This is a genomic window from Pseudomonas algeriensis (assembly GCF_048847255.1).
Classification (GTDB): Bacteria; Pseudomonadota; Gammaproteobacteria; order Pseudomonadales; family Pseudomonadaceae; genus Aquipseudomonas.
Window position 1 is genome coordinate 55,691 of sequence record NZ_JBKKRK010000005.1, and the last position, 56,142, is coordinate 111,832.

Sequence of the window (56,142 nt, forward strand, 5' to 3'; positions counted from 1 at the left end):
AGATTGCCGGTCACCAGGTTGATCACCTGGATCAGCCAGTGGCACAGCGTGCCGAAAGCCTGGGTCGAAACACCCATCCTGCCATAGCACACGGCCGACGGCGCGGCAGCGAAATCACGGGCCAATTGGCGGATCTGCGGGGCAGGCACCCCACAAAGCGGGCTCATGGCCTCTGCGGTGAAAGGTGCAACGGCCTGGCGCACCTCTTCGAGGCCGTCCACCGGCAAATGACTGTCACGCGTCAGTCCTTCGCTGAACAAGGTGCCAAGCAAGCCAAACAGCAGCGCGGCATCGCCGCCGGGGCGTACGAATACATGCTGGTCGGCAATGGCCGCCGTCTCGCTGCGCCGCGGATCGACCACCACCACCCGGCCGCCCCGGGACTGGATTGCCTTCAGCCGTTTCTCCACATCCGGCACGGTCATGATGCTGCCATTGGAAGCCAGCGGATTACCCCCAAGGATCAGCATGAAATCGGTGTGATCGATGTCCGGTATCGGCAGCAGCAAGCCGTGACCGTACATCAAGTGACTGGTCAGGTGATGGGGCAATTGATCAACCGAAGTCGCCGAAAAGCGGCTGCGGGTTTTCAACAAGCCGAGGAAATAGTTGCTGTGGGTCATCAATCCATAGTTGTGCACGCTGGGGTTGCCCTGATAGACCCCCACCGCGTTCTGGCCGTGGCGCTCCTGGATCGCCGCAAGGCGTTCGGCCACCAAGGCAAAGGCGTCGTCCCAGGCGATGGGCTGCCACTCGCCGCCGACTCGTTGCATGGGCTGGCGCAGGCGGTCCGGATCGTTCTGGATATCCTGCAACGCCACGGCCTTGGGGCAGATGTGCCCACGACTGAAACTGTCCAGCGGATCACCCTTGATCGAGGTGATCGCCAGGCCTTGGCCTTCGGTTTCGGTGGTTTCGAGAGTCAGGCCACAGATGGCCTCGCACAGATGGCACGCACGGTGATGGAGGGTCTTGGTCATGGCCAGCCTCTGTTTTATTCGTAGCGGGCACTTTGGGCCGCGGGAACAAAACTATGGCGCGGGATGCCCGGTAGCGCCAGCGACGTTCGTCCTGTGAATCGCCAGGCATCAGGCCCGCCGATGCGTCGCTGTCAAGGCTGCTCGGGAGGAGGCGCCAGCAGTTGGATTTCCTCGATGGTCTGCACTTCCTCCTGGGCCATGGGCACGCCGGTCAACTCGCCAATCAAGCGCCAGTGCTCATCGAGACCACCGCTGATCGTGGCCATCCGATCGATCATGCGGCGCCCCGCCGCCTTGGTCACTTCGTCATCGCTGCGCAGCAATTCGAATGACATGGACGTCACCGAAGCGGTCAGGTGGGTCAGGGTGCGTGCCGTCAGCCCCAACAGTTCCATCAGTCGTTGCTCTTTCGAATCCATTTCGGGGCTCCTGCGGCTAGGGGTTCATTTATAACCCAGGGTCCCGCATTAGGAAATATTTCACATTGGGCAACAGACCGACGACCCGGGCCGGCGGGTCAAAAACCGATCGCCAACCACCCGATGCCCGCCCTGCTCGATTGCCAAGCGACGCAACGCCAGTGTACAAATGAACCCGCTGCTGTCAGGAAACCGGCCTCAACCGCGCCAATGCAACTCTGCATTGGCCTCGCTGAAATCCCTCATAACCGTAGCCCTATTGGTAAGACGCGACATTTAATGTCAATATCGCGCCTTTCCCCTATTTCGTCGCCCCGTGCGGCTTTTGCCGCAGGTCTCGCCCGTTTTTCCATGAAACAAGGCTCTGAGCATCTGCGGTCCGTTACAAAAAGGTAGTCAATCATGAGCGCAAGGCACTTTCTCTCCCTGATGGATTTCACGCCCGATGAGTTGCTCGCCGTGATCCGTCGAGGCGTTGAGCTCAAGGACCTGCGTAAACGCGGCGTACTGTTCGAGCCCTTGAAAAACCGTGTGCTGGGGATGATTTTCGAGAAGTCATCCACGCGCACTCGCATCTCTTTCGAAGCCGGCATGATCCAGCTTGGCGGCCAGGCGATTTTCCTGTCGCCCCGCGACACTCAACTGGGACGTGGCGAGCCGATCAGCGATTGCGCCATCGTCATGTCGAGCATGCTCGACGCCGTGATGATCCGTACCTTTGCCCACAGCACCCTGACCGAATTCGCCGCCTATTCCAGCGTGCCGGTGATCAACGGCCTATCCGACGATCTACACCCTTGCCAGCTGTTGGCCGACATGCAGACCTTCCTCGAGCACCGCGGCTCGATCCAGGGCAAAACCGTTGCCTGGGTCGGCGATGGCAACAACATGTGCAACAGCTATATAGAAGCGTCGATGCAATTCGACTTCCAGCTACGGATCGCTTGCCCTGAAGGCTATGACCCGGATGCAGAACTGCTCGCCAAGGCCGGGGACCGAGTGTCGCTGGTCCGTGATCCGAAGCTGGCCGTGGCCGGCGCGCACCTGGTGAGCACCGACGTCTGGACCTCCATGGGCCAGGAAGAGGAAGCCGCCAAGCGCGTCAAGCTGTTCGCGCCGTTGCAGGTCACACGGGCCCTGCTCGACCTGGCTGACGCCGAGGTGCTGTTCATGCATTGCCTGCCCGCCCATCGCGGCGAGGAAATCAGCCTCGACCTGCTGGAAGACCCGCGATCCGTCGCTTGGGACCAGGCAGAAAACCGTCTCCACGCACAGAAGGCCCTGCTCGAATTCCTCGTCGAGCCGGCGTATCACCACGCATGAGTCACTCCTTGTTACTGAATCTGCATAACCTGGCCTGCGGGTACCAGGACCAGCGAGTCGTCCAGAACCTCAACCTGCACCTCAATGCGGGCGACATCGGCTGCTTGCTGGGCTCGTCCGGGTGCGGCAAGACCACGACCCTGCGGGCCATCGCCGGTTTCGAACCGGTACACGAAGGCGAGATCCAGTTGGCCGGGGAAATCATTTCCCGCGCGGGTTTCACCTTGGCCCCGGAAAAACGTCGCATCGGCATGGTATTCCAGGACTATGCACTGTTCCCGCACCTCAGTGTCGCCGAGAACATGGCATTCGGCATTCGTAAACACCCTGGCAAGAACCGTGTGGTCGAAGAGCTGCTGGAACTGGTCAACCTGAAGAACCTCGGTAAACGTTTTCCCCATGAGCTCTCCGGAGGCCAGCAACAACGCGTGGCGCTCGCCAGGGCATTGGCGCCCGAGCCGCAATTGCTGCTGCTCGACGAGCCCTTCTCCAACCTCGATGGCGAGCTGCGACGCAAGCTCAGCCATGAGGTGCGGGACATCCTCAAGGCTCGCGGCACCAGCGCGATTCTGGTGACCCATGACCAGGAAGAAGCCTTCGCCGTGAGTGATCACGTCGGCGTATTCCGGGAGGGTCGGCTGGAACAGTGGGATACGCCCTACAACCTTTACCACGAACCCCTGACGCCTTATGTCGCCAGCTTTATCGGCCAGGGCTATTTCATCCGAGGCCAGCTCGACAGCCCGGAATCAGTGCAGACCGAATTGGGGACGCTACGGGGAAACCGGGCCTATACCTGGCCCATCGGCAGCGCCGTGGATGTGCTGCTGCGCCCGGACGATATCGTCTACGCGCCTGACAGCCCGCTCACGGCTGCCATCATCGGTAAGACTTTTCTGGGCGCTTCGACCTTGTATCGCCTGAAATTGCCGACGGGTGCGCAACTGGAATCGATTTTCCCAAGCCACGCCGACCATCAGGTCGGGGCGACTGTCGGTATTCGCGTGGCCGCCGAACACCTGGTGCTGTTCCAGGCCTCGGGCAGTACGGCAGCGCATTTGCCGTCGATCGACAGCGGCGTGCGACGGCATAGCGTCGCCAATTGACGCTACACCCTGTGGGAGCGAGCAAGCGCGCCCCCACAGAACCTCATTGACCTCAACCGACTGATAGGGTCCCGCTGGCCACCAACGTGGCATGCCCACCGATCTTCACCCGGTCACCCTCCAGCCGGCAGAACAATGCCCCTCCCCTGGCCGAGCATTGATACGCCGTCAGCCCGAGCTTGTTCAGCCGCTTGGACCAGTAGGGAATCAGGCTGCAATGAGTCGACCCGGTGACCGGATCCTCATTGATACCAATCGCCGGAGCAAAATAGCGCGAGACGAAATCGTGCTTGCTTCCCGGCGCGGTCACGATCGCGCCAGGCCATGGCAGTTTCGCCAGGGCCGCCATGTCCGGCTTGCATTCGAGCACCGCCTGCTCCGACTCCAATACCACGAACAATTCGTTGGAACTCAGCACATCCACCGCCTCGACACCCAAGGCACTCTGGACCGCCAGGGACGCGCCCAATTCAGCCGGCACGATGGCAGGGAAATCCAACCACAGCCGTTCGCCCTCGCGCGTGACGCTCAGCGCTCCGGATTTGCAGATGAAGTCCAGCCGCTCCACGGTTTCGTGATAGACCTCGAACAACACATAAGCGCTGGCCAACGTGGCATGACCACACAAGGGCACCTCGGTGGTCGGGGTGAACCAGCGGATATGCCAGTGCTGGTTTTCGCGCACCAAAAACGCGGTTTCAGCCAGGTTATGTTCGGCGGCAATCTTTTGCATCAGGTCATCGGCAAGCCAGGCATCGAGCCGATAGACCATCGCCGGGTTACCGCCAAAGGGCCGGTCACTGAACGCATCGACCTGATGAAACGCAAGCTGCATGGCACATCTCCTTTTTTATGATGCGTGAGCATGAGCTGCGCAGGCACCGTTTATCCAGTGACAGATCGACACAATTTTCGCCTTACACATTGAAGGGTTGGACGCCTGGACGGTTGGAAAGATTCATCCTGGCAGAGGCGCTTGCTCCTCACCCGCGGCCAATATCCGCAAACGCCGCTCCGGTATGCTCCGCCAGCAACGCGGGCGCCAACTCCACCTCCAGGCCTCGTCTTCCCGCGCTGACGAACACAGTGGGGAACGGCTGTGCGGATGAGTCGATAAACGTGCGCAGGCGCTTCTTCTGTCCCAGCGGACTGATGCCCCCCAGCAAATAACCTGTCGAACGCTGCGCGGCGGCTGGATCAGCCATCTCGACTTTCTTTACCCCGGCCGCATGGGCCAGCGCTTTGAGGTCCAGACTCCCGGCGACCGGCACCACCGCCACCAGCAATTCACCTTTCTCGCTCGCGGCCAACAGCGTCTTGAACACTCGCGCCGGTTCCAGAGCCAGTTTCTCTGCGGCTTCCAGACCATAGGACGCGGCCTTGGGGTCATGTTCGTAACTGTGAATACGATGTTCGGCACGCACTTTTTTCAGCAGATCCAATGCGGGGGTCATGACCGCTCCTGACAGGGAAACAACAAAAAGAGTGGCGAGAATTCTAAGCGATCCCCAGGCAAAAGGCTGCGCAGACGGCCGATGTCGACGCCGCGCCACGCCGGAAAAATTCATTCATGGAACGAATAATCCCAATATGACCGACGGTTCACTTTCGACCTTTGACAGCGGCGTTTCTTGTCTATATTTTTTCGAAACTGAAAGCAGAAACGCGTGTCTCAAGCAACACCCCGAGCGCAGGATGGGGATCCTGCACTCGGCGAAAAGGCGACGACGGGTTGTTTTCCGCCGCGCAGGACAACAAAAAGAACCGAGGTTTGAATGACGACTGCTTTACAACAACCTTCGCTCTCCAGCCAATGCCTGGCGGAGTTCCTGGGTACGGCCCTGTTGATTTTTTTCGGCACCGGTTGCGTTGCAGCGCTCAAGGTCGCGGGCGCCAGTTTCGGCTTGTGGGAAATCAGCATCATCTGGGGCGTCGGTGTCAGCATGGCGATTTATCTCAGCGCGGGCATTTCCGGCGCACATCTGAACCCCGCCGTTAGCATCGCCCTGTGCATTTTCACTGACTTCGAAAAACGCAAACTGCCTTTCTATATCGTTTGCCAAGTGACCGGCGCGTTCTGCGGCGCACTGCTGGTCTACACGCTGTACAGCAATTTATTCTTCGATTTCGAACAGTCCCGCCACATGATCCGGGGCACCGTGGCCAGCCTCGAACTGGCGTCGGTGTTCTCCACCTACCCCCACCCGGCACTGTCCACCGGCCAAGCTTTCCTGGTCGAGATGATCATCACCGCCATCCTGATGGGCGTGATCATGTCCTTGACCGATGATAACAACGGCCTGCCGCGCGGCCCGCTGGCGCCGCTGCTGATCGGCTTGCTGATCGCCGTGATCGGCAGTTCGATGGGGCCACTGACAGGTTTCGCGATGAACCCGGCGCGGGATTTCGGTCCGAAATTGATGACTTTCTTCGCTGGCTGGGGTGAAATTTCACTCACCGGGGCGCGTGACATTCCATACTTCCTCGTACCGATTTTTGCGCCGATCCTTGGCGCATGCCTGGGTGCTGCTGCTTATCGCGGGCTCATCGCTCGCCACCTGCCCAGCGCCGTGGTTGCTGCAAAGGAGCCAGAGCCGGCCATTGATGGCAAGCCCAGAACGTCCTGAAACAGTCGGCGCGGGCGCCTGTCATTCGAGCCCCCGCCCTGGCCTCTTCCTTAATTACGTTACCTAAGTCCCAAGGCAATCGACATGACCGACATTGAGAATAAGAACTACATCATTGCCCTCGACCAGGGCACGACCAGCTCACGTGCCATTATTTTCGACCGTGACGCCAACGTGGTCTGCACGGCCCAACGAGAATTCGTCCAGCATTACCCACAGCCAGGCTGGGTCGAACACGATCCGATGGAGATCTTCGCCACCCAGAGCGCGGTCATGGTCGAAGCGCTTGCCCAGGCCGGGCTGCATCACGACCAGGTCGCCGCCATCGGCATCACCAACCAGCGCGAAACCACGGTGGTCTGGGACAAGTCGACCGGCAGGCCGATCTACAACGCCATTGTCTGGCAATGTCGGCGCAGCACTGAAATCTGCCAGCAGCTCAAGCGTGACGGCCATGAGCAATACATCAGCGAAGCCACCGGCCTGGTCACCGATCCGTATTTCTCCGGCACCAAGCTCAAGTGGATCCTGGATAACGTCGAAGGCAGCCGCGAGCGCGCACGCAACGGCGAGTTGCTGTTCGGCACCGTGGACAGCTGGCTGATCTGGAAATTTACCGGCGGCAAGGTCCATGTCACCGACTACACCAACGCCTCGCGCACCATGCTTTTCAACATCCATACGCTGGAGTGGGACGCGAAGATGCTCGACATCCTCAACATCCCTCGGGAAATGCTGCCGGAGGTCAAATCGTCCTCGCAAATCTACGGCCGCACCAAGAGCGGCATCGCCATCGGCGGTATCGCCGGTGACCAGCAGGCCGCCCTGTTCGGCCAGATGTGCGTGGAACCGGGCCAGGCGAAAAACACCTACGGCACCGGCTGTTTCCTGCTGATGAATACCGGTGACAAAGCGGTCAAATCCAATCACGGCATGCTCACCACCATCGCCTGCGGCCCTCGCGGTGAAGTGGCCTATGCCCTGGAAGGCGCAGTGTTCAATGGCGGGTCTACCGTCCAATGGCTGCGCGATGAACTGAAGATCATCAACGATGCGCTCGACACCGAGTACTTCGCCAACAAGGTCAAGGACAGCAATGGGGTGTATCTGGTCCCGGCGTTCACTGGCCTGGGCGCGCCGTACTGGGACCCTTATGCCCGTGGCGCGCTGTTCGGCCTGACCCGTGGCGTGCGGGTCGACCATATTATCCGGGCCACGCTCGAATCCATCGCCTACCAGACCCGCGATCTGCTCGACGCCATGCAGCAAGACTCCGGCGAGCGCCTCAAGTCCTTGCGCGTGGACGGCGGCGCGGTGGCCAACAACTTCCTCATGCAATTTCAGGCGGATATCCTTGGCACCCAGGTCGAACGCCCAAAAATGCGCGAAACCACCGCCCTCGGTGCAGCGTACCTGGCCGGCTTGGCGTGCGGTTTCTGGAGCAGCCTGGAAGAACTGCGCGGCAAAGCGGTAATCGAGCGTGAGTTCGAACCGCAACTGGACGAGCAAGCCAAGGAAAAACTCTACGCTGGCTGGAAAAAAGCCGTCAGCCGCACCCGCGATTGGGAGCCCCACGAAGACGCCGAATAAGGCCCGTTAAAGTTCTGAAACTGGTCGGGAGGGGATTCCTGCGGCATCATGGGCAAATTTTGAATGGCAGCCCAAAGGAAGCCCCATGAATCTGCCTCCCCGCCAGCAACAAATCCTCGAACTGGTCCGCGAACGCGGCTATGTCAGCATCGAGGAAATGGCGCAATTATTCGTCGTCACCCCACAGACCATCCGCCGCGACATCAATCAATTGGCGGAAGCGAATCTGTTGCGCCGCTATCACGGCGGCGCGGCTTACGATTCAAGCGTGGAAAACACCGCCTACGCCATGCGCGCGGACCAGATGCGCGATGAGAAGCAACGCATCGCCGAAGCCATCGCCGCCCAGATTCCCGATCACGCGTCGCTGTTCATCAACATCGGCACCACCACCGAATCCATCGCCCGGGCGCTGCTCAATCACAACCACCTCAAAGTCATCACCAACAACCTGCACGTGGCGTCGATCCTCAGCGCCAAGGATGATTTCGAAGTCCTGATCGCCGGCGGCAATGTGCGACGCGACGGCGGCGTGGTTGGCCAGGCCAGTGTCGACTTCATCAGCCAGTTCAAGGTCGACTTCGCCCTGGTGGGCATCAGCGGCATCGATGAGGACGGAAGCCTGCTGGACTTCGATTACCAGGAAGTGCGGGTGTCCCAAGCCATCATCGCCAACGCTCGGCAGGTGCTGTTGGCAGCAGATTCCAGCAAATTCGGGCGCAACGCCATGGTCCGCCTGGGCCCGATCAGCCTGATCGATTGCCTGGTAACCGACCAGCAGCCCGTGCCAGCCCTGGCGCATCTGCTGACCCAGCACAAGATTCGATTGGAAGTGGTCTAGCTCCGCGCCCCATGCCCAGAACCCTGGTGGCGAGGAAGTTTATCTCCTCGCCACAGAAGCATTCCGCAATTCTCTTTTTGTTCGAAAATTTTCCTTTCGGCGGCATTCGATCAGTATTTTCAATCGAATCCAACTGGCCGTCGCCGTTTTTATGGGCTAGTATTTTTCGCAAATGAACATTAATGTTCGAATTCAAATATTTCGAAAAGAGCCCGAGGCCAGCCGATGCCCACTACCACCTTGCCTACGCCCCCTCTCGCAGAGATCTATGACATCGCCGTTATAGGCGGCGGCATCAATGGCGTGGGGATCGCTGCGGACGCGGCCGGTCGCGGCCTTTCGGTGTTCCTTTGCGAAAAGGACGACCTCGCCAGCCATACTTCTTCCGCCAGCAGCAAGCTGATACATGGCGGCCTGCGCTATCTCGAACATTATGAATTCCGCCTGGTGCGCGAAGCGCTGGCCGAGCGCGAAGTCCTCCTGGCCAAAGCCCCACACATCGTCAAGCAGATGCGCTTCGTGCTGCCCCATCGGCCGCACCTTCGCCCCGCCTGGATGATCCGCGCCGGCCTGTTCCTTTACGATCATCTGGGCAAGCGTGAGCAGCTCGCCGGCTCCAGGAGTTTGAAATTTGGCGCTGACAGCGTACTGAAAAGCGAAATCACCAAGGGCTTCGAATACTCGGACTGCTGGGTTGACGACGCCCGGCTGGTGGTACTCAACGCCATGGCGGCGCGGGAAAAAGGCGCCCACGTCCATACCCGCACCCGCTGCGTCAGCGCCCGTCGCAGCAAGGGCCTGTGGCAGTTGCATCTGGAGCGTGCCGACGGCAGCCTGTTTTCGATCCAGGCCAAGGCCCTGGTCAACGCCGCCGGCCCGTGGGTGGCCAAGTTCATTCGTGACGACCTGAAGATGGAATCGCCTTACGGTATCCGCCTGATTCAGGGCAGCCACTTGATCGTTCCGAAACTCTACGAAGGCGAGCATGCGCATATTCTCCAGAACGAGGACCAGCGCATTGTCTTCACCATCCCCTACCTGAACCAGTTCACCCTGATCGGCACGACAGATCGCGAATACACCGGCGATCCGGCGAAGGTCGCGATTACCGAAGGCGAAACCGATTACCTACTGAAAGTGGTCAACGCCCACTTCAAGAAACAGGTCAGCCGCGACGACATCCTGCACAGTTATTCCGGCGTCCGGCCGTTGTGCAACGACGAGTCCGACAACCCTTCCGCCGTAACCCGGGATTACACCCTGGCGCTTTCCGCCGCAGGTCAAGAGGCGCCACTGCTTTCGGTATTCGGTGGCAAGCTGACCACTTACCGCAAGCTGGCCGAATCGGCGATGGCGCAACTGGCGCCATACTTTACGCAGATGCGTCCAAGCTGGACCGCCCTGGCAACCTTGCCGGGGGGCGAAAACATGACGACCCCGCAGGCGCTGTGCTCGGCGATTCGCGACAAGTTCGACTGGCTGCCGACCGACATCGCCCGCCGCTGGGCCACCACGTATGGCAGCCGCACCTGGCGCATGCTCGAAGGCGTACACAACCTCGTCGACCTGGGCGAGCACATCGGCGCAGGCCTCTACACCCGAGAAGTCGATTACCTGTGCAGCGACGAGTGGGCCATCGATGCCCAGGACATCCTCTGGCGCCGCAGCAAGCTGGGCTTGTTTACCACCGCCGCAGAGCAGGACAAGCTCCAGCAGTATCTGCAAAAGGTCGAGCACAATCGGCGCAAGATTGAAGCGGCGTGACAGTACCCGCAAGACCAAAAGCCCCTGAATCTACGATCCAGGGGCTTTTTGCATTTTGGAACACACCGCCTATCCCACGGATTAGTGGGGCTCAAGCCATTCGGTTTTCCGAACACAACCCAGCGGTCAGTTCGGCAAACCGGATAAACAAAAGACCAAAAAGCTGAAACAAAACATTAATTTCCTTTAAAAACAACATGATAGTGATAGGCCACTGGCCTGGCACGAGTCATGCTCTACACTCGTGGAGACGAACGCCTGTTACGCCAACACAACAGGAGCTTTCAGGCATTCGAAGCACTCAGGGCCGGTGAACCGGCCGAATACAAAAAAAACAATGTCGAGGAAACATCGATGCGCATCGTTCCCCATCTCCTGGGCGCAGCCGTTGCTGCCGCTCTGATCAGCACTCCGGTTTTCGCAGCCGAACTGACCGGCACGCTGAAAAAGATCAAAGAGTCCGGCGTCATCACGCTCGGCCACCGCGACGCCTCCATTCCGTTTTCCTATATCGCGGACGCTTCCGGCAAGCCCGTCGGCTACTCCCATGACATCCAGCTGCAAGTCGTCGAAGCCCTGAAAAAAGAGCTGGACGTGCCGAACCTGCAGGTCAAGTACAACCTGGTCACCTCGCAGACCCGCATCCCACTGGTGCAGAACGGCACCGTGGACCTGGAGTGCGGCTCCACCACCAACAACGTCGAGCGTCAGCAACAAGTCGCCTTCTCGGTTGGCATCTTCGAGATCGGCACCCGGCTGCTCTCCAAGAAAGATTCCAAATACAAGGATTTCGACGATCTCAAGGGCAAGAACGTCGTGACCACCGCCGGCACCACGTCCGAGCGCATCCTCAAGGCGATGAATGCCGACAAGCAAATGGGCATGAACGTCATCTCCGCCAAGGACCACGGCGAATCCTTCCAGATGCTGGAATCGGGCCGTGCCGTTGCGTTCATGATGGATGACGCCCTGCTGGCCGGCGAAGCCGCCAAGGCCAAGAGGGCGACCGACTGGGAAGTAACCGGTACTCCCCAATCCTACGAAATCTATGGCTGCATGATGCGTAAGGGCGACGAGCCGTTCAAAAAGGTTGTCGATGACGCCATTGTCGCCAGCTACAAGTCTGGCGAGATCAACAAGATCTACGACAAATGGTTCACCCAACCTATCCCGCCTAAAAATCTGAACCTGAACTTCCCGATGAGCGACGAGCTCAAGGCTTTGATCGCCAACCCGACCGATAAAGCGGCTGACGATAAGAAATCCTGATTTCTGACTAACCTTACCTCCTGGAAGGGCGCGGCCCTTTCCAGGAGTGTGTCATTCCCTGCTGGAACCAAAGGAAACACTCGCAACGGTAAGTCGAGCCGTGAGTGTGTGCCCGATCCTCAAGATTGGGCGGGAAAGGATTTCCCCCTGCAGATACTTGTACATCGAACGATCTGAGGGGAGACCCTAATGAATTACAACTGGGACTGGGGCGTGTTCTTCAAGTCCACCGGCGTGGGCAGCGAGATTTATCTCGACTGGTACGTGGCCGGCCTGGGCTGGACCATCGCCATCGCCGTCGTCGCCTGGATCATTGCCCTGCTGCTGGGCTCGATCCTGGGTGTGATGCGTACCGTGCCGAACCGGCTGGTATCGGGCATCGCGACTTGCTACGTGGAACTCTTTCGTAACGTGCCGCTGCTGGTTCAACTGTTCATCTGGTACTTCCTGGTGCCGGACCTGCTGCCCGCCGACATGCAGGAGTGGTACAAGCAGGACCTGAACCCGACCACCTCGGCCTACCTGAGCGTCGTCGTGTGCCTGGGCCTGTTCACCGCCGCGCGGGTCTGCGAACAGGTGCGCACCGGCATCCAGGCGCTGCCGCGCGGCCAGGAATCCGCTGCCCGGGCCATGGGCTTCAAACTGCCGCAGATCTATTGGAACGTGCTGCTGCCCCAGGCCTACCGGATCATCATTCCGCCGCTCACCTCGGAATTCCTCAACGTCTTCAAGAACTCCTCCGTGGCGTCGCTGATCGGCCTGATGGAGCTGCTCGCGCAGACCAAGCAGACCGCCGAATTCTCGGCCAACCTGTTCGAAGCCTTTACCCTGGCGACGCTGATCTACTTCACGTTGAACATGAGCCTGATGCTGCTCATGCGCATGGTCGAGAAGAAAGTCGCGGTGCCCGGCCTGATCTCCGTGGGGGGTAAATAATGGAATTCGACTTCACAGGCATCATCCCGGCCATTCCCGGCTTGTGGAACGGCATGGTGATGACTCTCAAACTGATGGCCCTGGGTGTCGTCGGTGGGATTATTTTGGGGACGATCCTGGCGCTGATGCGCCTGTCCCACAACAAGCTGATCTCCAACATCGCTGGCGCCTACGTCAACTATTTCCGCTCGATCCCGCTGCTGCTGGTCATCACCTGGTTCTACCTGGCGGTCCCGTTCGTGCTGCGCTGGATCACTGGCGAAGACACGCCGATCGGCGCGTTCGGCTCCTGCGTCGTGGCGTTCATGATGTTCGAGGCGGCGTACTTCTGCGAAATCGTCCGGGCCGGCGTGCAGTCGATCCCCAAGGGCCAGATGGGCGCGGCACAGGCACTGGGCATGAATTATGGCCAGGTCATGCGCCTGATCATCCTGCCCCAGGCGTTCCGCAAGATGACCCCGCTGTTGCTGCAACAGAGCATCATCCTGTTTCAGGACACCTCGCTGGTCTACACGGTCGGTCTGGTGGACTTCCTCAATGCTTCGCGAGCCAATGGCGACATCATCGGCCGCTCCAATGAGTTCCTGATCATCGCAGGTCTCGTGTACTTCACAATCAGCTTTGCCGCCTCGCTGCTGGTCAAGCGTCTGCAAAAAAGGTTCGCCGTATGATCTCTATCAAAAACATCAACAAGTGGTATGGGGACTTCCAGGTACTGACCAATTGCAGCACCGAGGTCAGCAAAGGCGAGGTTGTGGTGGTGTGCGGGCCGTCGGGTTCGGGCAAGTCCACGCTGATCAAGTGCGTGAACGCCCTTGAGCCCTTCCAGAAAGGCGACATCGTGGTCGATGGCACGTCCATCGCCGACCCGAAGACCAACCTGCCGAAACTGCGTTCGCGGGTGGGCATGGTGTTCCAGCACTTCGAACTGTTCCCGCACCTGACCATCACCGAGAACCTGACCATCGCGCAGATCAAGGTGCTGGGCCGCAGCAAGGAAGAAGCCACCAAGAAAGGCCTGCAGCTGCTAGAGCGCGTCGGTCTGTCGGCCCACGCCCACAAGCACCCGGGCCAGCTCTCCGGCGGCCAGCAGCAGCGCGTGGCGATCGCCCGTGCGCTGGCGATGGACCCGGTGGTAATGCTGTTCGACGAACCGACCTCGGCGCTTGACCCGGAAATGGTCAACGAAGTGCTCGATGTGATGGTGCAACTGGCCCACGAAGGCATGACCATGATGTGCGTGACCCACGAAATGGGCTTCGCCCGCAAAGTGGCGAACCGGGTGATCTTCATGGATCAGGGCCAGATCATCGAAGACTGCCCGAAAGAAGAGTTCTTCGGCGACATCAGCGCCCGCTCCGAACGTGCACAGCATTTCCTTGAGAAGATTCTGCAGCACTAAGCATCGCCTTTTCTAGGCGCGCTTGTCCTTGTGGCGAGGGAGCTTGCTCCCGCTGGGTCGCGCAGCGGCCCTAAACCGGAAATGCAATGTCTCTGGCATACCGCATGAACCGTTTTGCGGCTGCTTTGCAGCCGAGCGGGAGCAAGCTCCCTCGCCACAGGACCGCGTTCGAAGGACGACCGCCGCCACACTGGTTGACCCAAGGCTTCTGTGATGAAATGCGACCCCACTCTTTATCGCGCCGCACCGCCATCACTCGCCGTGAAACCCCGCCTGATCCGCCATCTGTTCCTGCCGCCGCTGGTCATTGCGTTGATGATCGGCCTGGGTTACCTCGGCTTCTGGATCAGCGAGCACTATGGCATTCGCGGCCTTGCCGAGAATGGCGAGCGTCAGTTGGAGCTGCACGCCCGCGCGGTGGAAAGCGAAATCAGCAAATACACCTATTTGCCCAGCCTGCTGGAACTTGAATCCAGCGTCTCGAAATTGCTCGACGACCCGACGCCCGAGCATCGCAAGATCGTCAACGAATACCTTGAGGGCCTGAACCGGCGCAGTCGCAGCCGGGCCATCTACGTCATGGACACCACCGGCCGCGTCATGGCCACCAGCAACTGGCGCGACGTCGACAGCTACCTGGGGGAAGACTTGTCTTTCCGCGCCTATTTCCAGAACGCCGTGCGCGGCCAGCCGGGGCGCTTCTATGGCATCGGCAGCACCAGCGGCGAACCCGGTTATTACCTGGCCCATGGCCTGGAGCAACAAGGCAAGATCATCGGCGTGGCCGTGGTCAAGGTCCGCCTCGAAGCCATGGAGGAGCGCTGGCAGCGGGCCCGCCTGGAAGCCTTCGTCAGCGATGAGAACGGCATCATCATCCTCTCCAGCGATCCGGCGCGGCGGCTCAAATCGGTGCGTCCGCTGAGCGACGAAACCAAGGAGCGCCTGGCCCGCAGCCTGCAATATTACTGGTTCCCGCTCAACGAGCTGATCCCTCTGGCGCGGGAACGGCTGGCCGAGGGCATGGAGAAGCTGACTTTCCCCGCCAACACCGAAATCGCGGCTGACCAGCGCGCCACCAGCTACCTTTCCCAGACCCGGCCGCTGAGCGACACACCGTGGAATTTCACGTTACTGACCCCGCTCGAAGACCTGCGCCGCCAAGCGATCAACCAAGGCATTCTGGTGGCCGTGGCGTTTGCCCTGGTGGCTTTCCTGCTGATCGCCTGGAACGAACGTCGCAAAGTCATCGCCACCCGCCTCGCCGCTCGCGAAGCGTTGCAAGAGGCCAACAATCAGCTCGAACGTCGGATTACCGAACGCACCACCGACCTGCGGGCCAGCAACGAACGGCTCAAGGGCCAGATCCGCGAACGACGGCAGGCCGAAGAGACCTTGCGGCGCGCCCAGGACGAACTGGTGCAAGCCGGCAAGCTGGCGGCCATCGGCCAGATGTCCACCAGCATCGCCCATGAACTCAACCAGCCTTTGGCCGCCCTGCGCACCCTGTCGGGCAATACCGTGCGCTTTTTGGAAAGGGGCCAGCTGGATATCGCCAGCGCCAATCTCAGGACCATCAACGACCTGATCGATCGCATGGGTCGGATCACCGCCAGCCTGCGCGCCTTCGCCCGGCGCGGCGACGACAAGGGCCGGGCGAGCCTGGGCAAGGCTGTCGGGGCCGCGCTGCAATTGCTGGGCGCGCGCCTTGAAAAACTCGACATCCAGATCCACACGGCATTCGAAGACGTTCAGGTCCAGATCGACCAGACGCGCCTGGAACAGATCCTGGTGAACCTGATCGGCAATGCCCTTGACGCGATGCAGCTACAACCCGCGCCGAAGCTGTGGCTCGAAGGCCAAGGCAGCGATGGCAAATATCGTCTGCGGGTGCGGGATAATGGCCACGGCATCGACCCGGAGGCTCGCAAGCATCTGTTCGAACCGTTCTTCACCACCAAACCCGGCGAACAAGGCCTGGGCCTTGGCTTGACGCTTTCGGCAAGCCTGTGTGCCGCCGCCGGCGGACATTTGGGAGTCGAGCATCCGGAGGATGGTGGCACCACGTTTATCCTCAGTTTACCGTTGGTAAGCCTTTTACCTGCCGAGCCGCTATGAACAACGACCTGAGCGTATTGATCGTCGAAGACGACCCCCACGTCCTGCTGGGCTGCCAGCAGGCCTTGAGCCTGGAAGATATTCCCTGCATTGGCGTGGGCAGCGCCGAAGAGGCCCTTGAGCGGGTCGGCGATGATTTTGCCGGCATCGTCATCAGCGATATCCGCCTGCCGGGCATCGACGGCCTGGAACTGCTGACCCGTCTCAAGGCCCGGGACCGCAGCCTGCCGGTGGTGTTGATCACCGGCCACGGCGATATTTCCATGGCCGTAGGCGCGATGCAGAAAGGCGCCTACGATTTCATGGAAAAACCGTTCTCCCCCGAGCGCCTGGTGGACGTTGCACGCCGCGCCCTGGAACAGCGCAGCCTGGCCCGGGAAGTTTCTTCGCTGCGCAGGCAACTGGCCGAGCGTGATTCCCTGGAAGGCCGCATCATCGGCCGCTCGCCGGCCATGCAGCACCTGCGCGAGCTGATCGCCAACGTCGCCGACACCTCAGCCAACGTGTTGATCGAAGGCGAAACCGGCACCGGCAAGGAATTGGTCGCCCGTTGCCTGCATGATTTCAGCCGGCGTCACGACAAGCAGTTCGTCGCGCTGAACTGCGGTGGCCTGCCGGAGAACCTGTTTGAAAGCGAGATTTTCGGCCACGAGGCCAACGCTTTCACTGGCGCGGGTAAGCGCCGGATCGGCAAGATCGAGCATGCCGATGGCGGCACGCTGTTTCTCGATGAAGTAGAGAGCATGCCCCTGCCCTTGCAGATCAAGCTATTGCGCGTGTTGCAGGAACGCACCCTCGAACGCCTGGGGTCGAACCAGAGCGTGGCCGTGGATTGTCGGGTGATTGCCGCCACCAAGTCCGACCTGGACGAAATGGGTCGGACCGGGCAGTTCCGCAGCGACCTGTATTACCGCCTCAATGTGGTGACGCTGGAGCTGCCGCCCCTGCGGGAGCGGCGCGAAGACATCCTGCAACTGTTCGAACATTTTCTCCAGCAATCGTCCCTGCGCTTCGACCGTACCGTACCGGAGCTGGACAACCACACTCTGTCGAACCTGATGAGCCACGATTGGCCGGGCAACGTGCGCGAGCTGCGCAACGTCGCCGAACGTTACGCCCTGGGCTTGCCGGCGTTCAAGAAAGCCGGCACCAGCACCGGCAGCCAAGGCCTGGCCTTCGCCGAAGCGGTTGAAGCCTTCGAGCGCAACCTGCTGGTGGATGCGTTGCAACGCAGCGGCGGCAACCTGACCCAGGCCAGCCAGGAACTGGGTATGGCCAAGACCACGCTCTTCGACAAAGTCAAAAAATATGGCTTGAGCCACTGACCTGGGACATGAACCTGTGGATCTTATTTTCAAGGCCGCGCTCGGCGCAGCCGTTGTCGTCATCCTGGCGATGCTCGCCAAGACCAAGAACTATTACATCGCCGGGCTGGTGCCGCTGTTTCCGACCTTTGCGCTGATTGCCCACTACATCGTCGGCAAGGGCCGCTCGGTGGATGACCTGAAGACCACCATCGTGTTCGGCATGTGGTCGATCATTCCGTATTTCGTCTATCTCGCGACGCTGTACGTGATGGTCGACCGGATGCGCCTCGAAGCGTCATTGGCCGTGGCTGCCGTCGCCTGGTTGATGGCGGCGACGGTGCTGGTCAGTGTCTGGGTGAGGATCCACGGCTGATTCGCTGCACGGATCGATGGCTCAATAGCCGACAGTGAACCGCGTCCGCGAAAACTGCGGCGCCTGGACCTCATCGATCATCGCAATGGCGTAGTCGGCGAAGCCGATCCAACTGCGCCCGGCGTTATCGAACAGCAAGTGATCCTTGCCGACGCGGAACTGGCCGGTGCGTTCGGTTTCGACGAACTCCGCCGAGGGCGAAAGGAAGGTCCAATCGAGGTCCTGCTCCTTGCCCAACACGTCCAGGAACAACGCTCCGGCCGTGGCTTCGGCCAGGTATTCCTCCGGGAAGCCCTTGCTGTCGATCACGCGGCTGTTATCCGGCAACAACAACGAACCGGCACCGCCCACAACCAGCAGTCGCTTGACTCCGGCGGCCTTCACCGGTGCGACAACCTTGTCGGCCGGCACCGTGGCGAAATGCGCGGCACTGATGACCACGTCGTGGCCTGCTACCGCTGCGGTCAGTGCCTCGCTGTCCAGTACGTCCAACTGCTTGCTGACCACTCCCGCCCGTGTGCCGATTTTTCCGGTGTTGCGGGCGATGGCCGTCACGCTGTGACCACGGCGCAAGGCTTCTTCCAGCAGTTGGCTGCCGGCCCGGCCTGTAGCGCCGATGATTGCGATGGTGCTCATGGGATTCTCCTATGGTTATTCGTAGTGATTACTTCAACGCGTTCTAGAACCATGAACACGTTCGTGGCGAGGGAGCTTGCTTCCGCTGGGCTGCGCAGCAGACCCGGTATTTGCGACGGCTTCGCAGCCGAGCGGGAGCAAGCTCCCTCGCCCCAAAAGCGTCCAGATCAAAGTTCGGGTTTCACCACCTCATTTCGCCCTTCGCCACCTTGGCGCTCAGCTCCAGGGAACTGTCCTCCCCCAGCTGTGGATAGCGTAGTTTCATGGCGGCGATCAGTGCGGCGGAATTCTTGGCCTTGGCGGTTTCTTCGTCGAAGGCCTTGATGTAATCGGCGGTGAAGCGCACTGGCGCCAGGGAACGAGCGCTTTCGCCCAGGTAATGGCCGGGGATCACGGTGGTCGGTTGCAGCTTTTGGATGTTATCCAGCGTCGCCAGCCAATCCTGGTGGGATTGCGGCGTCTGGGTATCGGCCATCCAGACGTGAATGTTCTCCGCCACCACCACACCTCCCACCACCGCCTTGATCGACGGAATCCACACGAAACTGCGGTCCGGCTGAGGGCCGTCAAGGCCGACGACCTGCAAGCGCTTGCCTTCCAGCGTCAGGCTGTCGCCCTTGAGCACTTGGGGCACCAGCGTCTTGGACGGCGCGTCGGTCTTCAGGATCGGCCCCCAATATTTCAACTTGCCATCGGCAGTGGCCTTGATGTGCTCCACGGTTGGCGCGGATGCGAGGACTTTGGCTTCCGGGAAAGTGGCTACCAGGGTTTGCAGGCCAAAATAGTAGTCGGGGTCGCCGTGGCTGATGTAGATCGTGGTCAACCGCTTGCCACTGGCGCGGATTTTTTCCACGACCTGCTCGGCCTGGGTTTTGCCAAATTGGGCGTCCACCAGGATCGCCTCGTTTTCACCGCTGACCAATACCGAAGTCACCGGGAAAATCGCCGCCGCGCCGGGGTTGTAGACGTCGAGCGTCAAGTCGGCGGCCCAGGCCTGGGCCGTGATGGCCAGCGCTGCGGTCGCCAGCGACAAGCGTTTTAGAAGAGTGAAACCGGTCATGAGGTGCTCCGTTGTGCAATGGCCCGCAAGGGAATGAACGGAGCTTAGTTGCCAGACTCAGTACAAAAAATGCGATGCTGGGACATAGTTTGTTTCTAAAATCGGGCAGATCATGGATCGTCTACAAGCAATGCGGGTGTTCGTCACCGTGGTGGACCTGGGCAGCCAGTCGGCGGCGGCCGAGCACCTGGATTTGTCGCGGCCGGTGGTATCGCGCTATCTGGCGGAGCTGGAAGATTGGGTCGGTGCCCGGCTGATGCACCGCACCACGCGCAAGCTGAGCCTGACGGCCGCAGGCACGGAGACCCTGCCCCGCTGCCGGCAGATGCTGGAGCTGTGCGGCGACATGCAAGCGGCCGTCAGCACGCCCGAAGACGCGCCACGGGGCATGCTGCGCATCAGCGCCAGCCCCTCGTTCGGCCAGTCGCAATTGGCGAGTGCGATGGCCGAATACGTCCAGCGCTACCCGGGCGTGAGCGTTGACCTGCAAATGCTCGATCGCACCGTCAATCTGGTGGACGAACGCATCGACCTGGCGATCCGCATGAGCAACGATCTCGATCCGAACCTGATCGCCCGGCGTCTCACGGTCTGCCGTTCGGTCATCTGCGCCTCCCCCCGCTACCTGCGCGAACATTCGACACCGCAACGGGTGGAAGACCTGAGCCAGCACAACTGCCTGACCCATTCCTACGTAGGCAAAAGCCTCTGGCATTTCGAGCAGGACGGCGAACAGCTGTCGGTGCCGGTGCAGGGCAACATCAGCGCCAACGAAGCCAGCACCTTGCTCCAGGCAACGATAGCCGGCGCCGGTGTGGCGATGCTGCCCAGCTACCAGGTCGGCCCTCATATCCAGAACGGCGAACTGGTGCGCCTGCTGCCCCACGCCGAACCGCGCCGGATGAACATGTATGCGGTGTATGCCTCACGCAAGCACATGCCCTCGGCGTTGCGCAGCCTGCTGGATTTTCTGGTACTCAGGTTTCCCGAAACACCTGAATGGGATGTGGGGTTGTAGCTACCTCTGCGGGAACCTTTGTGGGAGCGAGCTTGCTCGCTCCCACAAGGGATCTCTGTACAGCCTTAAGCCTTGCGCCAGGATTTCACCATTAGCCCGCCCCAAGGCATACTTGCCACCCTCCGCATTCCAGAGCCCAAAGCCGCCCCATGCGTATCCACGTCAGTTTCATCGACCGCGTCGGCATCACCCAGGAAGTCCTGGCCTTGCTTGGTGGGCGCAATCTCAACCTGGATGCGGTGGAAATGGTCCCGCCCAACGTCTACATCGACGCCCCGACTCTCAGCCCACAGGTGCTGGATGAGTTGCGCGAGGCGCTGTTCAGCGTGCGCGGCGTGCAGGCGGTCACGGTGGTGGACATCCTGCCGGGCCAGCGCCGGCACTTGCAGCTCGATGCCTTGCTCGCCGCCATGACCGACCCGGTGCTGGCCCTGGACAGCGCCGGCAAGGTGTTGCTCGCCAACCCGGCGCTGATCGCCCTGTACGGTCGTGAACCGGCCGGGGAAAGCGTCGCGGAACTGTTCGATGACGCGGCGCTGCTGGACGCGCTGTTGGAAAACGGTTTTCGCTTGCCGCTGCGGGAAATCACCGTCAACGGCCAGACGCTGCTCCTCGACGCCACGCCCATCACCGATGCCGGGGCGCTGCTGACGCTTTATCAGCCCAACCGTATCGGTGAACGCCTGTCGGCGTTGCACCACGATCACGCCGAAGGCTTCGACGCGCTGCTGGGCGAATCCCCGGCGATACGCACCCTCAAGGCCCGCGCCCAACGGGTCGCGGCCCTGGATGCACCGCTGCTGATCCAAGGCGAGACGGGCACCGGCAAGGAACTGGTGGCCCGCGCCTGCCACGCCATCAGTGCCCGACACAGCGCACCGTTCCTGGCCCTCAACTGTGCGGCACTGCCAGAAAACCTGGCCGAAAGTGAACTGTTCGGCTACGCCCCAGGCGCCTTCACTGGCGCGCAACGGGGCGGCAAGCCCGGGCTGATGGAGCTGGCGAACCAGGGCACGGTATTCCTCGATGAAATCGGCGAAATGTCGCCGTACTTGCAAGCCAAGCTGCTGCGTTTCCTGAACGATGGCAGCTTCCGCCGGGTCGGCGGCGACCGGGAAATCAAGGTCAACGTGCGGATTCTCAGCGCGACCCACCGTAACCTGGAGAAAATGGTCAACGAAGGCTCGTTCCGCGAAGACTTGTTCTATCGCTTGAACGTGCTCAATGTCGAAGTCCCGCCGCTGCGTGAACGCGGCCAGGACATCCTGCTGCTCGCGCGGTATTTCATGCAGCAGGCCTGCGCGCAGATCCAGCGCCCGGTCTGCCGCCTGGCCCCTGGCACTTACCCGGCCTTGCTGGGCAACCGCTGGCCGGGCAACGTGCGGCAATTGCAGAACGTGATCTTCCGCGCCGCCGCCATCTGCGAAAGCAGCCTCGTGGATATCGGCGACCTGGACATCGCCGGCACCTCCGTGGCGCGTCAGGGCGACGTCGAAGTCGAAAGCCTGGAGCAGGCGGTGGAAAGCTTCGAGAAGCACCTGCTCGAAAGCCTCTACGCCAATTACCCTTCTACTCGCCAGCTCGCCAGCCGACTGCAGACCTCCCATACCGCAATTGCCCATCGGTTGCGCAAGTACGGTATTTCCGGGAAGCCGTAGCTTTACTCGGCTACCTGTGGGAGCGAGCCTGCTCGCGAAAGCGGTATATTAGCCAACATCATTATTGACTGAAAAACTGCTTTCGCGAGCAGGCTCGCTCCCACATTGGTCTGAGGCGTATTTGAAAGTTAGCCAAAAACGACCTCCACCTGTACTGAAAGCGCTACAGCGGAACGATATCGCTACACCCCGCGCTGACCTGCTCTGCGCAAGGCTTTGATCCCGCAACGATTTTTTCCAGGCGACTAGCTGTAGCGTTTTCGCTACAGGTTGTAATAGCGAGCGCGCTGGAAAACCATCCAATACATTGATAAACAAAGACTTTTAAACATTGGCCACGTTCTTGCTAAGGGTTTAACCATTCGGCCGGGCCAAGCCCCGCGCCTTTCTTCGCGTCCACCAGACGATCTGGCCCCAGGAGTTTCCATGAGCGAGTTGCGTTTCACTGAAGATCACGAATGGCTGCGCGCCGAAACCGACGGCAGCGTCACCGTAGGCATTACCGCTTTCGCGCAGAACGCGTTGGGCGACGTGGTTTTTGTGCAACTGCCTGAATTGCAGGCCTACGCCAAAGGCGACGAGGCCTCCACCGTTGAGTCCGTCAAGGCCGCCAGCGGCGTGTACATGCCACTGGACGGTGAAGTGCTGGAAGTGAATGAAGCACTCGGCGACAGCCCGGAGCTGGTCAACGAAGATCCGATGGGCGAAGGCTGGTTCTTCCGTTTTAAACCGACCGACGCCGATGCAGTGGCTAAGCTGTTGGATCAAGACGCCTACGACCGCCTGATCAAAGCCAACGCCGAAGCCTGAGGAGCGCACCATGACCGTTAATCTCGGCACCGCCAACGAATTCATCGCCCGCCACATCGGCCCGCGTGCAGGCGACGAGCAAGCCATGCTCGAACGCCTGGGCTACGACTCCCTGGAAGCCCTGAGCGCCAGCGTCATCCCGGAAAGCATCAAGGGCACCAGCGTCCTGGACATGGACGACGGCCAGAGCGAAGCCGATGCACTGGCCTCGATCAAGGCCATCGCCGGCAAGAATCAACTGTTCAAGACCTACATCGGCCAGGGCTACTACAACTGCCATACGCCGGCACCGATCCTGCGCAACCTGCTGGAAAATCCGGCCTGGTACACCGCCTACACCCCTTACCAGCCGGAAATCTCCCAGGGCCGTCTCGAAGCACTGCTGAACTTCCAGACCTTGATCAGCGACCTCACCGGCCTGCCGATCGCCAACGCCTCCCTGCTGGACGAAGCCACCGCCGCCGCCGAAGCCATGACCTTCTGCAAGCGCTTGAGCAAGAACAAGGGCAGCAATGCGTTCTTCGCCTCCGTGCACAGCCACCCGCAGACCCTCGACGTGCTGCGCACCCGTGCCGAGCCCCTGGGCATCGACGTGGTCGTGGGCGACGAGCGCGAACTGAGCGACGTCAGCAGCTTCTTCGGCGCACTCTTGCAGTACCCGGCCAGCAATGGCGACCTGTTCGACTACCGCGAGCTGACCGAACGCTTCCACGCCGCCAATGCCCTGGTGGCCGTGGCCGCCGACCTGCTGGCCCTGACCCTGCTGACCCCTCCGGGCGAGTTCGGTGCCGACGTTGCCATCGGCAGCGCCCAGCGCTTCGGCGTTCCCCTGGGTTTCGGCGGTCCGCACGCGGCCTTTTTCTCCACCAAGGATGCGTTCAAGCGCGACATGCCGGGCCGGCTGGTCGGCGTTTCCGTGGACCGTTTCGGCAAGCCGGCCCTGCGCCTGGCGATGCAGACCCGCGAGCAACACATCCGCCGCGAGAAAGCCACCAGCAACATCTGCACCGCCCAGGTTCTGCTCGCCAACATCGCCAGCATGTACGCTGTGTACCACGGTCCCAAGGGCCTGGTGCAAATTGCCAACCGCATCCATCACCTGACCGCGATCCTTGCCAAGGGTCTGGGCGCAATGGGTCTGAAGGTCGAGCAAGAAAGCTTCTTCGACACCCTGACGCTGCACACTGGCGCGCAAACCGCCGCGCTGCACGACAAGGCCCGCGCCCAGCGCATCAACCTGCGTGCAGTGGACGCCGAACGCCTGGGCCTGTCCCTGGACGAAACCACCAACCAGGCTGACATCGAAGCACTGTGGAGCCTGTTGGCCGACGGCAAGCCTCTGCCGGACTTCACCGCACTGGCTACCAGCATGCAAAGCCGCATCCCGGCCGAGCTGGTGCGCCAATCGGCGATCCTCAGCCACCCGGTGTTCAACCGCTACCACTCCGAAACCGAGCTGATGCGCTACCTGCGCAAGCTCGCCGACAAGGACCTGGCGCTGGATCGCACCATGATCCCGCTGGGTTCCTGCACCATGAAACTCAACGCCGCCAGCGAAATGATCCCGGTGACCTGGGCAGAGTTCGGCGCCCTGCATCCGTTCGCCCCGGCCGAGCAAAGCGCCGGCTATCAGCAACTGACCGACGAGCTCGAAGCCATGCTCTGCGCCGCCACCGGCTATGACGCGGTGTCGCTGCAACCCAACGCCGGTTCCCAGGGCGAATACGCCGGCCTGCTGGCGATCCGCGCCTATCACCAGAGCCGTGGCGAAGACCGTCGCGACATCTGCCTGATCCCGTCTTCGGCCCACGGCACCAACCCGGCCACCGCCAACATGGCCGGCATGCGCGTGGTCGTGACCGCCTGCGATGCCCGTGGCAACGTCGACATCGAAGACCTGCGGGCCAAGGCCATCGAGCACCGCGAGCACCTCGCCGCGCTGATGATCACCTACCCGTCCACCCACGGCGTGTTCGAGGAAGGCATCCGCGAGATTTGCGGCATCATTCATGACAACGGCGGCCAGGTGTACATCGACGGCGCCAACATGAACGCGATGGTCGGCCTCTGCGCCCCGGGCAAATTCGGCGGCGACGTCTCGCACCTGAACCTGCACAAGACCTTCTGCATTCCCCACGGCGGTGGCGGCCCGGGCGTCGGCCCGATTGGCGTCAAGTCGCACCTGGCGCCGTTCCTGCCGGGCCACGCCAACATGGAACGCAAGGAAGGCGCGGTGTGCGCGGCGCCGTTCGGCAGTGCGAGCATCCTGCCGATCACCTGGATGTACATCCGCATGATGGGCGGCGCGGGCCTCAAGCGCGCTTCGCAGCTGGCGATTCTCAACGCCAACTACATCGCCCGTCGCCTGGAAGAGCATTATCCGGTGCTCTACTCCGGCAGCAACGGCCTGGTGGCCCACGAATGCATCCTCGACCTGCGCCCGCTCAAGGACAGCAGCGGCATCAGTGTCGATGACGTGGCCAAGCGCCTGATCGACTTCGGTTTCCACGCCCCGACCATGTCGTTCCCGGTGGCCGGCACGTTGATGATCGAGCCGACCGAAAGCGAATCCAAGGAAGAGCTGGACCGCTTCTGCGACGCCATGATCTGCATCCGCGAAGAAATCCGCGCGGTGGAAAACGGCAGCCTCGACAAAGACGACAACCCGCTGAAGAACGCCCCGCACACCGCGGCGGAACTCGTCGGCGACTGGACTCACCCCTACAGCCGCGAGCAGGCGGTGTACCCGGTGGCGTCGTTGATCGAAGGCAAATACTGGCCGCCAGTCGGTCGGGTCGACAACGTGTTCGGCGACCGCAACCTGGTCTGCGCCTGCCCGTCGATCGAAAGCTACGCTTGACCATGAGGGGGGGCGATCCATCCGCCCTCCGACTTCCCTTGTGGGAGCGAGCTTGCTCGCGATAGCGTACTGTCAGTCGTCACTTGAGTGACTGTCACACCGCTATCGCGAGCAAGCTCGCTCCCACTAGGGCCTGAGTCACATCTTCAAAGTCGATCCCATAAAAAGAAACCGGAGAAACACCATGTCGTTAAGCGTGTTCGACCTGTTCAAGATCGGCATCGGTCCTTCCAGCTCCCACACGGTCGGTCCGATGCGTGCCGCGGCACGTTTCGTCGAAGGGTTGCGTCGTGATGAGTTGCTCAATACCACTGCCAGCGTCAAAGTCGAGCTGTACGGCTCGCTCGGTGCCACCGGCAAGGGCCACGGCAGTGACAAGGCCGTGCTGCTGGGCCTGGAAGGCGAGCATCCGGACACCGTGGACACCGAAACAGTGACCGCCCGGCTCCAGGAGATCCGCAGCAGCGGTCGCCTGAACCTGCTCGGCGAACACCCCATCGAATTCAATGAAAAACTGCACCTGGCGATGATCCGCAAACCGTTGGCCTACCACCCCAACGGCATGATCTTCCGCGCCTTCGACGCCGCCGGCCTGCAAGTGCGCAGCCGCGAGTACTACTCGGTAGGCGGCGGCTTCGTCGTGGATGAAGACGCCGCCGGCGCCGACCGTATCGTCGAAGATGCCACGCCCCTGACCTTCCCGTTCAAGAGCGCAAAAGATCTGCTGGCCCACTGCACCACCTACGGTCTGTCCATCAGCCAGGTCATGCTGACCAACGAAAGCGCCTGGCGCCCCGAAGCCGAGACCCGCGCCGGCCTGCTGAAGATCTGGCAGGTCATGCAGGATTGCGTGGCGGCGGGCTGTCGCAACGAGGGGATCTTGCCGGGCGGCCTCAAGGTCAAGCGCCGGGCTGCGGCGTTGCATCGCCAGTTGTGCAAGAACCCTGAAGCGGCCTTGCGCGATCCGCTGTCCGTGCTGGACTGGGTCAACCTGTATGCCTTGGCCGTCAACGAAGAAAACGCCTTCGGCGGCCGTGTCATCACCGCGCCCACCAACGGTGCGGCGGGCATCATTCCGGCCGTGCTCCACTACTACATGCGCTTCATTCCCGGGGCCAACGAAGATGGCGTGGTGCGATTCCTGCTGACCGCCGCCGCCATCGGCATCCTCTACAAGGAAAACGCCTCCATCTCCGGTGCTGAAGTCGGCTGCCAGGGTGAAGTTGGCGTGGCCTGCTCCATGGCCGCCGGTGCGCTTTGCGAAGTGCTGGGCGGTACCGTGCAACAAGTGGAAAACGCCGCCGAAATCGGCATGGAACACAACCTCGGGCTCACCTGCGACCCCATCGGTGGCCTCGTCCAGGTGCCCTGCATCGAACGCAATGCCATGGGCTCGGTAAAGGCCATCAATGCGGTGCGCATGGCCATGCGCGGCGATGGTCATCACTTCGTCTCCCTCGACAAAGTCATCCGCACCATGCGCCAGACCGGCGCCGACATGAAAAGCAAATACAAGGAGACCGCCCGCGGCGGTCTGGCGGTCAACATCATCGAATGCTGATGCGTGCCCCTTTCATTTTCCAGGAGCTGATATGTCCACCGAACAACTGTTGAAAACCCCGCTGCACGCGCTGCACCTCGAACTCGGCGCCCGCATGGTGCCATTCGCCGGCTACGACATGCCGGTGCAATACCCCTTGGGCGTGATGAAAGAACACCAGCACACCCGGGATCAGGCCGGGCTGTTCGATGTGTCCCACATGGGCCAGATCCGCCTGACCGGCGCGGGTGCGGCCAAGGCACTGGAGACGCTGGTGCCGGTGGACATCATCGACTTGCCCGTGGGCATGCAGCGCTACGCCATGTTCACCAACGACAACGGCGGCATCCTCGACGATTTGATGGTCGCCAACCTGGGCAATGATGAGCTGTTTTTGGTGGTCAACGCGGCGTGCAAGGATCAGGACCTGGCCCACCTGCAAGCGAACATCGGCGGTCAGTGCAGCATCGAGCCGCTGTTCGAAGCCCGCGCCCTGCTCGCGCTGCAAGGCCCAGCGGCCGTGACCGTGCTCGCGCGTCTGGCGCCGGAAGTGGCGAAGATGACCTTCATGCAATTCCAGCGCGTCACTCTGCTGGGCGTGGATTGCTTTGTCAGCCGTTCGGGCTACACCGGTGAAGACGGTTTCGAGATTTCCGTGCCAGCCGCCGATGCGGAGAAACTCGCCCGCGCCCTGCTGGCCGAACCGGAAGTCGCCGCCATCGGCCTTGGCGCCCGTGATTCCCTGCGCCTGGAAGCGGGCCTGTGCCTCTACGGCCACGATATGAACACCGAGACCACACCCATTGAAGCCAGCCTGCTGTGGGCGATTTCCAAGGTCCGCCGCGCCGATGGCGCACGCGCCGGGGGCTTCCCCGGAGCGGAAACTGTTTTTGCCCAACAACAGCAAGGCGTGAAGCGCAAACGTGTCGGCCTGCTGCCCCAAGAACGCACACCGGTGCGTGAAGGCGCGGAGATCGTCAACGAAGCCGGCGAGATCATCGGCACGGTTTGCAGCGGCGGGTTCGGGCCGACCTTGGGCGGTCCGTTGGCGATGGGTTACCTGGACAGCGCCTACGTCGCCTTGGACACGCCGGTCTGGGCCATTGTGCGTGGGAAAAAAGTGCCTTTGCTTGTAAGCAAAATGCCATTCGTTCCGCAGCGCTACTACCGTGGTTGATTGGTTGTTTCTATAAGTAACGCGGTTTCGTTATACGTGCACTAATGTGTAACGCAACCGCCATAAAAAGGTGCATGTAGTGATATTCAACCGGGCTTATAACGCTACGGAACTATCGGACTAGCCTTTTGAATAAGCCCCCTCCCTCAAAACATCTAAAACGCCAGCAAGCTGAGCAAATCCGGGGCCTTCAGGGGGGTTGTTTTTTCCTTGGAAGTTGGCGTAGAGTTTCGTCACTGTGTTTGCATGGGTCGCTTGGATCGTGACCTGGGCAGTAGCCTAAGAAGTTAGCTACAACCCGTTCGACGTCATCTTACTTTCCTGCAACCCAGCCCCAGTACTCTTTCGTCTGGAAAGAGGCTGTCATTAATTTAGCGTCAAGGAAATAAGAAAATGGCTGATCGTCAGAGCGGTACCGTCAAGTGGTTCAACGACGAAAAAGGTTTTGGTTTCATCACCCCTGAAAGCGGTCCGGATCTGTTCGTACACTTCCGCGCCATCCAGGGCAACGGCTTCAAGAGCCTGAAAGAAGGCCAGAAAGTCACTTTCGTTGCCGTGCAAGGCCAGAAAGGCATGCAGGCTGACGAGGTTCAAGCCGAAGCCTAAGGCTTTCGCAAACTAAAAAGCCCCTGATTGATCTCAGGGGCTTTTTTATGCGCGTAAATCCGTAAAATGGCTTCTTTTTGGTTCGAGGCCGTCATGTCCAAACACCTGCTCACCCCACAGGGTGACTTCCCTCCCGCCGGCCTGGGCCGTCGCCTGGCCGCGATGTTCTATGATTTTTTGCTGTGCACGGCGCTGCTGATCGTCACCGGTGGCGTGTACAAGATGATCCAGATGATGATCATCGGCGAAGAAAAGATGCGTGCCCTTACCGACGCCGGCGCGCTGGATGGCGATCCGCTGCTGTCCACGGTGTTGCTGTTCGTGCTGTTCGGCTTCTTCGCCAAGTTCTGGACCCACAACGGCCAGACCCTGGGCATGCAGGTCTGGTGCATTCGCGTACAGAACGCCGATGGCACGGCCATTAGCTTGTGGCAGGCGTTGTTGCGATTCGTGGTGTCGATTGCGTCATTGCTGCTGGTGGGCGCCGGATTCATCTGGGCGCTGTTCGACAAGCGTCAGCGCAGCTGGCATGACATCTATTCGGATACCCAGTTGGTGCGGATTCCCAAGAAGACCAAATAAAGGTCATCGAACAAGACAGACTGAAATGCACTTGTGGCGAGGGGATTTATCCCCGCTGGGGCGCGAAGCGGCCCCATTTGGTCATCCCGACACTCCGTGGTGTCAGGTTTTAGGGCTGCTGCGCAGCCCAGCGGGGATAAATCCCCTCGCCACAGAAAGCCCCCCAGGCCTGAAGATTTCTTCAGCGTCAGGCATTACCCGCCAACTTCATTCGCGCCGCCTGGGTGAAGTCCAGCATGCGCTTGAGCGGGCGAATCGCCTGGGGGATCAATGCCGGGTCGACGAATATTTCATTGCTGCCTTCCTTGAGCGCCTGAAGCGTGCGCTCCAGCGTGTTCATCGCCATCCATGGGCAGTGCGCGCAGCTGCGGCATGCCGCGCCGTTGCCGGCGGTAGGGGCCTCGATGAAGACCTTGTCCGGGCACAGCTGCTGCATTTTGTAGAAAATGCCGCGGTCGGTGGCGACGATCAGCGTCTTGTTCGGCAAGCTCTGGGCGGCGGCAATCAACTGGCTGGTGGAACCCACGGCATCCGCCAGTTCGATCACCGACGTCGGTGACTCCGGGTGCACCAGGATGGCGGCGTCCGGGTACAGCGCCTTCATATCTTCCAACTGCTTGGACTTGAACTCTTCGTGGACGATGCAGGCGCCGTCCCAGAGCAACATGTCGGCGCCGGTCTTGCGCTGGATGTAAGTGCCCAAGTGCTTGTCCGGACCCCAGATGATCGTCTCGCCGTTGTCCATCAGGCTCTCGACGATTTCCAGGGCACAGCTGGACGTCACCACCCAGTCCGCACGGGCCTTCACGGCCGCCGAAGTGTTGGCATACACCACCACGGTGCGCTCCGGATGCTGGTCGCAGAACGCCGAGAATTCATCCACCGGGCAACCCAGATCGAGGGAGCAAGTGGCTTCCAGAGTCGGCATCAGCACGCGTTTTTCGGGGTTGAGGATCTTGGCGGTCTCGCCCATGAACTTGACCCCGGCCACCACCACGGTCTTGGCCGGATGGGCGTTGCCAAAGCGGGCCATTTCCAGGGAGTCGGAGACACAGCCCCCAGTCTCCTCGGCCAGGGCCTGAATGACCGGGTCACAGTAGAAATGCGCAACCAGCACCGCGTCCTGAGCCTTGAGCTCGGCGGCAATGGCGGCGCGGTACCAGGCCTCTTGCTCGGCGGACAGCGGCTTGGGCTGCTTGGCATCGAGGTGAGCCTGGACCAGAAGGCGTTCGGAAATCTGCGTCATATTCGCAAGACCTATAGGCGCGTTTAGCGCGAAAGTCGAGTATACACCCGGCTCCGGACCACTCGAGTACCGCCGGGAAAGTGAGTGTCATCGGGCACGGGACAGCGTGAAGCCGGCAAGGCTACAGAATATCCCGCCGTTGCAAAAGATCATTCTGACCTGTGCCCCGGCAGACGACTTTGCGCCTGCGCCTGTGGTTCTGAGCGTGACGTATTTAATTATTCAATTCCCCCAGCCAGTTTTCAGTTTGCCGAGCCCAACGCGGCCGGGCCTAAATGGCGCTTTCTTCCCCGCCAAGGCCTTGCCATGGAAAACGTTCAAGCCTCAAATACCCGCGTATTCTGGCTGATGACCAGCATCGTATGCGTGGCGCTGAATCTGCGCCCTTCAATGGCGGCGGTCGGGCCTTTGCTATCCGCCATTCGGGGCGAAGTGCCCCTGACGTTCAGCATGGCATCGTTGCTGACGATGTTGCCGGTCATGGCCATGGGCTTGGCAATGTTCCTGGGCCTGCGAGTCGCCCTGCGCATTGGCGAACACCGCACCATTGTCCTGTCGCTGGTAGTCATCGGCCTTGCCACGGTCTCGCGCCTGTACCTGGATAGCGCCGAAGCGTTGATCATCAGCGCCGTTTTGGCCGGCATCGGCATCGCCCTGATCCAGGCGGTGCTGCCAGTCCTGATCAAGTCGCGGCTTGGCGATAACGTCTCGTTGTTCATGGGGCTGTACGTCACGTCGATCATGGGTGGCGCGGCCATCGCGGCGTCATTTTCCCCGTTCGTCCTGGCGCAGACGGGCAGCTGGCGCATCGGCCTGGCGATCTGGGCATTGCTGGTGCTGGTCGCGCTGGGCTGCTGGCACGCTCAACGCTCGGTCGTCATGCCATTACCCAGAGCACCGGGACGACAACAGGGCTCGTTCTTTGCCAACCGCCGGGCTTGGCTGCTGGCCCTGTTCTTCGGCCTGGGCACCGCGTCCTATACGTGCGTACTGGCCTGGCTGGCGCCGTATTACCTGGAAAAAGGCTGGAGCGAACAGCAGGCCGGCCTGGTCTTGGGGTTCCTCACAGCGATGGAAGTGTTGTCCGGCCTGGTCACCCCGGCAATCGCCAACCGCAGCCAAGACAAACGCCCGATACTGACGGTACTGCTGACATTGATCATGGCTGGCTTCTGCGGCTTGATCCTCAGCCCGGATCGCTTCAGCCTGCTATGGCCATGCTTGCTGGGGCTCGGTATCGGCGGTCTGTTCCCGATGAGCCTGATCGTCTCCCTCGACCACCTGGACGACCCGCGCCGGGCCGGCGCGTTGACGGCATTCGTGCAAGGCATCGGTTACCTGATCGCCGGCCTGTCGCCATTGATTGCCGGAGTGATCCGTGACCAATCGGGCAGTTTCGAATGGGCGTGGTGGTCGCTTGCGGTGGTGATGGGGCTGATGATCCTGATGGTGTTGCGCTTCAACCCCAGGCAATACGCGCGGCATATTGGCTAGTCGTCGCTGTCCTAGCAAAACATCTACCCTGCCGAAAGATAAACGGCCAAGGCTCCTGTATAAAGGAGGCCTTCGTGGGAACAGGATGTTACGCAAGGATGGCGCCGAGACTAGCTGATGCTCATTAGTAACCTGCTTCGAAAGCTGGATATGCAAGACCTGATGGTGTTCGTCGCCGTGTTCGAACAGCGCAACGTCACCCAGGTTTCCGAAGCCCTGTGTGTCAGCCAGTCGACCGTCAGCTATTGCCTGAAAAAACTGCGCACCAGCTTCGAAGACGAACTGTTCACCGTGACACGCGCAGGCATGAGCCCCACTCAGAAGGCCATCGTCATGTATGGCCAGGTGCTGGGGGTGCTCAACACGATCAACCAATGCCACTCCGGCATCCAGCCATTCGATCCACATCAGGAAGAGATCACATTCAATCTCTGCGCGCCGGAATACTTCGAACTCCTGATCCTTCCGAAGCTGGTCAAGCGCTTCATCGGCAACCGTGTTCCGGTGGTGATCAACACCACGAAGTTCCAACGCGATATTCCGGTCGACGCGCTGAGGGACGATCGCTTCGATCTTGCAGTGGGTTTCGGCCCGCATTTCCATGGCGATGCCAAGGGTCTGCAATCACGGGTATTGCTGACGGATGAGCTGGTGTGCGTGGTGGATAAACATTTCCCGGGCCCTGGGCAAGCGTTCAGCCTCGACGCATTTGTCGCGCGGCAGCATGTATTTCCGACCCCTTGGACATCCGACACCAACATGATCGATGGCTGGCTCGCTCGCCAGGGCTCCAGGCGACAGATCGTCGCGCGCGCCAACAGCTACGTGACAGCCTTGGCCCTGGTCACTGGAACCGACTATATCCTGACCCTGCCCAAACGCATCCAGGCATTGCTTTGCGACGACCAACGATTCGGCGAGCGCCAGCCGCCACCAGGGCTGCCGGGCTTTACGCTTGAGATGATGTGGAGCGAAAAAGCGAGCCAGGACAACCGGAACACCTGGCTGCGCCAGCAGGTCATGGACGTTTGCGCCGAGGTCGGCCAGCGCTGACCACGGCATCGATCCGACTTTTTCGCGGGCAAAAAAAAATCCGGAAATCCTCACTTTCGTGGGCCTTCCAGACTTTTAAAACTACAGAAAATGGTGGGTCGTGTGGGATTCGAACCTACGACCAATTGGTTAAAAGCCAACTGCTCTACCAACTGAGCTAACGACCCTCTGTGTGGTGGCGCGTATAATACTGATTTTTAAGGACTATTCAACACCTAATTTCAAAAAAATCAAAAATAAGGTGTTGGATCGCTCACACCCGCCGCAGCGAAGCCTTCGGCACGCAGCCGGCAGCTGTCGCACTTGCCGCAAGCGCGCCCTTGATCGTCGGCCTGATAGCACGAAACGGTAAGCCCATAGTCGACGCCAAGGCTCACGCCCGCCTTGACGATTTCGGCCTTGCTGAGGTTTTGCAGCGGCGCCAGGATGCGGAAACCCTGCCCCTCTACACCGGCCTTCGTCGCCAGGTTGGCCATGCGCTCGAACGCCTCGACGAACTCCGGTCGACAATCCGGATAACCGGAATAGTCCACCGCATTGACGCCGATGAAAATATCCCGCGCCTCCAGCACCTCGGCCCAGCCCAGCGCGAGGGACAGAAACACGGTGTTGCGCGCCGGCACGTACGTCACCGGGATACCTTCGCTCGGCGCTTCGGGAACGTCGATGGCGCTGTCGGTCAGGGCCGAACCGCCAATGCCGTTGAGGTTCAGGCCGATGACTTTATGCTCGACCACGCCCAGATCCCGGGCGACCCGTTCAGCGGCCTGCAATTCTGCACGGTGGCGCTGGCCGTAATCGAAACTCATGGTGTAGCAGCGATAACCTTCGGCACGAGCCATGGCCACGACGGTTGCCGAGTCCAGGCCGCCCGACAGCAGGATGACCGCGCGTTTTTCAGCAGTGGTTGAGTGTTCAGTCATGTCAGCGCCCCGGCTCGTCGTTCCAAAGATATTTATGCAACTGCAATTGCAGGCGCACCGGCAAATTATCCGCCACCACCCAATCCGCCAGATCCCGCGCATTGAGGTCGTGATGACTTGGCGAAAACAACACCTCGCCGGCTCGCTGGTCGAGTCCATGCTGGATCAGCTTGGACACCGCCCAGTCATAGTCTTCCCGGGAGCAGATGACAAACTTGACCTGGTCGTTGCGGGTCAACAGTTCAATGTTCTCGTAGCGGTTGCGATGGGCTTCCTTGGAACCAGGCGTCTTGAGGTCCACGACGCGACTGACGCGGGGATCGACCGCCGAGATATCCAGCGCACCGCTCGTTTCCAGCGAGACCTCATAGCCAGCGTCGCACAACTGCTTGAGCAAAGGGATGGCATTGGGCTGCGCCAATGGCTCGCCCCCAGTGACGCAAACATAGCGCGGACGGAAGCCGGCCACTTGTTCAAGAAGATCGTCGAGGGTTCGCATTGTGCCGCCGCTGAAGGCATAGGCGCTGTCGCAGTACTGGCAACGCAACGGGCAGCCAGTGAGGCGCACAAAAACAGTGGGCAGCCCGGCCGTTCGCGTTTCACCCTGCAAAGAGTAAAAAACTTCGGTAATTCTCAATGTGTCTTGCATAGTCGCCACGGGCGTAACAGCTAAACAGGCTGTCCGCCTCCGTCAGGCACTTCGAGGAACCCCGCCAACGCGTAGATCCCAGGAAGCGTGTTTCATAAAAAGGGCGTGAATTCTAACGAAAAAACCCGCGACAGGCGCGGGTTTCTTCAAAGCAGGTCAAACAGCCTTACATGCGTTGCAGATCACGCTGGGCCAACTGGGCGGCGGAAGTCCCCGGATACTGGGCCACCACCTGCTGCAGAATGCCCTTGACCTTGTCGGTGTGACCGAGGCGGCGTTCTACGTCAGCGAGCTTGTACAGCGAATCCGGCACCTTGGCGTGCTTGGGATACAGCTGCGAAACCTTGGCGAACGCCTGGCCGGCGCCTTGCAGGTCGCCCTTGGCCAGGTTCACTTCGCCCAGCCAGTATTGGGCGTTACCCGAATATTGACTGTTGGGGTATTTGCGCAGGAAAGCGGTAAAGGCCTGGCTGGCCTTGTCGAAATCCTTGGCCTTGATCAGGTCGAAGGCAGCATCGTAATAGAGCTTTTCCTTCGCCGGATCCGCCGGTTCGCCACCGGCTGCAGGTGCTGCTGGAGCGCTAGCCCCAGCGCCTGCGGCTGCACCGGGGGCGTTCAAGTCGCCACCGGCTGGAGAATTCTCAGGAGTCGCGGCAGGTGCAACGCCGGTTCCTATGCGCCGATCAAGATCCTGGTATCGCTCCAGGCTTTCCTGCTTCATGCGCGACACTTCATTTTGCAGAACTTCAATCGCGCCTTGTTGGCGTGACAGTTGATCCTGCATTTGCTGCAGTTGGTTGAACAGCTCGCCCTGTGCCGAGACAGGGGCCGAAACCCCTCCCCCGGCATAGGCGCCGTTCGTACCGTAACCCGCAGGCGGATAGCTGCTCCCGCTATTGTTATAGCCGGAGTCGTTATCGACCACAGGAACCGCAGCCCACGCCGCAAGCGGCGCGAGGCTGAGAGCCAGGACAGTTACAGCACGACGGCACGTTCGCATGACGAATTACTTACGCAGTTCGACGCGACGGTTTTGAGCCCAGGACTGCTCGTCGTTGCCGGTAGCAACTGGACGCTCTTCGCCGTAGGAAACCAGTTCCAGCTGAGCTGGGGAAACACCTTGCAGAACCAGGTAGCGTTGAACGGCTTTCGCACGACGCTCGCCCAGTGCCATGTTGTACTCACGAGTACCACGTTCGTCGGTGTTGCCTTCCAGAACAACGCGAGCGCCGTTACCTTTCAGGTCTTTGGCGTGAACGTCCAGAGCGCGCATGGCTTCTGGCTTCAGGTCCGAGCTGTCGTATTCGAAGTAGAAGGTGGTGATTGCGCGCAGAGCAGCTTCTTCGCTCAGGGAGCCGTCAACTGCACCAGTGTTAGCGCCGTAACCAGCGTTTGGATCAACAGCGCCTTCACCGGCGTTGTCGCCGCCTTTGGACGAGCAACCTACAGCTACAGCCATGGCCAGAGCCAGCGCAGCAAATTTACCAAACTTCAGCATTTCCATCGTGAAACTCCTAATGAACCCCAGTGTGTTAAGTAAAACGTATTGCGCCGCGTCAGTTCAGGTAAGGGGACCAGGACGGTTCTCTGACTTCGCCTTGAGCGGTAGGAAGCGGGAGCCTCACGCGTCCATTAATGGACACGAGCATCAAGACTCCCCGGCCCTGCTGGCGGGTGGCGTAGATTACCATGGTGCCGTTGGGCGCAACAGTAGGTGACTCGTCCAGAGTGCTATCAGTTAGGATTTTTACGCTACCGCGCTGCAAATCCTGGGCCGCCACCTTGAAATTGGTGAAACCGTCCTGGCGATGGATCATCACCAGAGTCTTTTCGTCCGCCGACAATTTAGGGTTGGCGTTGTAGTTGCCGACGAAAGTCACTCGCTCGGCACCACCGCCACCGGCGCTGGTCTTGTAGATCTGTGGCTTGCCACCGCGGTCGGAGGTGAAGTAGATGGTCGAACCATCCTTGCCCCAGAACGGTTCGGTGTTGATGCCAGGGCCATTGGTCACGCGCGAGATCGAGCGCGAAGCCAGGTTCATCACGTAGACGTCCGGGTTGCCATCCTTGGACAGTACGAATGCCAGGCGCGAACCGTCCGGCGACCAGGCTGGCGCGCCGTTCAGGCCTTCGAAGTTGGTGATCTGCTCACGGCGACCGGTGTCGATGTGTTGCACGAAGATACGCGGACGCTTCTGCTCGAACGATACGTAGGCGATGCGCTTGCCATCGGGGGCAAAACGCGGCGACAGGATCGGCTCGCGCGATTGCAGCAAGGTCACCGCGCGCGCGCCGTCATAGTCGGAGCGTTGCAGGGTGTAGCGGGTGTTGTTCTCGGAGAAGCGCTCGGCCGTCACGTAAAGCATGCGGGTAGAGAACGCGCCCTTGATGCCGGTGAGTTTTTCGAACGACTGGTCGGAGATGTAGTGGGCCATGTCGCGCAGTTGGTCGACACTGCCCGATACGCTGCCGGTCAGCACTTGCTGCTCGGTGGCGACGTTGAACAAGGCGTACTGCACCTGCAGGCGACCGCCCGCCGGAACGATGCTGCCGACCATGATGTACTGGGCGCCCAGCGCCTTCCAGTCACGGTAGATGACTTCGCTGGCCTGGGTCGGCAGGCTGATCATGTTCTGCTTCGGAATCGGCGCGTAGTAACCGGAGTTACGCAGGTCGTTGCCGATGATCTCAGCCATGTCATCCGGCAAGACACTGCCGCCCTGCCAACCGAACGGAACGACGGCGATCGGCGTCGCCCGGTCGCTGCCGCTGGTGACCAGGATGTTCTTTTCCTCTGCTACCGCTATCCCTGCCAAGCAGCAGATAACGACGAGCATTGATCGAAGAAGGTTTCTCACAAGGCTAGATCCTCAGGTGTGAATGTCATCTTGAACGAACGATACGGAGCAAAATCGCTCGGCTTCATTCCTTGCATTTCCGTCAACCGCCCAATGTTCTTGACCGCCGCGACCGCCGAAGCGTCGAACGGACCATCGCCACTGGACTTGGCTACGCTGACCGAGGTAACCGTACCGTCGGGCAACATGCCGATTTGCAATACAACTGTCATGCCTTTGCGCGCCGAAGGTGGACGAGCCCAGCCTTCCGCCGCCCGGGCGCGAATCAGATCGTCGAAGCTACCGGCGACTTCATCGCCCTGCTCGTCGGCCAATGCCTGCTCGCGTTCCGGCGTGTCGGAAAGCAAATCTGCCAGGGCCTGGGCCTTTTTCTCTTCGGCGGATTTACGCGCTGCGTCCTGGGCCTTTTTCTTGGCGGCGTCGGCGGCGGCTTTCTTCTTCGCGTCTTCGGCGACTTTCTTCTTCGCCTCTTCAGCTTCAGCTTTCTTCTTGGCGTCCTCGGCCGCTTTTTTCTTCGCGTCCTCGACAATCTTTTTCTTCGCTTCTTCAGCGGCCGCTTTCTTGGCCTCTTCTTCAGCGGCTTTCTTGGCTTCTTCTTCGGCTTTCTTCTTGGCTATATCAGCCAATTGTTTCTCTTCTGCCTTCTTGGCCTCGGCGGCTTTCTTCGCGTCATCGGCTTTCTTGGCTTCGTCTGCCTTTTTAGCTTCGTCCGCTTTTTTTGCCTCATCGGCCTTTTTCGCTTCTTCGGCCTTTTGAGCAGCTTCCTCTTTCTTTTGTTCCGCTGCCCTTACGGCTTCCTGCTCGACCTTTTTCTGCTCCATCTGCTCGACTTCGGTCTGGCGCGCAGCGGATTTCTTCGCCTCGCCGGCAAGCTTCTGGTTGGTCTGCGTGGTGGCCTGGCTTTTTGACTTGAGCTGGTACAGGGTCGCCTGCACGATCGGCTTGGCCGGCGGCAGCTCCGGGGTCATGGCAAAGCTGACAAACAGCATGCCGAACACCAGCACATGCAGGCCGATTGCCAGAACACTGGGCCAGAAGTAGCTTTCCGAGGCGGACGGCTCTCGCTGTTGCTGCATCAGGGGGCCTCGGTGATCAAGCCAACATTACCGACCCCGGCTTTTTGCAGGCCGCCCATGGCGCCCATCACGGCGCCGTAGTCGACGGTCTTGTCGCCACGAATGAACACCTGCGTACGCTTGCCATTGCTGTTGCCGGCATTGATGATCTTGGTCACCGCGTCGGTCATCTGCGGCAAGGTCATGGCCCGGTCCTGCTGCTTTTCGGTGTCCACTTCACTGCCAAGATTCCAGTAGTAGGTCTTGTCAGCCTTGATCGAAATGGTCAGTACCTGGGTGTTGTTGTCCTGCGGCAAGGCTTCGCTGGAAACCTTGGGCAGATCGACCTTCACGCCCTGATTGAGCATGGGCGCGGTCACCATGAAGATGACCAGCAGCACCAGCATCACGTCGATGTAGGGCACTACGTTCATCTCGGCAACCGGCTTGCGCTTGTTTCGGGCTCGAGCGATTAAAGCCATCGGGAAATACCTGCTTATTCTTCGCTGGTGTGCACTTTGCGGTGCAGGATCGCCTGGAATTCATCGGCGAAGGTGTAGTAGCGGCTGGTCAGCGTTTCGCTGCGGGCAGCGAAACGGTTGTAGGCGATAACGGCCGGGATCGCCGCGAACAGGCCGATGGCGGTGGCGATCAGTGCCTCGGCGATGCCCGGGGCCACGGTGGCCAGGGTCGCTTGCTGGGCGGATGCCAGGCCACGGAAGGAGTTCATGATCCCCCAGACGGTACCGAACAGGCCGATGTACGGGCTGACCGAACCGACGGTCGCCAGGAACGGCAAACCTTGTTCGAGCTTTTCTTCTTCGCGGGAGATGGCCACGCGCATCGCACGGGCCACGCCTTCCATCACCGCTTCAGGGTCGACGCCCGGTTGCTGGCGCAGACGGGAGAACTCCTTGAAGCCGGCGCGGAAGATCTGCTCGACGCCCGAATCCGGGTCCGGGTTGCTGCCGGCCTGGCGGTACAGCTTGGACAGGTCGATACCGGACCAGAAGCGCTCTTCGAAGCTCTCCAAGGCACGGCGACCGGCGCGCAGCATGTTGCTGCGCTGAAAAATCATGATCCATGAGGTCACCGATGCGGCTACCAGGGTCAGCATTACCAGTTGCACCACGACGCTGGCATTGCTGACCAGGCTCCACATGGAGGAATGGTCGACGACGTTAGCTTCCACGCTTTATCTCCTGCTCTGAGTGTGTACCCGCGCCGCTCACGCCGGCAAAGGCCGCGCGTAGAGCTTCGGGAATGGCCCGGGGTTTCAAACTATGGGTGCGCACACAGGCCACCAAAAACTGCCCTTCGCAGAGCAGCACATTATCCGCAGCGCGCCTGACCTGCTGCTTGAAGCGCAGGCTGACGCGGTTCACTTCGATGACATCGGCAGTCACCACAAGCTCGTCGTCCAGTCGCGCCGGCGCGTGGTAGCGCGCTTCGCTGGAATGCACGACGAATAACAGGTCCTCCCCTGCCAGCGCGGATTGGGCGAAACCCAGTTCCCGCAGCCGTTCGGTTCGAGCCCGTTCCATAAACTTGAGGTAATTGACGTAGTAAACGATGCCGCCGGCATCGGTGTCCTCGTAATAAACGCGACAGCGATGTGCGAACGACTCCAGCCCGTTTTGCGCGCGCATACTCTAGTGCTTACTCCTCAGGTTGCCAATCCGGCCAGGCAACTGTTTTTTCATTCTCGAACGCATTGACGCTCCAGGCGTGGTCTGGGACAGCACGAACTGAAAAAAAGTCGTCGTACAGCGCGCGCTCAATCGTCTACCGCATCGAGGAACTCGTCTACCACCGGCATCTCCCCCATTCGTGTCGGGATGTTTAAGCCGAAGTGCAGATAAGCATGACGCGTCACCACGCGCCCGCGTGGGGTGCGCATGATATAGCCCTGTTGAATCAGGTAGGGTTCCAGCACGTCTTCAATGGTGTGACGCTCTTCGCTGATGGCGGCCGCCAGGCTGTCCACGCCCACTGGGCCACCGTCGAATTTCTCGATCATGGTCAACAGCAGGCGCCGGTCCTGGTGATCGAAACCGCGCTCGTCGATGTCCAGCAGGTTCAAGGCCAGGTCCGCGATCGGCTTGGTGATGTGGCCCTTGGCCCGGACTTCGGCAAAGTCCCGGACCCGACGCAGCAGGCGGTTGGCGATACGCGGTGTACCCCGGGCGCGCCGGGCGACTTCGTAAGCACCGTCCGGGTCCAGCGGTAACCCGAGGATGCCGGCCGAGCGGCTGACAATCGTTGCCAGGTCGGCGTTGCTGTAGAACTCCAGGCGCTGGACGATGCCGAAACGGTCCCGCAACGGATTGGTCAGCATGCCGGCGCGGGTGGTGGCGCCCACCAGGGTAAAAGGTGGCAAGTCGAGCTTGATGGAGCGCGCCGCAGGCCCCTCGCCGATCATGATGTCGAGCTGAAAATCTTCCATGGCCGGGTACAGCACTTCCTCGACGATCGGCGACAGCCGGTGGATTTCGTCGATGAACAGCACGTCATGGGGTTCCAGATTGGTCAGCAGCGCCGCAAGGTCGCCTGGCCGCTCGAGCACCGGCCCGGACGTGCTCTTGATCGACACGCCCATCTCCTGGGCAATGATATTGGCCAGGGTGGTCTTGCCCAGGCCCGGCGGGCCGAAGATCAGGGTGTGGTCCAGCGATTCGCTGCGCCCACGGGCTGCCTGGATGAACAGCTCCATCTGCTCGCGCACGGTCGGTTGGCCGATATAGTCGGCCAGGCTGACGGGGCGAATCGCGCGGTCCTGGACTTCCTCGCGGTCTCGGGGCGCGCCCGTGGCGGCAATCAGACGATCGGCTTCAATCACTTAAATCATTCCCTTCAGGGCGCGGCGAATCATGTCTTCGGTACTCAAGCCTTTTTCCTTGATCGCGGAAATCGCCTTGCTGGCTTCTTGAGGCTTGTAGCCCAGGGATATCAGCGCGGTGACCGCATCGTTTTCAGCACTGGCTGCCGGTGCGGGCGCATCCGGCTGGTTCGGAACGAGCGCGAACATTGCCGGCACCGCCTCCCAGGCCTTGAAGCGGTCCTTGAGCTCCACCAACAGGCGCTCGGCGGTTTTCTTGCCGACCCCCGGCACCTTGGTCAAGGCCGAGGTGTCCTGGGACTGCACGCAACGAATAAGCTCGTCGACTTCCAGGCTCGACATCAAGGCCAGGGCCAGTTTCGGGCCAACACCATTGAGACGGATCAACTCGCGGAAGAAATCGCGCTCGCGCTTGCCGACGAAGCCATAGAGTAACTGCGCATCCTCGCGCACGACCAGATGAGTGTGCAGCGTCAGCGGCTCACCGACCGACGGCAAGCGATACAGCGTGGTCATCGGCACCTCGAGCTCATAGCCCAGGCCGTTTACATCCAGAATCAGGTGCGGCGGCTGTTTTTCAGCCAGGGTGCCGCGCAAGCGTCCAATCACGTTTCAGATCCTTGGGCGTTGGCCAGCCACTGGCTGGCGAATAACAACACGAGCAGAAGGCCGACGACACAGGCGCAATTCGCTCGGGCTCATGAATGAAGCGTTGATGCTATCAGAGACGCAGGCGCCCGCCACGACTGCGTGCGGTTCCCAGGCCATGGGGCAACAGGCTGGAACGGGTGTGGGCATGGCAAATGGCGATGGCCAGGGCGTCAGAGGCGTCTATCTGCGGCTTGCTGACCAGTTTCAACAAGTGCATCACCATCATCTGCACCTGCTCCTTGTTCGCCGCGCCAGTGCCGACGACCGCCTGCTTGACCTGGGTCGCCGTGTATTCGGCAATCTCCAGGCTTTCCTCGGCGCCCGCCACAATGGCCGCCCCCCGGGCCTGCCCCAACTTCAGGGCGGAGTCGGCATTGCGGGCCATGAAAACCTTTTCGATGCCCATCGTCACCGGACCGTAGGTCTGGATGACTTCGCGCACGCCGCGATAAACAATCTGCAAGCGCTCGTGCAGCTCGCCCGCGCCAGTGCGGATGCAACCAGAGGCGACGTACACGCAGCCGCGACCGGTGTCGCGAACCACGCCATAGCCGGTGATGCGCGAACCAGGGTCGATACCAAGGATTAAAGTCATAACGCCTGCGGTTTGAAGGGGGTTACCTGGGCCTGTGGGAGCGAGCTTGCTCGCGATGGCGTCGGGTCAGCAAACATAGCGTTGGGTGATCTACCGCTATCGCGAGCAAGCTCGCTCCCACATTGACGATCGTGCAGTTACAACGAACCTATCAGCCGAGTTGTTCAGCCACCGACTCAGGAATATCAGCGTTGGAATAAACGTTCTGCACGTCATCCAGGTCTTCCAGCATGTCGATCAGCTTGAGCACTTTCTCGGCGCCTTCCAGGTCGAGTTCGGCGCTGGTGGTCGGTTGCATCACGATTTCCGCGTCGGCAGGCTTGAAACCGGCCGCCTCAAGGGCGTTGCGCACGGCATAGAAGCTGGCGAACGACGTGAACACGTCGAACGAACCGTCCTCGTGACCGACCACATCATCGGCATCGGCCTCCAGGGCCGCTTCGGTCAGGGCATCCTCATCAATACCCGGCGCGAAGCTGATCTGCCCCTTGCGCTCGAACAGATAAGCCACCGAACCGTCAGTGCCCAGGTTGCCGCCGCATTTGCTGAATGCGTGGCGCACGGCCGCGGCGGTGCGGTTGCGGTTGTCAGTCATGCATTCGACCATCACCGCCACGCCGCCCGGGCCGTAGCCTTCATAAGTCAGCTCCTCGACATTGTCGGCCTCGGTCGCACCGGCGCCACGGGCGATCGCTCGGTCGATGATGTCGCGACTCATGTTCGCGCCCAAGGCCTTGTCCAATGCCAGGCGCAAGCGCGGGTTGGAGCTCGGATCGCCGCCACCCTGGCGGGCCGCGACTGTCAGTTCACGGATCCACTTGGTGAAGATCTTGCCTCTCTTGGCATCCTGACGTTCTTTGCGGTGCTTGATGTTCGCCCACTTGGAATGACCTGCCATAACTCGCTCCGGTTTTTCTCTGGAACATTGCCCGCCCCCGCGCATGCGCGGTAGCCGACAAGCAAAAATATCGACCCCAATGAAAAGGCGCATCCGAAGATGCGCCCTCTCAAGAGCCAGCCTTACTCAGCCTTTGGCTGTTCACGCAGACGAATGTGCAACTCGCGCAATGCCTTGGCATCCACGACGCCAGGCGCCTGGGTCATGACATCCGCCGCGCTCTGGGTTTTCGGGAACGCGATGACTTCGCGGATCGACTGGGCGCCGGTCATCAGCATCACCAGGCGATCCAGACCGAAGGCCAGGCCACCATGGGGCGGCGCGCCGTACTTCAAGGCGTCCAGCAGGAAGCCGAACTTCTCTTCCTGTTCCGCTTCATCGATACCCAACAGGCGGAACACGGCCTGCTGCATTTCCTTGCGGTGGATACGGATCGAACCGCCACCCAGCTCGGTGCCGTTAAGGACCATGTCGTAGGCACGCGACAGGGCGGTGGCCGGGTTGGCCTCCAGCTCTTGTGGCGAGCACTTCGGCGCGGTGAACGGGTGGTGCAGCGCGGAGAAGCTGCCGTCGTCGTTTTCTTCGAACATCGGGAAATCAACGACCCACAGCGGAGCCCACTCGCAGGTCAGCAGCTTCAGGTCGTGACCCAGCTTGATGCGCAATGCGCCCAAGGCTTCGCTGACGATCTTGGCCTTGTCGGCGCCGAAGAACACGATGTCGCCATCGACCGCGCCCACGCGATCGAGGATCACGTTGAGGTTGTCCTGCGGGATGTTTTTCACGATCGGCGATTGCAGGCCATCGACACCCGCCGCGCGCTCGTTGACCTTGATGTAGGCCAGGCCCTTGGCACCGTAGATGCCGACGAACTTGGTGTAGTCGTCGATCTGCTTGCGCGGCATGCTCGCGCCACCGGGAACGCGCAGGGCAGCGATACGGCATTTCGGATCGTTGGCCGGGCCGCTGAATACCTTGAACTCCACTTCCTTAAGCTGATCGGCCACATCCACCAGCTCCAGCGGAATACGCAGGTCTGGCTTGTCGGAACCGTAGCGGCGCATGGCTTCCTCGAAGGTCATGTGCGGGAAATCGCCGAATTCCAGGTCCAGCACTTCCTTGAACAGGTTGCGGATCATGCCTTCGGTCAGGCCCATGATGTCTTTTTCATCGAGGAAGCTGGTCTCGATGTCGATCTGGGTGAACTCAGGCTGACGGTCGGCACGCAGGTCTTCGTCGCGGAAGCACTTGGCGATCTGGTAGTAGCGATCGAACCCGGCCACCATCAGCAGTTGCTTGAACAGCTGTGGCGATTGCGGCAAGGCGAAGAAGCTGCCGGGGTGGGTACGGCTCGGCACCAGGTAATCGCGGGCGCCTTCCGGCGTGGCGCGGGTCAGGATCGGCGTCTCGACGTCGAGGAAGCCGTTCTCGTCCAGGTAACGACGGATGCTGGTGGTCATGCGCGAACGCAGACGCAGCTTCTCGGCCATTTCCGGACGACGCAGGTCGATGAAACGATAGCGCAGGCGGGTTTCCTCGCCTACGTCGGAATATTCGTTGAGCGGGAACGGCGGGGTTTCCGCCTCGTTGAGCACTTCCAGCTCGTAGCCCAGCACTTCGATCATGCCGGACGCCATGTTGGCGTTGCCAGCGCCAGCCGGGCGCAGGCGCACCTTGCCGGTGATCTTGACGACGTATTCGCTGCGCACGCGGTCGGCGGTGGCGAAGGTTTCGGCGCGGTCAGGATCGAACACTACCTGGGCCAGGCCTTCACGATCACGGATATCGAGGAAAATCACCCCGCCATGGTCACGGCGACGATGGACCCATCCGCAAAGAGTAACTTCCTGACCTTCCAGGCTTTCGTTCAGTTGGCCGCAATAATGGCTGCGCATCATGGTAGTGGTTTCACTTCTCGTAATTCGAAATTCGGTTGGAGGCCCTGCCCGTGCAAGAACCCGCGCGTGTTCAACTCAGTCAGCCTTGTCGCCACCGGCCAGGTTCTTCTTGGCGCCGGTCTTGAAGTCGGTTTCATACCAGCCCGTGCCGCCGAGGCGGAAACCAGGCATGGACAGCATCTTTTTCAGCTCCGGCGCCTGGCAGGCGGGGCAATCGACCAGCGGTGCCGCGCTGATTTTTTGAATGGCTTCCATCTGATGACCACAGGAAGCACATTGATAGTCGTACATCGGCATGGGGTTGTCTCGGCGATCAGGTTATTCACGCAAAGCCCGGCTTTGCGGCAAAGAGCGGGATTATATCCATTAAATGCGGCCTGTGCAGCCGTAAGACCGCACAGTCATTGCCGATAATATCGTTCAGCCAAGACCTAGATCACTCCCGTGCATTTCCTTCAGGCTGTGAACCACGCAGACAACGCGCACCAGCCCGCTGAAATTACGCACGCCGCCATGACGCAGGTGGACCTCCCTGTCCACATGGGACAGCAAGGTGCTGACGGAGCAGCTGTTGAGCTGCGCCAGGTCACCGAGAATATCCCAATAGACCTGCTCCAGCCGCAGGCAGGTGGCGAATCCGTTGAGCCGGATGGAGCGGGCCAGCGGCCGCGCCAGTTGCATGTCAAAACCACTGACGAACGGGTCGATCTTCACGGACTGCGGTCGTCCGCGCACACTTTCCCTGGGGTCTTTTCCTTGGATCATACCGTTGACACTCCTTTGCCATACAAACCTCAGTCGGAACAACCGAACTGTGGTGCTATGGAAGCTCAACTGGATCGCCAGTTCCAGATGACTTTTTGACCATCAACGTAGGACAAGCCAACAGCTCGCTGGCGATGAATCATGCGTTCCTACACGCAGTGGCGGGCGATGACGCCAACGGCAGCACCATCGCCGGCCCGGGGCTTAGCGATCTTCCAGCAACGAACGCAACATCCACGCGGTTTTTTCGTGAACCTGCATACGCTGCGTCAACAGGTCGGCGGTGGGCTCGTCGCTGACCTTGTCCAATAAAGGAAAGATACCGCGGGCGGTGCGCGTCACCGCTTCCTGCCCCTCGACCAATTGCCGGATCATATCCTCTGCCGCCGGTACGCCCTCTTCCTCCTTGATGGAAGACAAACGCGCATACACCGAATAAGCGCCAGGTGCCGGGAAGCCGAGCGCACGGATTCGCTCGGCGATCGAATCCACCGCCAGCGCCAGCTCGTTGTATTGTTCTTCGAACATCAGGTGCAAGGTGCGGAACATCGGCCCGGTAACGTTCCAGTGGAAGTTGTGGGTCTTGAGGTACAGCACGTAGGTGTCCGACAGCAGCCGCGAAAGTCCGTCGACGATGGACTTGCGATCTTCTTCGCTGATACCGATATCAATTGCCATGGTTGATCTCCTGACGATGGTGAATTCACTCTAGCGGGTGTCGCCGTCGATAGCCTGCGACAAATCGCCAGCCATCCTGAACCGACAAGCCGGGACGTCGGACGGTTCCGGCAAGACGGTGAAAATTCAACATCCATTGCCCGTCGCCGGCAAGCGTCCCTCCCATGCTCCTGGCCGACGAACAGCGTGCCGCGCCTCTGTAACACGTTTGAGAAGGCCCCGGCTTTGCTGTTAAATAGGCAGTGTGTCGCTACGCCTATTTTTCCGGGCGTCGCGCATAGGCTGATCCGGGGGCGTGTTCCTACGCCTCTCATTTCTGAAGCGAACCGCCCCCGACCAGCTCTTCCTTGTGATCTGTCTTAACCGTGAGCCAATCAAAATGTTGAAAATCGTCCACTTGCTAATGGGCGCAGCTGCCCTGCTGCTGTCCTTCATCCCTAGCCTGGGTTCCGAAGCCACACCTTACCTGCAACATCCCGACGCGCTGTACCTGGCCTTTTTCGGCCTGCTCAACCTGACCCTGGCACCCGTCATCCCTTACTGGAACAAAGGTCCACGTCATCAACTGCAAAACCTTGTCAGCGGCTTGCTGGTACTGGCTGTTGCCTTGCAAACCCTGTCCTTGCTGGCGCCCATGCCGGAAATCGGCGGCCAACCCGCCATCCTGTCCAGCCTGGCCGCGGCATTGCTCGCTGTCTTGCTGCACCTGGCCGTCAGCTTCTACAAGAAGTCGTCGCCAGCGGCCGCATCACAGAACTACGACATGTCCAACCGCGATACCGGCACCGTGAAGTGGTTCAACACTTCCAAGGGGTTCGGCTTCATTTCCCGCGACTCCGGCGATGACATTTTTGTGCATTTCCGGGCCATTCGTGGCGAAGGCCACCGCGTTCTGGTCGAAGGCCAACGCGTGGAGTTCTCGGTGATGCATCGCGACAAGGGCCTACAGGCCGAAGACGTGATCGCCGCGCTGCCGCGCCGCTGATCCGGGCGTAAAAAAACCGCGACGCAGCCTGGCTGCTCGCGGTTTTTTATCGACTGCCGTTCGGACCGGTCAGTAATGCGGCGGTGGCGCGTCTTCCTCGAAGGATTCGAACTGCCCGGCCATTTCCTCCTGGCGCTTGAGTAGCGCCGCCATCTGCAGCTGCAAACGCTCAACGACTCGTTGCTGCTCCACCAGCACGTCATTCAATGCCTGGATAGTGTCATCCTGAAACGCCAGGCGGCTTTCCAGGTCTGTTACGCGCTCTTCAAGATTCATGGTCTCAGCCCTCCAGAAACTTGAAATCATCGGTCAACACCGCTCGCAACCGTTCGCGGATGGCCGCTACCTGCCCGGCATCATAAGGCTGGGCCGGGTGCTTGCCCCAGACCGGCGCCGGCCAGGCGGCATCCTCTCGCTTGCGTACGATCACGTGCATGTGCAATTGACTGACGACGTTACCCAAGGTTGCAACATTCAGCTTGTCGGCATCGAACGAGTCCTTGAGCGTTTCAGCCAGTGCCGTGGTTTCTTTCCACAACTGCGACTGATCAGCGTCATCCAATTGAAACAATTCACTGATATTTTCCCGTCGCGGCACGAGGATGAACCACGGGTAGTTCGAGTCATTTGACAGGAGCAAGCGGCACAGCGGGAAATCGCCGATGGGCAATGTGTCTTGTTGCAATCGTGGATCTAAGGCAAACACCGGCGTACTCCTCGCTCGTTGATCGATGGCCCGATGCGACGCCCTTCGGGCTGCCACCGGACGCAGGCCGCCAGCATACCTGTGAACGGCGCAACGTTCACTGCGCACCAATACCGGGCGCCCGGAATCGTAAAAGCGCATTTTGCAGGTAGCTGGCACAAGCGCTGTTCTCTTTTCTTCCAGCGTTGAGAATTTTTGCACCAAAACGGCACAATGCGTCTACGCTTTGTGTTCGTGGCATCCGTGTTTTACCCACTGACGGGGTGAACCGGTAACGTTTTTGGTTGTCCCGCGAGGTTTATCGGCTTCAAACATGTCAGCTGCCCAGCAGTCAACCCCATTTAAAACAAGGCCTTTGGAGCCCGGTTTCATGAGGTTTCGCCGCAACCGCAGCTAAAATGTGAAAAAAATGTGAACGAAAACCGGGTTTGTGCATGCTTGTTGCATTCATGCCCATATCGCCTACAGGGCATCGCCGGACGCGAAACCTGCAGGCATGAGAATTAAAGTGGCAAGGCTGCCCTCAGGAGCTTCAAGCGTTGTACTTATGGACTCTTTACGCCGATGGTGGAAAAAAGAGCAACTTGAAGTTGTCTTCCACCTACCTCGGAGCAGCTGAATTACGACATGGATCGAGCCATTGGCGACATGGTCGTAAAGAAGCTGAAAGGTTGAATGGGCAAGTATCGCCAAAGAATGTTGGCGTGATATAAGTTTGCGCCGACACAAAAAGAAAGAGCCGCCCAGATAATAAAACAGGTGGGACGGCAGTACTCTTAAAACCAAAGGAGCAAATCACGATGCGCGTGATGAAGTGGAGCATGATCGCACTGGCCGTTGCTGCAGCAGCCAGTACTCAAATGGCTACGGCCGCACCTTTCGTAAGTGACCAGTCTGAAGCCAAAGGCTTTGTCGAAGACGCAAAGTTCGACTTGCTGCTGCGCAACTATTACTTCAACCGTGATAACAAAAACGGTGGCAACGACCAGAAAGACTGGACCCAGGGTATCTGGGGCAACTTCAGCTCCGGCTACACCCAAGGTACTGTTGGCGTCGGCGTCGATGCATTCGGTTACCTGGCGTTGAAACTGGACGGTGGCGACGGCACCGGCGGCACCGGCAACATGAGCCGCGACGCCGATGGCGATGTAAACGACAGCCAGGGCAAGGCCGGCGCAGCGATCAAATTCCGCGTCTCCAAGACCGAGCTGAAAGTCGGTGACATGCAGCCAAGCACTGCTCCAGTGTTTGCCGTTGGCGGTTCCCGTATCCTTCCTCAAACTGCCAGCGGTTTCCAACTGCAGAGCAGCGAAGTCAAAGACCTTGACCTCGAAGCCGGTCACTTCTACTCGGGTACCAGCCAGGATCGTAACTCCCGCAATGGCGGCCTGTACGCAACCTACGCTGGCGTCGAAGCCAACACCATCGACTACCTGGGCGGCAAATACGCGATCAGCGACAACCTGAGCGCATCGCTGTACGGCGCCAAGCTGGAAGACATCTGGAACCAGTACTACGCCAACCTGAACTACACCATCCCAATGGGTGGCGATCAGTCGTTGAACCTGGACGGTAACATCTACCGCACCACCGATGCCGGCAGCGCCGAAGCCGGTGACATCAGCAACACGACGTTCTCCCTGGCAGCTGCTTTCTCGTTCCTGAAAGCACACACCATCACCGTGGCCTTCCAGAAGGTCAACGGCGACACGCCGTTCGACTACATCGGCGTGGGCAAGAACAACCGCGGCGGCGACTCGATCTTCCTCGCCAACTCCATCCAGTACTCCGACTTCAACGCGCCTAACGAGAAATCTGCCCAGATCCGTTATGACCTGAAAATGGCTGAGTACGGCGTTCCTGGTCTGAGCTTCATGACCCGCTACGTTAAGGGTTGGGACATTGATGGTACCGATCTGCCTGCTAACAGCGTATACCGCGACGAGGACGGCAACCCTCTGTACGGCAATAACGGCAAGCACAACGAAACCAACTTCGAAGCCAAGTACGTTGTCCAGTCTGGCCCAGCGAAAGACCTCTCCTTCCGCATTCGTCAAGCTTGGCACTACGCTAACGAAGACGAAGGCGAAGGCGACGTGAAAGAGTTCCGCCTGATCGTTGACTACCCGATTTCGGTTCTGTAATTGCCGAAAGTCAGTTTGCGGTAATCAAAAAAAGGCCCATCTTCGGATGGGCCTTTTTTATGCTCGCTACTTTTGGATGCCTGGTCGGATCCGACAAGCGAAGCGGTTACGCCGACGTGGATTCATGAACCATCCGGATCACCCGCTGCGGAAACGGAATATCAATGCCCGCCTCCTTCAAGCGGTCCCGCGCCTGTTCGTTAAGCATGAACATCACGTTCCAGTAATCCGCGGTCTTGACCCAGATACGCAGGGAAACCGTGATCGAGCTATCGCCCAAGGTCGAAATCACCGCTTCTGGCGCAGGATCAGCCAATACGCGCTCGTCCTTGGCCAACTCCAGCAATACTTCCCGAGCCTTTTGCAGGTCGGCCTGGTAATCCACGCCCACGTCGAACACGACTTTGCGGGTGGGCTGGCGATTGGTGTTGGTGATGATGCCGTTCGACAGGTTGCCGTTCGGCACGATAACTGTCTTGTTGTCACCGGTACGCAGCACCGTGTGGAAGATCTGGATACTGTCGACCGTGCCGGCCACGCCTTGGGCCTCGATCCAATCGCCAATGCGGAACGGACGGAACAGCAAAATCAGCACGCCGCCGGCGAAGTTCGCCAGGCTGCCCTGCAAGGCCAGGCCAATCGCCAGGCCTGCCGCACCAATGGCCGCTACGAACGACGTGGTTTCCACGCCAATCATCGACGCGACGCTGACGATCAGCAATATCTTGAGGATGATGTTTGCCAGGGTACCGATGAACCCTTGCAAGGCGAGGTCGGCGTTGCGCAAAGCCAAAAGCGCCCCGAGTTTCTGCGTAACCTTGTTGATCAGCCACCAACCGATGGCCAGGGTAACGATTGCCAGCAGTACACGACTGCCGTACTCCATGATCATCGGTATCCAAGCCTGGGAGGCCTTGACCAGGTGGTCCACTTCAGCGTTCAAGTCCATCGTGTTCTCCTTTTTTCCCGTTGCACGCAACACCCGTGCAAACACTGTGTGGCCAAACATCGCCTCCGTTGGTTACCCAGCAGCGCCTTTTTGGGTCGCTGCCTTACCGGCGGGAGCAGCATCGAGCCACTGTCATTGCGAACAGCCTGGTGTCAGTCGCGGAAGTTATTGAACTGTAGCGGCATGCCGAACTCCTTGCCGCGCAGCGCGGCGATGGCTTCCTGCAAGTCGTCACGCTTCTTGCCGGTCACCCGCACCTGCTCGCCCTGGATGGCGGCCTGGACCTTGAGCTTGGCGTCCTTGATGTGGGCAACGATCTTCTTTGCCAGTTCCTTGTCGATGCCTTCCTTGAGCACGGCTTCCTGCTTCATCAGCTTGCCCGACGCATAGGCGTCCTTGACTTCAAGGCACTGCACATCGATCTTGCGCTTGACCAGCGCCAGCTTGAGGATTTCGATCATCGCCTCGAGCTGGAAGTCGGCCTCGGCGGTCAGGTTGACAGTCAGATCCTTTTCCTTGAACTCGAAGCTGCCCTTGCCCTTGAGGTCATACCGACGGTCGAGTTCCTTGACGGCGTTTTCAACGGCGTTGGTGACTTCGTGCTTGTCCAGTTCGGATACCACGTCGAATGACGGCATGTAGTGTTCTCCAAATAAAAAGGCGCGCTCATGACAAAGGCGCGCACTTGGCTTGTGGTTAAAATCGGGCTCATTATAACGGGTCTTTTCCCGCCTTTACCGCGAGCCCTTCAGATGCCTGCGCCAAACCGAGTAAAAAACTGATGTCCACCACCTGGCATGTCCTGGGAGCCGGCAGCCTCGGCACGTTATGGGCGACGCGCCTGGCCCGGGCCGGCCTGCCGGTGCGGCTGGTGCTGCGCAATGAAAAGCGGTTGCAGGCTTACCGCGAGGCCGGCGGCCTGACCTTGGTGGAACAAGGCCAGGCGCAGTGTTACCCGGTGCCCGGCGAAACCGCGCAAGGCACCGAGCCTGTTCAGCGGCTGCTCCTGGCGTGCAAGGCCTACGACGCGGAAGCAGCCGTGGCTTCGATTGCCCATCGACTGGGCGCCGAGTCGGAACTGATCCTGTTGCAGAACGGCCTCGGCAGCCAGGACGCCGTGGCGAACCGCGTGCCCCAGGCCCGCTGCATCAGCGCTTCCAGCACCGAAGGCGCGTTTCGCGATGGCGATTGGCGCGTGGTGTTCGCCGGCCACGGCTTCACCTGGCTGGGCGATCCGGCCCAGCCGGTGGCACCGGTCTGGCTGGATGACTTGGCCGCCGCCGGCATCCCCCATGAATGGAGCGCCGATATCCTCACCCGCCTTTGGCGCAAACTGGCCCTCAACTGTGCGATCAACCCACTCACGGTACTGCACCATTGTAAGAACGGTGGCCTGCAGGACCACCGCTGCGAAGTGGCGACCCTTTGCGCCGAACTCACCGACCTGCTTGAACGCTGCGGCCAGCCTGCGGCGGCCGAAGACTTGCAGACGGAAGTCGAACGGGTGATCCAGGCCACCGCCGCCAATTATTCCTCGATGTACCAGGACGTCGCCAACCAGCGGCGCACCGAAATCAGCTACCTGCTCGGCCATGCCTGCGCGGTCGCCCAGCGGCATGGCGTGGCGGTGCCGCATCTCGGACAAATGCGCGAGCGACTGATCGCCCACCTGCACAACCTTGGATTGCCCAGCGACTGAGCAGCGGCTACGCTGGCCCTCGTGTTCCTTGTTAGCGACGAGTCCGATGCCATTGCGCCAGCGCCTTGAAAATCTACCGGTCGGCCAGAAACTGCTGGCGGCCCTGTTGGTGTTGTTGACCACCGTTTTGCTGGTGGCCAACCTGACCTTCATCAGCGCGGCCTATTACATTTCCCAGGAAAGCATGGCCCCCCAGGCGTTGCAGACCATTGGCCGGCTGGTGGCCAACCCGAGCCTGATCGCCGACGCGCTGAAATCGCCGCAAAGCGCGCAACGCCTGCTCGATGAGCTCAACAGCTACGCCCCGCTGCGAGCAGCGGCACTCTACGATGGACAAGGCGAACGGCTGGCCCAGCTGCAACAGGGCGAAAAACTCAGGCTGCCCGAGCATTTCCGCCACATGCAAACCTGGCAGGCCGGCGAGTTCCGCAGCAACCAGGTCATTACCCTGCCCCGTCCCGGCACCACGCCGGGCCATCTCTTGCTGGTCGCCAGCAGCGAATTGCCCACCGCGTTCTACACCGGCACGTTGACCGCCAGCCTCGGCATCCTCATCTTCAGCGTGCTGCTGTGGCTGGTCATTGCCCAGCAGATCAAGCGACTGATCACCCAACCGATCCACCAGCTCGAAGAGTTGTCGCGCCAGGTGACCCGCGAGGAAAACTATTCCCTGCGCGCCGCCCGGGGCAACCACGACGAAATCGGCAGCCTGGCCGAGGCGTTCAACACCATGCTGTCGCGCATCGAAGCCCGCGAACAGCAACTCAAGCGAGCCCGTGACGATTCCCAGGCCGCCTATGACCAAGCCCAGGGGCTGGCGGAGGAAACCCGCCACACCAACCGCAAGCTGGAACTGGAAGTCCAGGTGCGCAGCAAGATCGAGAAAAAACTCACCGGCTTCCAGAACTACCTCAACAGCATCATCGACTCCATGCCGTCGGCCCTGATCGCCCTCGACGAACAGCTCTACGTCACCCAATGGAACCAGGAAGCCAGCGCGCTCTCCGGCACACGATTGGACGAAGCGCTGAACCAGCCGATCTTCCTCGCCTTCGAACCGCTCAAGCCCTATCTGCCACAGCTCAAGCAGACGGTCGAACAGCACACGGTGGCCAAGATCGAACGTGTCACCTGGACCAAGGACGACGAAGCCCGGCACTACGCCCTCACGTTCTATCCGTTGATGGGCGGTGCCGGGCGGGGCGTGGTGATCCGTATCGATGACATTACCCAGCGCTTGTCGCTGGAAGAAATGATGGTGCAATCGGAGAAGATGCTCTCGGTCGGTGGCCTCGCGGCGGGCATGGCCCATGAGATCAATAATCCGCTCGGAGCGATCCTGCACAACGTGCAGAACATCCGCCGACGCCTGTCGGCGGAACTGCCGAAGAACCTCGAACAGGCCGAGCAGTTGGGCATCGAGTTGCCGGTGATCTACCGTTACCTGGAGAGCCGGGAAATCCCGCAACTGCTCGACGGCATCCAGCAGGCCGGTGCCCGGGCCGCGAAGATCGTCACCCACATGCTCAGCTTCAGTCGACGCAGCACCCGGCAGATGGCCCCCTGCGACTTGCCCGCTTTGATCGACCAGGCCGTGGAGATTGCCGGCAACGATTTCGACCTGGCGATCGGTTTCGACTTCAAAGGCCAGGCCATCATCCGTCAGTTCGACCCGAACCTGGGACCGGTGCCCGGCACCGCCAACGAACTGGAGCAGGTGTTGCTCAACCTGCTGAAAAACGCTGCCCAGGCCATCCATCTGCGCCAGGACGACGGCGAGCCCGGCCGTATTATCCTGCGTACCCGGCTGAATCCACCGTGGGCGGAAATCCAGGTCGAGGACAACGGCATCGGCATGAGCGAGAACGTGCGCAAACGCACCTTCGAACCGTTCTTTACCACCAAGGAAATCGGCCAGGGCACGGGCCTCGGGCTGTCGGTCTCGTATTTCATCATCACCAACAACCACAAGGGCCAGATGGAAGTGCAATCCGCGCCAGGCCAGGGCACTTGCTTCACCCTGCGCCTGCCGCTGGCGGGCACTTCGATCGTGGCCCA

56 protein-coding genes and 1 tRNA gene (2 of these 57 only partly in view) are annotated in these 56,142 nt (G+C 60.4%); 28 read left to right on the top strand and 29 right to left on the bottom strand.

Annotated elements, in window-relative coordinates; genetic code table 11:
- Both ACLK1G_RS09600 and ACLK1G_RS09605 read right to left on the bottom strand, forming a co-directional pair.
- Positions 1–980, bottom strand: the 5' end (the start) of a protein-coding gene (locus ACLK1G_RS09600; protein WP_420765226.1) for a molybdopterin oxidoreductase family protein. The gene continues 1,129 nt to the left of window position 1, outside the view; the window shows 980 of its 2,109 coding nt (coding positions 1–980); the start codon lies at positions 978–980; its stop codon lies off the left edge, out of view.
- Positions 981–1,111: 131 nt separating this feature from the next.
- Positions 1,112–1,399 (bottom strand): hypothetical protein, encoded by a 288-nt coding sequence (locus ACLK1G_RS09605; protein ID WP_420765227.1) that lies wholly within the window; start codon positions 1,397–1,399, stop codon positions 1,112–1,114.
- A 402-nt stretch (positions 1,400–1,801) separates the two neighbouring features.
- On the opposite strand from ACLK1G_RS09605, the gene argF reads away from it, so the two are divergent.
- Together argF and ACLK1G_RS09615 are read left to right on the top strand one after the other, a co-directional pair.
- Complete coding sequence (gene argF, locus ACLK1G_RS09610) at positions 1,802–2,722, top strand: ornithine carbamoyltransferase (protein WP_420765228.1); 921 nt, start codon at positions 1,802–1,804, stop codon at positions 2,720–2,722.
- The gene (locus tag ACLK1G_RS09615) at positions 2,719–3,828 is read left to right on the top strand and encodes an ABC transporter ATP-binding protein (protein ID WP_420765229.1); all 1,110 of its coding nucleotides are present in this window, start codon (positions 2,719–2,721) and stop codon (positions 3,826–3,828) included. The genes argF and ACLK1G_RS09615 overlap by 4 nt, the downstream gene beginning before the upstream one ends.
- 52 nt (positions 3,829–3,880) lie before the next feature.
- Here the strand turns inward: ACLK1G_RS09615 and ACLK1G_RS09620 are convergent, their stop codons facing one another.
- Together ACLK1G_RS09620 and ybaK are read right to left on the bottom strand one after the other, a co-directional pair.
- The gene (locus ACLK1G_RS09620) at positions 3,881–4,663 is read right to left on the bottom strand and encodes a PhzF family phenazine biosynthesis protein (protein ID WP_420765230.1); all 783 of its coding nucleotides are present in this window, start codon (positions 4,661–4,663) and stop codon (positions 3,881–3,883) included.
- Between the two features lie 148 nt (positions 4,664–4,811).
- Positions 4,812–5,282 carry a Cys-tRNA(Pro) deacylase gene (ybaK, locus tag ACLK1G_RS09625; RefSeq protein WP_420765231.1) on the bottom strand — a complete coding sequence of 157 codons (471 nt, stop codon included), beginning with the start codon at positions 5,280–5,282 and terminating at the stop codon, positions 4,812–4,814.
- Between ybaK and ACLK1G_RS09630 the strand changes: the two genes are divergently transcribed.
- The 12 genes from ACLK1G_RS09630 to ACLK1G_RS09685 all read left to right on the top strand — a co-directional run bounded on the left by ACLK1G_RS09630 (position 5,281) and on the right by ACLK1G_RS09685 (position 18,052).
- Complete coding sequence (locus ACLK1G_RS09630; RefSeq protein WP_420765232.1) at positions 5,281–5,607, top strand: hypothetical protein; 327 nt, start codon at positions 5,281–5,283, stop codon at positions 5,605–5,607. The genes ybaK and ACLK1G_RS09630 overlap by 2 nt on opposite strands.
- Entirely contained in the window at positions 5,604–6,455 is an 852-nt protein-coding gene (locus ACLK1G_RS09635) for an MIP/aquaporin family protein (RefSeq protein WP_420765233.1), read from the top strand. The genes ACLK1G_RS09630 and ACLK1G_RS09635 overlap by 4 nt, the downstream gene beginning before the upstream one ends.
- Positions 6,456–6,539: 84 nt before the next feature.
- Positions 6,540–8,045 (top strand): glycerol kinase GlpK, encoded by a 1,506-nt coding sequence (gene glpK, locus ACLK1G_RS09640; RefSeq protein WP_420765234.1) that lies wholly within the window; start codon positions 6,540–6,542, stop codon positions 8,043–8,045.
- Between the two features lie 85 nt (positions 8,046–8,130).
- Complete coding sequence (locus ACLK1G_RS09645) at positions 8,131–8,886, top strand: DeoR/GlpR family transcriptional regulator (protein WP_420765235.1); 756 nt, start codon at positions 8,131–8,133, stop codon at positions 8,884–8,886.
- Positions 8,887–9,111: 225 nt separating this feature from the next.
- Positions 9,112–10,650 (top strand): glycerol-3-phosphate dehydrogenase, encoded by a 1,539-nt coding sequence (gene glpD / locus ACLK1G_RS09650; protein ID WP_420765236.1) that lies wholly within the window; start codon positions 9,112–9,114, stop codon positions 10,648–10,650.
- Between the two features lie 354 nt (positions 10,651–11,004).
- The gene (locus tag ACLK1G_RS09655; protein ID WP_420765237.1) at positions 11,005–11,919 is read left to right on the top strand and encodes a glutamate/aspartate ABC transporter substrate-binding protein; all 915 of its coding nucleotides are present in this window, start codon (positions 11,005–11,007) and stop codon (positions 11,917–11,919) included.
- Between the two features lie 189 nt (positions 11,920–12,108).
- The gene (locus ACLK1G_RS09660; protein ID WP_053124568.1) at positions 12,109–12,855 is read left to right on the top strand and encodes an amino acid ABC transporter permease; all 747 of its coding nucleotides are present in this window, start codon (positions 12,109–12,111) and stop codon (positions 12,853–12,855) included.
- Positions 12,855–13,526, top strand: coding sequence for an amino acid ABC transporter permease (locus ACLK1G_RS09665; protein ID WP_030140772.1), 672 nt, complete (start codon positions 12,855–12,857; stop codon positions 13,524–13,526). Before ACLK1G_RS09660 ends, ACLK1G_RS09665 begins: the two co-directional genes overlap by 1 nt.
- Positions 13,523–14,257, top strand: coding sequence for an amino acid ABC transporter ATP-binding protein (locus ACLK1G_RS09670; protein WP_018614195.1), 735 nt, complete (start codon positions 13,523–13,525; stop codon positions 14,255–14,257). The genes ACLK1G_RS09665 and ACLK1G_RS09670 overlap by 4 nt, the downstream gene beginning before the upstream one ends.
- A 213-nt stretch (positions 14,258–14,470) precedes the next feature.
- Positions 14,471–16,372, top strand: coding sequence for a two-component sensor histidine kinase AauS (gene aauS / locus ACLK1G_RS09675; protein ID WP_420765238.1), 1,902 nt, complete (start codon positions 14,471–14,473; stop codon positions 16,370–16,372).
- On the top strand, positions 16,369–17,697 hold the full coding sequence (gene aauR / locus ACLK1G_RS09680) for a two-component response regulator AauR (RefSeq protein ID WP_420765239.1): 1,329 nt from the start codon (positions 16,369–16,371) through the stop codon (positions 17,695–17,697). The genes aauS and aauR overlap by 4 nt, the downstream gene beginning before the upstream one ends.
- Positions 17,698–17,722: 25 nt before the next feature.
- The gene (locus ACLK1G_RS09685; RefSeq protein ID WP_212800569.1) at positions 17,723–18,052 is read left to right on the top strand and encodes a GlpM family protein; all 330 of its coding nucleotides are present in this window, start codon (positions 17,723–17,725) and stop codon (positions 18,050–18,052) included.
- A gap of 21 nt (positions 18,053–18,073) precedes the next feature.
- Here ACLK1G_RS09685 and ACLK1G_RS09690 read toward each other — a convergent pair whose 3' ends face one another.
- A complete protein-coding gene (locus ACLK1G_RS09690) occupies positions 18,074–18,688 on the bottom strand; it encodes an NAD(P)-dependent oxidoreductase (RefSeq protein WP_420765240.1) in 615 nt (204 codons plus the stop codon).
- A 181-nt stretch (positions 18,689–18,869) separates the two neighbouring features.
- Positions 18,870–19,748, bottom strand: coding sequence for an MBL fold metallo-hydrolase (locus ACLK1G_RS09695; RefSeq protein ID WP_420765241.1), 879 nt, complete (start codon positions 19,746–19,748; stop codon positions 18,870–18,872).
- Positions 19,749–19,860: 112 nt separating this feature from the next.
- Here ACLK1G_RS09695 and ACLK1G_RS09700 point away from each other — a divergent pair, with 112 nt between their 5' ends.
- The 8 genes from ACLK1G_RS09700 to ACLK1G_RS09735 all read left to right on the top strand — a co-directional run bounded on the left by ACLK1G_RS09700 (position 19,861) and on the right by ACLK1G_RS09735 (position 29,999).
- Positions 19,861–20,766, top strand: coding sequence for a LysR family transcriptional regulator (locus ACLK1G_RS09700; protein WP_420765242.1), 906 nt, complete (start codon positions 19,861–19,863; stop codon positions 20,764–20,766).
- Positions 20,767–20,915: 149 nt separating this feature from the next.
- A complete protein-coding gene (locus tag ACLK1G_RS09705; protein WP_420765243.1) occupies positions 20,916–22,424 on the top strand; it encodes a sigma-54-dependent transcriptional regulator in 1,509 nt (502 codons plus the stop codon).
- Between the two features lie 426 nt (positions 22,425–22,850).
- Entirely contained in the window at positions 22,851–23,234 is a 384-nt protein-coding gene (gene gcvH, locus ACLK1G_RS09710; protein WP_420765244.1) for a glycine cleavage system protein GcvH, read from the top strand.
- Positions 23,235–23,244: 10 nt separating this feature from the next.
- On the top strand, positions 23,245–26,094 hold the full coding sequence (gene gcvP, locus ACLK1G_RS09715; protein ID WP_420765245.1) for an aminomethyl-transferring glycine dehydrogenase: 2,850 nt from the start codon (positions 23,245–23,247) through the stop codon (positions 26,092–26,094).
- Between the two features lie 184 nt (positions 26,095–26,278).
- Entirely contained in the window at positions 26,279–27,655 is a 1,377-nt protein-coding gene (locus tag ACLK1G_RS09720) for an L-serine ammonia-lyase (protein WP_420765246.1), read from the top strand.
- Between the two features lie 31 nt (positions 27,656–27,686).
- The gene (gene gcvT / locus ACLK1G_RS09725; protein ID WP_420765247.1) at positions 27,687–28,811 is read left to right on the top strand and encodes a glycine cleavage system aminomethyltransferase GcvT; all 1,125 of its coding nucleotides are present in this window, start codon (positions 27,687–27,689) and stop codon (positions 28,809–28,811) included.
- 393 nt (positions 28,812–29,204) lie between these two features.
- Positions 29,205–29,417 carry a cold-shock protein gene (locus tag ACLK1G_RS09730; protein ID WP_002552288.1) on the top strand — a complete coding sequence of 71 codons (213 nt, stop codon included), beginning with the start codon at positions 29,205–29,207 and terminating at the stop codon, positions 29,415–29,417.
- A 93-nt stretch (positions 29,418–29,510) separates the two neighbouring features.
- A complete protein-coding gene (locus ACLK1G_RS09735) occupies positions 29,511–29,999 on the top strand; it encodes an RDD family protein (protein ID WP_420765248.1) in 489 nt (162 codons plus the stop codon).
- A gap of 187 nt (positions 30,000–30,186) precedes the next feature.
- On the opposite strand, the gene nadA is transcribed toward ACLK1G_RS09735, so the two are convergent.
- The gene (gene nadA, locus ACLK1G_RS09740) at positions 30,187–31,245 is read right to left on the bottom strand and encodes a quinolinate synthase NadA (protein ID WP_420765249.1); all 1,059 of its coding nucleotides are present in this window, start codon (positions 31,243–31,245) and stop codon (positions 30,187–30,189) included.
- A gap of 306 nt (positions 31,246–31,551) precedes the next feature.
- On the opposite strand from nadA, the gene ACLK1G_RS09745 reads away from it, so the two are divergent.
- A complete protein-coding gene (locus tag ACLK1G_RS09745) occupies positions 31,552–32,739 on the top strand; it encodes a cyanate transporter (protein WP_420765250.1) in 1,188 nt (395 codons plus the stop codon).
- 117 nt (positions 32,740–32,856) lie between these two features.
- Entirely contained in the window at positions 32,857–33,792 is a 936-nt protein-coding gene (locus ACLK1G_RS09750) for a LysR family transcriptional regulator (protein ID WP_420765251.1), read from the top strand.
- A gap of 91 nt (positions 33,793–33,883) precedes the next feature.
- Here ACLK1G_RS09750 and ACLK1G_RS09755 read toward each other — a convergent pair.
- From ACLK1G_RS09755 to ACLK1G_RS09840, 18 genes are all read right to left on the bottom strand, one after another.
- Positions 33,884–33,959 (bottom strand) — tRNA-Lys (locus ACLK1G_RS09755).
- 63 nt (positions 33,960–34,022) lie between these two features.
- Entirely contained in the window at positions 34,023–34,715 is a 693-nt protein-coding gene (gene queC, locus ACLK1G_RS09760; RefSeq protein ID WP_420765252.1) for a 7-cyano-7-deazaguanine synthase QueC, read from the bottom strand.
- Position 34,716: 1 nt separating this feature from the next.
- The gene (gene queE / locus ACLK1G_RS09765) at positions 34,717–35,364 is read right to left on the bottom strand and encodes a 7-carboxy-7-deazaguanine synthase QueE (RefSeq protein ID WP_420765253.1); all 648 of its coding nucleotides are present in this window, start codon (positions 35,362–35,364) and stop codon (positions 34,717–34,719) included.
- Positions 35,365–35,530: 166 nt separating this feature from the next.
- Positions 35,531–36,364, bottom strand: a complete 834-nt coding sequence (gene ybgF / locus ACLK1G_RS09770; RefSeq protein ID WP_420765254.1) for a tol-pal system protein YbgF — start codon at positions 36,362–36,364, stop codon at positions 35,531–35,533.
- A gap of 6 nt (positions 36,365–36,370) precedes the next feature.
- Positions 36,371–36,868, bottom strand: a complete 498-nt coding sequence (gene pal, locus ACLK1G_RS09775) for a peptidoglycan-associated lipoprotein Pal (protein ID WP_042121796.1) — start codon at positions 36,866–36,868, stop codon at positions 36,371–36,373.
- Positions 36,869–36,920: 52 nt separating this feature from the next.
- Complete coding sequence (gene tolB / locus ACLK1G_RS09780) at positions 36,921–38,222, bottom strand: Tol-Pal system beta propeller repeat protein TolB (protein WP_039591701.1); 1,302 nt, start codon at positions 38,220–38,222, stop codon at positions 36,921–36,923.
- Positions 38,219–39,298 (bottom strand): cell envelope integrity protein TolA, encoded by a 1,080-nt coding sequence (gene tolA, locus ACLK1G_RS09785; protein ID WP_045156747.1) that lies wholly within the window; start codon positions 39,296–39,298, stop codon positions 38,219–38,221. The genes tolB and tolA overlap by 4 nt, the downstream gene beginning before the upstream one ends.
- Positions 39,298–39,750, bottom strand: a complete 453-nt coding sequence (tolR, locus tag ACLK1G_RS09790) for a protein TolR (protein ID WP_162254906.1) — start codon at positions 39,748–39,750, stop codon at positions 39,298–39,300. The genes tolA and tolR overlap by 1 nt, the downstream gene beginning before the upstream one ends.
- 23 nt (positions 39,751–39,773) lie before the next feature.
- Positions 39,774–40,469: a protein TolQ gene (gene tolQ / locus ACLK1G_RS09795; protein ID WP_030140798.1), complete on the bottom strand. Its 696-nt coding sequence runs from the start codon at positions 40,467–40,469 to the stop codon at positions 39,774–39,776.
- Positions 40,459–40,926, bottom strand: coding sequence for a tol-pal system-associated acyl-CoA thioesterase (gene ybgC, locus ACLK1G_RS09800; RefSeq protein WP_420765255.1), 468 nt, complete (start codon positions 40,924–40,926; stop codon positions 40,459–40,461). The genes tolQ and ybgC overlap by 11 nt, the downstream gene beginning before the upstream one ends.
- 128 nt (positions 40,927–41,054) lie before the next feature.
- A complete protein-coding gene (gene ruvB, locus ACLK1G_RS09805) occupies positions 41,055–42,116 on the bottom strand; it encodes a Holliday junction branch migration DNA helicase RuvB (RefSeq protein ID WP_175363048.1) in 1,062 nt (353 codons plus the stop codon).
- Complete coding sequence (ruvA, locus tag ACLK1G_RS09810) at positions 42,117–42,725, bottom strand: Holliday junction branch migration protein RuvA (protein ID WP_039591695.1); 609 nt, start codon at positions 42,723–42,725, stop codon at positions 42,117–42,119.
- Between the two features lie 112 nt (positions 42,726–42,837).
- A complete protein-coding gene (gene ruvC, locus ACLK1G_RS09815) occupies positions 42,838–43,362 on the bottom strand; it encodes a crossover junction endodeoxyribonuclease RuvC (protein WP_024776477.1) in 525 nt (174 codons plus the stop codon).
- 151 nt (positions 43,363–43,513) lie between these two features.
- Positions 43,514–44,260 carry a YebC/PmpR family DNA-binding transcriptional regulator gene (locus tag ACLK1G_RS09820; protein ID WP_420765256.1) on the bottom strand — a complete coding sequence of 249 codons (747 nt, stop codon included), beginning with the start codon at positions 44,258–44,260 and terminating at the stop codon, positions 43,514–43,516.
- A gap of 122 nt (positions 44,261–44,382) precedes the next feature.
- A complete protein-coding gene (aspS, locus tag ACLK1G_RS09825; RefSeq protein WP_420765257.1) occupies positions 44,383–46,158 on the bottom strand; it encodes an aspartate--tRNA ligase in 1,776 nt (591 codons plus the stop codon).
- A 75-nt stretch (positions 46,159–46,233) separates the two neighbouring features.
- A complete protein-coding gene (locus ACLK1G_RS09830) occupies positions 46,234–46,455 on the bottom strand; it encodes an FmdB family zinc ribbon protein (RefSeq protein WP_003178589.1) in 222 nt (73 codons plus the stop codon).
- Positions 46,456–46,578: 123 nt separating this feature from the next.
- Positions 46,579–46,923: a ribbon-helix-helix domain-containing protein gene (locus ACLK1G_RS09835; RefSeq protein WP_420765258.1), complete on the bottom strand. Its 345-nt coding sequence runs from the start codon at positions 46,921–46,923 to the stop codon at positions 46,579–46,581.
- Between the two features lie 204 nt (positions 46,924–47,127).
- Entirely contained in the window at positions 47,128–47,601 is a 474-nt protein-coding gene (locus ACLK1G_RS09840) for a Dps family protein (protein ID WP_039591690.1), read from the bottom strand.
- Positions 47,602–47,980: 379 nt separating this feature from the next.
- On the opposite strand from ACLK1G_RS09840, the gene ACLK1G_RS09845 reads away from it, so the two are divergent.
- Positions 47,981–48,586 carry a cold shock domain-containing protein membrane protein gene (locus ACLK1G_RS09845; protein ID WP_420765259.1) on the top strand — a complete coding sequence of 202 codons (606 nt, stop codon included), beginning with the start codon at positions 47,981–47,983 and terminating at the stop codon, positions 48,584–48,586.
- 69 nt (positions 48,587–48,655) lie between these two features.
- Here the strand turns inward: ACLK1G_RS09845 and ACLK1G_RS09850 are convergent, their stop codons facing one another.
- Together ACLK1G_RS09850 and ACLK1G_RS09855 are read right to left on the bottom strand one after the other, a co-directional pair.
- Positions 48,656–48,862 carry a SlyX family protein gene (locus ACLK1G_RS09850; protein WP_420765260.1) on the bottom strand — a complete coding sequence of 69 codons (207 nt, stop codon included), beginning with the start codon at positions 48,860–48,862 and terminating at the stop codon, positions 48,656–48,658.
- Positions 48,863–48,866: 4 nt separating this feature from the next.
- Complete coding sequence (locus ACLK1G_RS09855) at positions 48,867–49,292, bottom strand: HIT family protein (protein WP_420765261.1); 426 nt, start codon at positions 49,290–49,292, stop codon at positions 48,867–48,869.
- Positions 49,293–50,092: 800 nt separating this feature from the next.
- Here ACLK1G_RS09855 and ACLK1G_RS09860 point away from each other — a divergent pair.
- The gene (locus tag ACLK1G_RS09860) at positions 50,093–51,436 is read left to right on the top strand and encodes an OprD family porin (protein WP_420765262.1); all 1,344 of its coding nucleotides are present in this window, start codon (positions 50,093–50,095) and stop codon (positions 51,434–51,436) included.
- A gap of 106 nt (positions 51,437–51,542) precedes the next feature.
- Here the strand turns inward: ACLK1G_RS09860 and ACLK1G_RS09865 are convergent, their stop codons facing one another.
- Together ACLK1G_RS09865 and ACLK1G_RS09870 are read right to left on the bottom strand one after the other, a co-directional pair.
- Positions 51,543–52,385: a mechanosensitive ion channel family protein gene (locus tag ACLK1G_RS09865; protein WP_420765263.1), complete on the bottom strand. Its 843-nt coding sequence runs from the start codon at positions 52,383–52,385 to the stop codon at positions 51,543–51,545.
- A 152-nt stretch (positions 52,386–52,537) separates the two neighbouring features.
- Positions 52,538–53,023: a YajQ family cyclic di-GMP-binding protein gene (locus ACLK1G_RS09870; protein ID WP_003205057.1), complete on the bottom strand. Its 486-nt coding sequence runs from the start codon at positions 53,021–53,023 to the stop codon at positions 52,538–52,540.
- A 143-nt stretch (positions 53,024–53,166) separates the two neighbouring features.
- Between ACLK1G_RS09870 and ACLK1G_RS09875 the strand changes: the two genes are divergently transcribed.
- Positions 53,167–54,084 carry a putative 2-dehydropantoate 2-reductase gene (locus tag ACLK1G_RS09875; protein WP_420765264.1) on the top strand — a complete coding sequence of 306 codons (918 nt, stop codon included), beginning with the start codon at positions 53,167–53,169 and terminating at the stop codon, positions 54,082–54,084.
- A 46-nt stretch (positions 54,085–54,130) separates the two neighbouring features.
- Positions 54,131–56,142, top strand: partial view of a sensor histidine kinase gene (locus ACLK1G_RS09880; protein WP_420765265.1) — the 5' portion only. The gene runs 25 nt beyond the window's last position; 2,012 of the gene's 2,037 nt are visible here — the first part of the coding sequence; it begins with the start codon at positions 54,131–54,133; its stop codon lies off the right edge, out of view.

What these genes read in the sequence shown, in the direction of transcription:
- ACLK1G_RS09605 (WP_420765227.1), bottom strand. Translation starts at nt 1,399, where the DNA reads ATGGATTCGAAAGAGCAACGACTGATGGAACTGTTGGGGCTGACGGCA.
- argF (WP_420765228.1), top strand. Translation starts at nt 1,802, where the DNA reads ATGAGCGCAAGGCACTTTCTCTCCCTGATGGATTTCACGCCCGATGAG.
- ACLK1G_RS09615 (WP_420765229.1), top strand. Translation starts at nt 2,719, where the DNA reads ATGAGTCACTCCTTGTTACTGAATCTGCATAACCTGGCCTGCGGGTAC.
- ACLK1G_RS09620 (WP_420765230.1), bottom strand. Translation starts at nt 4,663, where the DNA reads ATGCAGCTTGCGTTTCATCAGGTCGATGCGTTCAGTGACCGGCCCTTT.
- ACLK1G_RS09630 (WP_420765232.1), top strand. Translation starts at nt 5,281, where the DNA reads ATGACCGCTCCTGACAGGGAAACAACAAAAAGAGTGGCGAGAATTCTA.
- ybaK (WP_420765231.1), bottom strand. Translation starts at nt 5,282, where the DNA reads ATGACCCCCGCATTGGATCTGCTGAAAAAAGTGCGTGCCGAACATCGT.
- ACLK1G_RS09635 (WP_420765233.1), top strand. Translation starts at nt 5,604, where the DNA reads ATGACGACTGCTTTACAACAACCTTCGCTCTCCAGCCAATGCCTGGCG.
- glpK (WP_420765234.1), top strand. Translation starts at nt 6,540, where the DNA reads ATGACCGACATTGAGAATAAGAACTACATCATTGCCCTCGACCAGGGC.
- ACLK1G_RS09645 (WP_420765235.1), top strand. Translation starts at nt 8,131, where the DNA reads ATGAATCTGCCTCCCCGCCAGCAACAAATCCTCGAACTGGTCCGCGAA.
- glpD (WP_420765236.1), top strand. Translation starts at nt 9,112, where the DNA reads ATGCCCACTACCACCTTGCCTACGCCCCCTCTCGCAGAGATCTATGAC.
- ACLK1G_RS09655 (WP_420765237.1), top strand. Translation starts at nt 11,005, where the DNA reads ATGCGCATCGTTCCCCATCTCCTGGGCGCAGCCGTTGCTGCCGCTCTG.
- ACLK1G_RS09660 (WP_053124568.1), top strand. Translation starts at nt 12,109, where the DNA reads ATGAATTACAACTGGGACTGGGGCGTGTTCTTCAAGTCCACCGGCGTG.
- ACLK1G_RS09665 (WP_030140772.1), top strand. Translation starts at nt 12,855, where the DNA reads ATGGAATTCGACTTCACAGGCATCATCCCGGCCATTCCCGGCTTGTGG.
- ACLK1G_RS09670 (WP_018614195.1), top strand. Translation starts at nt 13,523, where the DNA reads ATGATCTCTATCAAAAACATCAACAAGTGGTATGGGGACTTCCAGGTA.
- aauS (WP_420765238.1), top strand. Translation starts at nt 14,471, where the DNA reads ATGAAATGCGACCCCACTCTTTATCGCGCCGCACCGCCATCACTCGCC.
- aauR (WP_420765239.1), top strand. Translation starts at nt 16,369, where the DNA reads ATGAACAACGACCTGAGCGTATTGATCGTCGAAGACGACCCCCACGTC.
- ACLK1G_RS09690 (WP_420765240.1), bottom strand. Translation starts at nt 18,688, where the DNA reads ATGAGCACCATCGCAATCATCGGCGCTACAGGCCGGGCCGGCAGCCAA.
- ACLK1G_RS09695 (WP_420765241.1), bottom strand. Translation starts at nt 19,748, where the DNA reads ATGACCGGTTTCACTCTTCTAAAACGCTTGTCGCTGGCGACCGCAGCG.
- ACLK1G_RS09700 (WP_420765242.1), top strand. Translation starts at nt 19,861, where the DNA reads ATGGATCGTCTACAAGCAATGCGGGTGTTCGTCACCGTGGTGGACCTG.
- ACLK1G_RS09705 (WP_420765243.1), top strand. Translation starts at nt 20,916, where the DNA reads ATGCGTATCCACGTCAGTTTCATCGACCGCGTCGGCATCACCCAGGAA.
- gcvH (WP_420765244.1), top strand. Translation starts at nt 22,851, where the DNA reads ATGAGCGAGTTGCGTTTCACTGAAGATCACGAATGGCTGCGCGCCGAA.
- gcvP (WP_420765245.1), top strand. Translation starts at nt 23,245, where the DNA reads ATGACCGTTAATCTCGGCACCGCCAACGAATTCATCGCCCGCCACATC.
- ACLK1G_RS09720 (WP_420765246.1), top strand. Translation starts at nt 26,279, where the DNA reads ATGTCGTTAAGCGTGTTCGACCTGTTCAAGATCGGCATCGGTCCTTCC.
- gcvT (WP_420765247.1), top strand. Translation starts at nt 27,687, where the DNA reads ATGTCCACCGAACAACTGTTGAAAACCCCGCTGCACGCGCTGCACCTC.
- ACLK1G_RS09730 (WP_002552288.1), top strand. Translation starts at nt 29,205, where the DNA reads ATGGCTGATCGTCAGAGCGGTACCGTCAAGTGGTTCAACGACGAAAAA.
- ACLK1G_RS09735 (WP_420765248.1), top strand. Translation starts at nt 29,511, where the DNA reads ATGTCCAAACACCTGCTCACCCCACAGGGTGACTTCCCTCCCGCCGGC.
- nadA (WP_420765249.1), bottom strand. Translation starts at nt 31,245, where the DNA reads ATGACGCAGATTTCCGAACGCCTTCTGGTCCAGGCTCACCTCGATGCC.
- ACLK1G_RS09745 (WP_420765250.1), top strand. Translation starts at nt 31,552, where the DNA reads ATGGAAAACGTTCAAGCCTCAAATACCCGCGTATTCTGGCTGATGACC.
- ACLK1G_RS09750 (WP_420765251.1), top strand. Translation starts at nt 32,857, where the DNA reads ATGCTCATTAGTAACCTGCTTCGAAAGCTGGATATGCAAGACCTGATG.
- queC (WP_420765252.1), bottom strand. Translation starts at nt 34,715, where the DNA reads ATGACTGAACACTCAACCACTGCTGAAAAACGCGCGGTCATCCTGCTG.
- queE (WP_420765253.1), bottom strand. Translation starts at nt 35,364, where the DNA reads ATGCAAGACACATTGAGAATTACCGAAGTTTTTTACTCTTTGCAGGGT.
- ybgF (WP_420765254.1), bottom strand. Translation starts at nt 36,364, where the DNA reads ATGCGAACGTGCCGTCGTGCTGTAACTGTCCTGGCTCTCAGCCTCGCG.
- pal (WP_042121796.1), bottom strand. Translation starts at nt 36,868, where the DNA reads ATGGAAATGCTGAAGTTTGGTAAATTTGCTGCGCTGGCTCTGGCCATG.
- tolA (WP_045156747.1), bottom strand. Translation starts at nt 39,298, where the DNA reads ATGCAGCAACAGCGAGAGCCGTCCGCCTCGGAAAGCTACTTCTGGCCC.
- ybgC (WP_420765255.1), bottom strand. Translation starts at nt 40,926, where the DNA reads ATGCGCGCGCAAAACGGGCTGGAGTCGTTCGCACATCGCTGTCGCGTT.
- ruvC (WP_024776477.1), bottom strand. Translation starts at nt 43,362, where the DNA reads ATGACTTTAATCCTTGGTATCGACCCTGGTTCGCGCATCACCGGCTAT.
- ACLK1G_RS09820 (WP_420765256.1), bottom strand. Translation starts at nt 44,260, where the DNA reads ATGGCAGGTCATTCCAAGTGGGCGAACATCAAGCACCGCAAAGAACGT.
- aspS (WP_420765257.1), bottom strand. Translation starts at nt 46,158, where the DNA reads ATGATGCGCAGCCATTATTGCGGCCAACTGAACGAAAGCCTGGAAGGT.
- ACLK1G_RS09830 (WP_003178589.1), bottom strand. Translation starts at nt 46,455, where the DNA reads ATGCCGATGTACGACTATCAATGTGCTTCCTGTGGTCATCAGATGGAA.
- ACLK1G_RS09835 (WP_420765258.1), bottom strand. Translation starts at nt 46,923, where the DNA reads ATGATCCAAGGAAAAGACCCCAGGGAAAGTGTGCGCGGACGACCGCAG.
- ACLK1G_RS09840 (WP_039591690.1), bottom strand. Translation starts at nt 47,601, where the DNA reads ATGGCAATTGATATCGGTATCAGCGAAGAAGATCGCAAGTCCATCGTC.
- ACLK1G_RS09845 (WP_420765259.1), top strand. Translation starts at nt 47,981, where the DNA reads ATGTTGAAAATCGTCCACTTGCTAATGGGCGCAGCTGCCCTGCTGCTG.
- ACLK1G_RS09850 (WP_420765260.1), bottom strand. Translation starts at nt 48,862, where the DNA reads ATGAATCTTGAAGAGCGCGTAACAGACCTGGAAAGCCGCCTGGCGTTT.
- ACLK1G_RS09860 (WP_420765262.1), top strand. Translation starts at nt 50,093, where the DNA reads ATGCGCGTGATGAAGTGGAGCATGATCGCACTGGCCGTTGCTGCAGCA.
- ACLK1G_RS09865 (WP_420765263.1), bottom strand. Translation starts at nt 52,385, where the DNA reads ATGGACTTGAACGCTGAAGTGGACCACCTGGTCAAGGCCTCCCAGGCT.
- ACLK1G_RS09870 (WP_003205057.1), bottom strand. Translation starts at nt 53,023, where the DNA reads ATGCCGTCATTCGACGTGGTATCCGAACTGGACAAGCACGAAGTCACC.
- ACLK1G_RS09875 (WP_420765264.1), top strand. Translation starts at nt 53,167, where the DNA reads ATGTCCACCACCTGGCATGTCCTGGGAGCCGGCAGCCTCGGCACGTTA.